Source organism: Streptosporangium sp. NPDC020145 (genome assembly GCF_040631275.1).
Lineage (GTDB): Bacteria > Actinomycetota > Actinomycetes > Streptosporangiales > Streptosporangiaceae > Streptosporangium.
This window is the reverse complement of record NZ_JBEXZT010000024.1, coordinates 56,937-114,607: the sequence shown is the minus strand read 5'-3', so window position 1 is coordinate 114,607 and position 57,671 is coordinate 56,937. Positions and strand designations below refer to the sequence as shown.

The 57,671-nt window shown below is 71.3% G+C and carries 48 protein-coding genes (1 of these 48 only partly in view); 28 read left to right on the top strand and 20 right to left on the bottom strand.

From position 1 onward, the window contains the following. A protein-coding gene (locus ABZ463_RS32330) for an alpha/beta fold hydrolase (protein WP_362781849.1) crosses the window boundary here: on the top strand, positions 1–580 show its 3' end. It extends 1,007 nt beyond the left edge of the window; 580 of the gene's 1,587 nt are visible here — the last part of the coding sequence; its start codon lies off the left edge, out of view; it ends in the stop codon at positions 578–580. A 134-nt stretch (positions 581–714) separates the two neighbouring features. Then, entirely contained in the window at positions 715–1,023 is a 309-nt protein-coding gene (locus ABZ463_RS32325) for a metalloregulator ArsR/SmtB family transcription factor (RefSeq protein WP_352016388.1), read from the top strand. Between the two features lie 40 nt (positions 1,024–1,063). Here ABZ463_RS32325 and ABZ463_RS32320 read toward each other — a convergent pair whose 3' ends face one another. Beyond that, positions 1,064–2,326, bottom strand: coding sequence for an amidohydrolase family protein (locus ABZ463_RS32320; RefSeq protein ID WP_362781845.1), 1,263 nt, complete (start codon positions 2,324–2,326; stop codon positions 1,064–1,066). 76 nt (positions 2,327–2,402) lie between these two features. Between ABZ463_RS32320 and ABZ463_RS32315 the strand changes: the two genes are divergently transcribed. Then, positions 2,403–2,936, top strand: a complete 534-nt coding sequence (locus ABZ463_RS32315) for a MarR family transcriptional regulator (protein ID WP_362781842.1) — start codon at positions 2,403–2,405, stop codon at positions 2,934–2,936. Here ABZ463_RS32315 and ABZ463_RS32310 read toward each other — a convergent pair. Further along, positions 2,922–3,587: a WYL domain-containing protein gene (locus ABZ463_RS32310; protein WP_362781839.1), complete on the bottom strand. Its 666-nt coding sequence runs from the start codon at positions 3,585–3,587 to the stop codon at positions 2,922–2,924. The genes ABZ463_RS32315 and ABZ463_RS32310 overlap by 15 nt on opposite strands. Positions 3,588–3,701: 114 nt before the next feature. Between ABZ463_RS32310 and ABZ463_RS32305 the strand changes: the two genes are divergently transcribed. From ABZ463_RS32305 to ABZ463_RS32265, 9 genes are all read left to right on the top strand, one after another. Then, positions 3,702–4,136: a hypothetical protein gene (locus ABZ463_RS32305; RefSeq protein WP_352016384.1), complete on the top strand. Its 435-nt coding sequence runs from the start codon at positions 3,702–3,704 to the stop codon at positions 4,134–4,136. A 9-nt stretch (positions 4,137–4,145) separates the two neighbouring features. Then, complete coding sequence (locus tag ABZ463_RS32300) at positions 4,146–5,306, top strand: glutathionylspermidine synthase family protein (RefSeq protein WP_362781835.1); 1,161 nt, start codon at positions 4,146–4,148, stop codon at positions 5,304–5,306. A 51-nt stretch (positions 5,307–5,357) separates the two neighbouring features. Continuing rightward, positions 5,358–5,834, top strand: coding sequence for a DUF350 domain-containing protein (locus tag ABZ463_RS32295; protein ID WP_352016382.1), 477 nt, complete (start codon positions 5,358–5,360; stop codon positions 5,832–5,834). Positions 5,835–6,023: 189 nt separating this feature from the next. Next, positions 6,024–7,133, top strand: a complete 1,110-nt coding sequence (locus tag ABZ463_RS32290; RefSeq protein ID WP_352016428.1) for a helix-turn-helix domain-containing protein — start codon at positions 6,024–6,026, stop codon at positions 7,131–7,133. 117 nt (positions 7,134–7,250) lie between these two features. After that, positions 7,251–8,147 (top strand): ACP S-malonyltransferase, encoded by an 897-nt coding sequence (locus ABZ463_RS32285; protein WP_362781831.1) that lies wholly within the window; start codon positions 7,251–7,253, stop codon positions 8,145–8,147. Beyond that, positions 8,144–9,100, top strand: a complete 957-nt coding sequence (locus ABZ463_RS32280) for a beta-ketoacyl-ACP synthase III (RefSeq protein ID WP_352016380.1) — start codon at positions 8,144–8,146, stop codon at positions 9,098–9,100. The genes ABZ463_RS32285 and ABZ463_RS32280 overlap by 4 nt, the downstream gene beginning before the upstream one ends. A 75-nt stretch (positions 9,101–9,175) precedes the next feature. Next, entirely contained in the window at positions 9,176–9,415 is a 240-nt protein-coding gene (locus ABZ463_RS32275) for an acyl carrier protein (protein WP_352016379.1), read from the top strand. Between the two features lie 57 nt (positions 9,416–9,472). After that, the gene (gene fabF, locus ABZ463_RS32270) at positions 9,473–10,705 is read left to right on the top strand and encodes a beta-ketoacyl-ACP synthase II (RefSeq protein ID WP_352016378.1); all 1,233 of its coding nucleotides are present in this window, start codon (positions 9,473–9,475) and stop codon (positions 10,703–10,705) included. Positions 10,706–10,717: 12 nt separating this feature from the next. After that, a complete protein-coding gene (locus tag ABZ463_RS32265) occupies positions 10,718–12,139 on the top strand; it encodes a carboxyl transferase domain-containing protein (protein WP_352016377.1) in 1,422 nt (473 codons plus the stop codon). 248 nt (positions 12,140–12,387) lie between these two features. On the opposite strand, the gene ABZ463_RS32260 is transcribed toward ABZ463_RS32265, so the two are convergent. Continuing rightward, positions 12,388–12,882 (bottom strand): DUF3145 domain-containing protein, encoded by a 495-nt coding sequence (locus ABZ463_RS32260; protein ID WP_352016376.1) that lies wholly within the window; start codon positions 12,880–12,882, stop codon positions 12,388–12,390. A gap of 201 nt (positions 12,883–13,083) precedes the next feature. Here ABZ463_RS32260 and ABZ463_RS32255 point away from each other — a divergent pair, with 201 nt between their 5' ends. The 4 genes from ABZ463_RS32255 (at position 13,084) to ABZ463_RS32240 (ending at position 17,673) form a co-directional block, all read left to right on the top strand. Then, complete coding sequence (locus ABZ463_RS32255) at positions 13,084–14,136, top strand: S8/S53 family peptidase (RefSeq protein WP_352016375.1); 1,053 nt, start codon at positions 13,084–13,086, stop codon at positions 14,134–14,136. 61 nt (positions 14,137–14,197) lie between these two features. Continuing rightward, entirely contained in the window at positions 14,198–14,779 is a 582-nt protein-coding gene (locus ABZ463_RS32250) for a sigma-70 family RNA polymerase sigma factor (protein WP_362781824.1), read from the top strand. Then, positions 14,776–15,243, top strand: coding sequence for a hypothetical protein (locus tag ABZ463_RS32245; protein ID WP_362781821.1), 468 nt, complete (start codon positions 14,776–14,778; stop codon positions 15,241–15,243). Before ABZ463_RS32250 ends, ABZ463_RS32245 begins: the two co-directional genes overlap by 4 nt. After that, complete coding sequence (locus ABZ463_RS32240; RefSeq protein WP_362781818.1) at positions 15,244–17,673, top strand: CHAT domain-containing protein; 2,430 nt, start codon at positions 15,244–15,246, stop codon at positions 17,671–17,673. It abuts the gene before it with no gap. Here ABZ463_RS32240 and ABZ463_RS32235 read toward each other — a convergent pair. The 4 genes from ABZ463_RS32235 to ABZ463_RS32220 form a co-directional block, all read right to left on the bottom strand. After that, positions 17,613–18,425 carry a sulfurtransferase gene (locus ABZ463_RS32235; protein ID WP_362781815.1) on the bottom strand — a complete coding sequence of 271 codons (813 nt, stop codon included), beginning with the start codon at positions 18,423–18,425 and terminating at the stop codon, positions 17,613–17,615. The two genes, ABZ463_RS32240 and ABZ463_RS32235, sit on opposite strands and share 61 nt — an antisense overlap. Then, positions 18,422–19,555, bottom strand: a complete 1,134-nt coding sequence (locus tag ABZ463_RS32230) for a nucleotide pyrophosphatase/phosphodiesterase family protein (protein ID WP_362781812.1) — start codon at positions 19,553–19,555, stop codon at positions 18,422–18,424. Before ABZ463_RS32230 ends, ABZ463_RS32235 begins: the two co-directional genes overlap by 4 nt. After that, positions 19,552–20,142: a DUF5998 family protein gene (locus ABZ463_RS32225; protein ID WP_352016369.1), complete on the bottom strand. Its 591-nt coding sequence runs from the start codon at positions 20,140–20,142 to the stop codon at positions 19,552–19,554. Before ABZ463_RS32225 ends, ABZ463_RS32230 begins: the two co-directional genes overlap by 4 nt. 166 nt (positions 20,143–20,308) lie before the next feature. Continuing rightward, on the bottom strand, positions 20,309–22,969 hold the full coding sequence (locus tag ABZ463_RS32220) for a bifunctional GNAT family N-acetyltransferase/acetate--CoA ligase family protein (RefSeq protein WP_352016368.1): 2,661 nt from the start codon (positions 22,967–22,969) through the stop codon (positions 20,309–20,311). A gap of 185 nt (positions 22,970–23,154) precedes the next feature. Between ABZ463_RS32220 and ABZ463_RS32215 the strand changes: the two genes are divergently transcribed. After that, positions 23,155–24,048: a sugar kinase gene (locus tag ABZ463_RS32215; protein ID WP_352016367.1), complete on the top strand. Its 894-nt coding sequence runs from the start codon at positions 23,155–23,157 to the stop codon at positions 24,046–24,048. A 48-nt stretch (positions 24,049–24,096) separates the two neighbouring features. Here ABZ463_RS32215 and ABZ463_RS32210 read toward each other — a convergent pair whose 3' ends face one another. Next, on the bottom strand, positions 24,097–26,187 hold the full coding sequence (locus ABZ463_RS32210; protein WP_362781888.1) for a RecQ family ATP-dependent DNA helicase: 2,091 nt from the start codon (positions 26,185–26,187) through the stop codon (positions 24,097–24,099). Positions 26,188–26,361: 174 nt separating this feature from the next. On the opposite strand from ABZ463_RS32210, the gene ABZ463_RS32205 reads away from it, so the two are divergent. Continuing rightward, the gene (locus ABZ463_RS32205) at positions 26,362–26,985 is read left to right on the top strand and encodes a GNAT family N-acetyltransferase (protein WP_362781807.1); all 624 of its coding nucleotides are present in this window, start codon (positions 26,362–26,364) and stop codon (positions 26,983–26,985) included. A gap of 292 nt (positions 26,986–27,277) precedes the next feature. Beyond that, on the top strand, positions 27,278–29,764 hold the full coding sequence (locus ABZ463_RS32200; protein ID WP_352015873.1) for a DNA topoisomerase IV subunit A: 2,487 nt from the start codon (positions 27,278–27,280) through the stop codon (positions 29,762–29,764). A 198-nt stretch (positions 29,765–29,962) separates the two neighbouring features. Here ABZ463_RS32200 and ABZ463_RS32195 read toward each other — a convergent pair whose 3' ends face one another. After that, positions 29,963–30,328: a VOC family protein gene (locus ABZ463_RS32195; RefSeq protein WP_362781804.1), complete on the bottom strand. Its 366-nt coding sequence runs from the start codon at positions 30,326–30,328 to the stop codon at positions 29,963–29,965. A gap of 189 nt (positions 30,329–30,517) precedes the next feature. Further along, positions 30,518–30,835 carry a hypothetical protein gene (locus tag ABZ463_RS32190; protein ID WP_352015875.1) on the bottom strand — a complete coding sequence of 106 codons (318 nt, stop codon included), beginning with the start codon at positions 30,833–30,835 and terminating at the stop codon, positions 30,518–30,520. Positions 30,836–31,000: 165 nt separating this feature from the next. On the opposite strand from ABZ463_RS32190, the gene ABZ463_RS32185 reads away from it, so the two are divergent. Further along, positions 31,001–31,495 carry a carbonic anhydrase gene (locus ABZ463_RS32185; protein ID WP_352015876.1) on the top strand — a complete coding sequence of 165 codons (495 nt, stop codon included), beginning with the start codon at positions 31,001–31,003 and terminating at the stop codon, positions 31,493–31,495. Between the two features lie 75 nt (positions 31,496–31,570). Here the strand turns inward: ABZ463_RS32185 and ABZ463_RS32180 are convergent, their stop codons facing one another. Then, positions 31,571–33,643, bottom strand: a complete 2,073-nt coding sequence (locus tag ABZ463_RS32180; protein ID WP_352015877.1) for a DNA topoisomerase IV subunit B — start codon at positions 33,641–33,643, stop codon at positions 31,571–31,573. A 240-nt stretch (positions 33,644–33,883) separates the two neighbouring features. Here ABZ463_RS32180 and ABZ463_RS32175 point away from each other — a divergent pair, with 240 nt between their 5' ends. Both ABZ463_RS32175 and ABZ463_RS32170 read left to right on the top strand, forming a co-directional pair. Further along, a complete protein-coding gene (locus ABZ463_RS32175; protein WP_352015878.1) occupies positions 33,884–34,114 on the top strand; it encodes a hypothetical protein in 231 nt (76 codons plus the stop codon). A 218-nt stretch (positions 34,115–34,332) separates the two neighbouring features. After that, entirely contained in the window at positions 34,333–35,073 is a 741-nt protein-coding gene (locus ABZ463_RS32170) for a peroxide stress protein YaaA (protein WP_362781798.1), read from the top strand. 61 nt (positions 35,074–35,134) lie between these two features. Here ABZ463_RS32170 and ABZ463_RS32165 read toward each other — a convergent pair whose 3' ends face one another. Together ABZ463_RS32165 and ABZ463_RS32160 are read right to left on the bottom strand one after the other, a co-directional pair. Beyond that, positions 35,135–36,766 carry an RNA polymerase sigma factor gene (locus tag ABZ463_RS32165; RefSeq protein ID WP_352015880.1) on the bottom strand — a complete coding sequence of 544 codons (1,632 nt, stop codon included), beginning with the start codon at positions 36,764–36,766 and terminating at the stop codon, positions 35,135–35,137. 241 nt (positions 36,767–37,007) lie between these two features. Next, positions 37,008–39,101: a SpoIIE family protein phosphatase gene (locus ABZ463_RS32160; RefSeq protein WP_352015881.1), complete on the bottom strand. Its 2,094-nt coding sequence runs from the start codon at positions 39,099–39,101 to the stop codon at positions 37,008–37,010. A gap of 631 nt (positions 39,102–39,732) precedes the next feature. Between ABZ463_RS32160 and ABZ463_RS32155 the strand changes: the two genes are divergently transcribed. The 5 genes from ABZ463_RS32155 (at position 39,733) to ABZ463_RS32135 (ending at position 43,966) form a co-directional block, all read left to right on the top strand. Then, a complete protein-coding gene (locus ABZ463_RS32155) occupies positions 39,733–39,972 on the top strand; it encodes a hypothetical protein (RefSeq protein ID WP_352015882.1) in 240 nt (79 codons plus the stop codon). A 194-nt stretch (positions 39,973–40,166) separates the two neighbouring features. Further along, a complete protein-coding gene (locus tag ABZ463_RS32150) occupies positions 40,167–41,678 on the top strand; it encodes a hypothetical protein (protein WP_352015940.1) in 1,512 nt (503 codons plus the stop codon). Between the two features lie 7 nt (positions 41,679–41,685). Further along, positions 41,686–42,441 (top strand): 5-oxoprolinase subunit PxpA, encoded by a 756-nt coding sequence (locus ABZ463_RS32145; RefSeq protein WP_362781793.1) that lies wholly within the window; start codon positions 41,686–41,688, stop codon positions 42,439–42,441. Then, a complete protein-coding gene (locus ABZ463_RS32140) occupies positions 42,438–43,082 on the top strand; it encodes an allophanate hydrolase subunit 1 (protein WP_352015884.1) in 645 nt (214 codons plus the stop codon). The genes ABZ463_RS32145 and ABZ463_RS32140 overlap by 4 nt, the downstream gene beginning before the upstream one ends. Then, positions 43,079–43,966: a biotin-dependent carboxyltransferase family protein gene (locus ABZ463_RS32135; protein WP_352015885.1), complete on the top strand. Its 888-nt coding sequence runs from the start codon at positions 43,079–43,081 to the stop codon at positions 43,964–43,966. The genes ABZ463_RS32140 and ABZ463_RS32135 overlap by 4 nt, the downstream gene beginning before the upstream one ends. Positions 43,967–43,970: 4 nt before the next feature. Here ABZ463_RS32135 and ABZ463_RS32130 read toward each other — a convergent pair whose 3' ends face one another. From ABZ463_RS32130 to ABZ463_RS32100, 7 genes are all read right to left on the bottom strand, one after another. Further along, complete coding sequence (locus ABZ463_RS32130) at positions 43,971–45,059, bottom strand: winged helix DNA-binding domain-containing protein (protein ID WP_362781789.1); 1,089 nt, start codon at positions 45,057–45,059, stop codon at positions 43,971–43,973. Positions 45,060–45,106: 47 nt separating this feature from the next. Beyond that, positions 45,107–46,831 carry an ABC transporter family substrate-binding protein gene (locus tag ABZ463_RS32125; RefSeq protein WP_352015887.1) on the bottom strand — a complete coding sequence of 575 codons (1,725 nt, stop codon included), beginning with the start codon at positions 46,829–46,831 and terminating at the stop codon, positions 45,107–45,109. A gap of 13 nt (positions 46,832–46,844) precedes the next feature. Next, complete coding sequence (locus ABZ463_RS32120; RefSeq protein ID WP_352015941.1) at positions 46,845–48,974, bottom strand: ABC transporter ATP-binding protein; 2,130 nt, start codon at positions 48,972–48,974, stop codon at positions 46,845–46,847. 71 nt (positions 48,975–49,045) lie between these two features. Continuing rightward, the gene (locus ABZ463_RS32115) at positions 49,046–49,972 is read right to left on the bottom strand and encodes an ABC transporter permease (RefSeq protein WP_362781785.1); all 927 of its coding nucleotides are present in this window, start codon (positions 49,970–49,972) and stop codon (positions 49,046–49,048) included. Positions 49,973–49,981: 9 nt separating this feature from the next. Continuing rightward, positions 49,982–50,965 (bottom strand): ABC transporter permease, encoded by a 984-nt coding sequence (locus tag ABZ463_RS32110; protein ID WP_352015889.1) that lies wholly within the window; start codon positions 50,963–50,965, stop codon positions 49,982–49,984. A 214-nt stretch (positions 50,966–51,179) separates the two neighbouring features. Then, on the bottom strand, positions 51,180–53,519 hold the full coding sequence (locus tag ABZ463_RS32105; RefSeq protein ID WP_362781780.1) for an AAA family ATPase: 2,340 nt from the start codon (positions 53,517–53,519) through the stop codon (positions 51,180–51,182). Positions 53,520–53,757: 238 nt separating this feature from the next. Next, on the bottom strand, positions 53,758–55,650 hold the full coding sequence (locus ABZ463_RS32100) for a hypothetical protein (protein ID WP_362781777.1): 1,893 nt from the start codon (positions 55,648–55,650) through the stop codon (positions 53,758–53,760). A gap of 228 nt (positions 55,651–55,878) precedes the next feature. Between ABZ463_RS32100 and ABZ463_RS32095 the strand changes: the two genes are divergently transcribed. Then, the gene (locus ABZ463_RS32095; RefSeq protein ID WP_362781774.1) at positions 55,879–57,417 is read left to right on the top strand and encodes an MFS transporter; all 1,539 of its coding nucleotides are present in this window, start codon (positions 55,879–55,881) and stop codon (positions 57,415–57,417) included. Positions 57,418–57,671 lie beyond the last annotated feature (254 nt).

The following is a 57,671-nucleotide window of genomic DNA, read 5'->3' as shown; positions in this document are numbered from 1 at the left end:
GCTCACCCAGGGCCTGGCCGTGACCGGCATCGCCGCGGCGCTGTACTCCGACCTGACCTGGCCGCTGCTCGAACAGGGATTCGGCCGTGGCTTCAAGGGCGACGGCCGGATCCTGCTGTATCTGGCGGACGCCTACAACGCCCGCATGCCCGACGGCTCCTACTCGACGATCATGAGCAGCTTCCCCGCCATCACCTGCGTGGACACCTCCGAGCGGCCGACCCGGGAGCAGCTCGACAGGACCGAGAAGGCCTCCCTGGAGATCTCCCCGCTGTTCGGCGGCTCGGGAATGGGCGCCCTGTGCGCGGCGTGGCCCGTGCCCGGCAGCGACGAGGCCAGGCGGGTGGACGCCACGGGCTCGGCCCCGATCGTGGTCGTCGGCGGCACCGGGGACCCCGCGACGCCGTACGAGTGGGCACCGAAGCTGGTCTCCCAGCTCAAGACCGGTGTGCTGGTCACCTACAAGGGCGAGGGGCACGGCGCCTACCTGTCCGGCGACTCGTGCGTCAAGCGGGTCACCGACGGCTACCTGCTCGACGGGAAGGTCCCCGAGAACGGCACCACCTGCCCCTCTTCGTGATCCCAGAAGGGACATCGACCGGGAAAACCCCTACGGAGTTACCGGAAGGATTCTGTAGGTGACAAATGGTTTGACATTCCCTCAACTGTGCTATCTCGGCACTAGGATGGATCCGTGAAGGTGCGGGTGAACTGATGCGCGAGCCATGGCATCCCGCTGCGGATGACATCAAGCTGGCCGAGGTCATGCACGCGCTGGCCGATCCGGTGCGGCTTGAGATCCTGGCGAGACTCGCCAGGAGCGAGGGTGAGAACTGCGGGGAGATCGGCAGTGGCATCGACGTGCACAAGTCCACGATGTCCCACCACTATCGGGTCCTGCGGGAGGCCGGGGTCACCCTGACCACCATGGACGGCCGCTCACGCCTGGTCAGGTTGCGGCGTGACGACCTGAACACGCGCTTCCCCGGCCTGCTCGACTCGGTGCTGAACGCGCTGCGCTGAGCGGTCGGCCGGGCGCCCGGGGTCCCAGGCCGGAAGCGTTTCAGGCCGGGGTCGGGGTGCCCGCGGCCCGCGCGATCCGCGCCGCCGAGCGGGACACCGCGTCGAGCGCCCCGCGCGTGCCGGCGCGCAGCAGCCGCCCGTCCCGCTTCATGACGCGGCCCGCCACGATCACGGTGTCCACGTTGGCCGGCCCCGCGGCGGTCACCACGGCGCCGACCGGGTCGTGGACCGGCGCGAGGCCGAGGTCCCCGGCGCGGAGCATGACGACGTCGGCCTGCCTCCCCGGCCGCAGCGAGCCGATCAGGCCGTCCATGCCGAGTACGGCGGCCCCCTCGACGGTGGCCATCCGCAGCACCTCGGCGGCGGTGAGCGATCCTCCCCTGGCCCGCTCGGCGGCGAACGCGGCGCGCATCACGGCGAACATGTCGCCCGGCGTTGCGGTGACCGTGTCGACGCCCAGCCCGGTCGTGACGCCGAAGCCGCGGAACCTGCCTGTCTCCGGCAGGCCGTGCCCCATCTGGGACTCGACGGCCGGGGCGACGGAGGCGACGCCGCCGCTGTCCGCGATGAGCCCCATCGCCTCGTCGGTGAAGCCGTTGCCGTGCACGAACATCACGTCGGGCCCGAGGAGCCCCTCGCGGTGCAGCCACTCGACGGTCCCGGTCCCGGTGGCGTGCACACTGATCTGGAGGCCGAGTTCGCGGGCCAGCAGCCAGTCGGCCCTGGCCGCCTCCGCGGGGCCGTAGACGGGCCCGAGCGCCGCCAGGGCCGGGGTCACCAGGGCGGGCAGGCTCAGCCCGGCGATCCGCCGCACCTCCGCCCGCCGGCGCGGGTCGCTCCCGGCTCCGGGAGGGGCGTAGCCGAAGACGCAGCGGATTCCCGACCCGGCCAGGGCGTCGAGCGCGGCGTCGGTGTGACCGGGGGTGATCTGGATGTGCGACCAGTCGTAGACGGTGGTGGTCCCGGAGTCGAGCGCCTCAAGCGCGCCCCACAGGTTGGCCGCGTGGACGTCCTCGGCCAGGAACACGGGGCCGAGCCTGCCCAGCACGAGGTCGAGGTAGTCCCCCAGCGTGGTGTCGGCCGCGATCGAACGCAGGACGCTCTGCCACATGTGCCGGTGCGTGTCGACGAGGCCGGGCAGCACGATCATGCCCGTCGCGTCGAGGACCTGGGCGTCCTCCGCTGCCAGGTTCGCCCCGACGGCGGCTATCACCCCGTCCTCGATGAGGACGTCCGCGTCGGGCAGGACGCGCACCTCGGGGTCGGTGTCGACGACGGTTCCGCCGGCGATGAGCATGCGCATGGAACATCTCCCTACCAAGAAAGCAATCAGAAAAGCTTTCTCAAAAGCTATCAGGGGAGAGAGCTATCCTCAATCCATGGCACCGGGAGACAGCGCCGGACGGGACCACGTCGACGAGATGATGGAGGGGTGGCGAGCGGAGCTGCCCGAGGCCGCGACCGTCCAACTGGAGATCATCAAGCGTGTCGGGCGGCTGAAGTCCATGGTCGAGGAGGTCACCCAGACCGTGCTCGGCGAGTACGGCCTGACCTACGCCGAGTTCGACGTGCTGGCGACGTTGCGCCGGGCGGGCGCCCCCCATCGCCTCAAGCCCAGCATGCTCGCCTCCCGTTCCTCGCTGACCACCGGCGGGACGAGCAACATTCTGCAGCGGCTGACCGCCGCCGGGCTCGTCGAGCGCGAGCCGGACCCGGCGGACGGCCGCAGCTCCTGGGTGTGCCTGACGCCGCTGGGCGTCCGGCGGGCCGAGGAGCTCGCCCTGGCCACGACCGAGGCGCACGACAACCTCCTGGCGGGCGTCTCCGAGGAGAGCGCGCGGACCCTGGCCGACCTGCTGCGCGAGGTGCTTCTCACGCTCGGCGACCGGGCGGGCGCCTCACGCCGGGGCTGACCCCCATCCCAGACCCTCGGCCCAGTCGGCCGGGTGCCCGGGCGCCGCCTCACCGGTCTCCTCGGCCCTGCCGACCCGGTCGAGCCTGAAGGCGCGGACGTCCTGCCTGAGCCTGCACACACCCACGAGATACCAGTGCCCGCCACGCCCGCCGACCAGGACCGTCGGTTCGACCTCGCGGACGCTCACCCGTCCACGCCGGTCCTCGTACTCGATCCTGAGCACCCGCCCGTGCAGCAGCGCCCGCTCGACCACCGCCGAAACCCGGGGATACGGCTCCGCCTCGGCGGCCGTGCCCGGCCGTACGGCCGGCTCCCGCGCCCCCTGCGCGGGCAGCGCGGCCTCCAGCTTGCGCAGGGCGTCCCGGGCCGGCCCCTCCTCCTCCCGGGAGAGCGCGGCCACGACCGCCGCCGCCTCCTCCCGGGTCAGGCCGAGCGGACCCAGGGTCATGCCCTCACCGAGAAGGTAGCCACCGTCCCCGTCCGTCCGCGCGCGCACCGGCACACCGGATCTTCGCAGGTCGGAGACGTCACGTTCGACCGTACGGGCGCTCACCCCGAGCCTGACGGCGAGCTCGCCCACCGGCAGGGCCTCGGGCGAGGCGGCGCGGAGTTCCCCGAGCAGAGCGTGCAGCCGGTCGGTACGGTTCACACTTGTCACGTTACGCGTCGATACCGACACTCCCCACTTTTCCCGCCCCAGTTGGGCAGTTGAACACACAAAACAGCACCGATACCCTGTGTCGACGTATCTCATTGGAGCCCGATGGCCGCAAGTCCGAAACACCCCCTGGCCGCCGGCCGGAACTCCGGCGGAAAGCACGACGTCACCCCCTCGGGGTCCAAGGCGACGAAGGTCATCACCCTCACCGGGATCGGTGTCGTCTCGCTGCTCCTGATCGGCTACTGCTCGGCGCAGGACGACTACGAGGAGGTCGGGGCCGAGTGCGTCGACCTCAACAGCTACCAGCCGGACGGCTCGTACACGGTCGTCGACGAGGACTACTGCGACGATGACGACGAGAGCAGCTACCACGGCTCCCACGGCGCCTACCGGTGGTACTACGGCGGCGTGAGGACGGGGACCCGGATCGGCCACGGCACCACGGTGCGTCCCTCCGACGTGCGGATCACGACCCGCAAGGGAACGGTCATCCAGCGAGGCGGCTTCGGGAGCCGCTGGGGCAGCGGCGGAAGCTGACCCGGGCGGATGAGACGCGAGACCTCGCCTCCCCGCGACGGCTGGGAGGCCATCATCGAGAGCCAGGGGCTGGCCTATCACCGCACGGCCCATCCCGGCGGCCTGGATCGCCCCTACTGGGACGAGGGCGCGCACTACGTCTTCTCCATGGACGAGGTGCTCAGCCTTGAGGCCCAGGTGGAGGAACTGCACCGGATGTGCCTGCACGCCGTCGAGCACGTCGTCGAGCGGGGCCGCTACGCCGACTTCGCCGTGCCGGAGTGGGCGGGGCAGGAGATCGCCGACTCCTGGCGGCGCGGCGACCCCCACCTGTTCGGCCGCTTCGACCTGCGTTACGACGGAACCGGCCCGGCCAAGCTGCTCGAGTACAACGCCGACACCCCGACCAGCCTGCTGGAGAGCTCGGTCGTGCAGTGGTTCTGGCTGCGTGACCGCCATCCGGGCGACGACCAGTGGAACTCCATCCACGAACGGCTCATCGACCGGTGGCGGCAGATAGCCGAGGGGCTGCCGACCGGGCCCTCACACTTCGCCTGGACCAGGATGGACGAGACCGGTGAGGAGGCGATGACGATCGCCTACCTCCAGGAGACCGCCGAGCAGGCGGGGCTGAGCACGATCGCCGTGGCCATGGAGGACATCGGCTGGGACGGCCTCAACCTGCGCTTCGTCGACATGGAACGCCGGGTGATCCGCTCCCTGTGCAAGCTGTACCCCTGGGAGTGGGCCGTCGCCGACCCCTTCGGCGCCAGGGCGGTGCGCCAGCAGGTCTCCTCGACCTGGATCGAGCCGCTGTGGAAGATGCTGCTGTCGAACAAGGCGCTGCTCGCGGTGCTCTGGGAGCTGTACCCCGGCCATCCCAACCTGCTGCCCGCCTACCTCGACGGCCCCCGCGACCTGACCTCCTACATCGTCAAGCCACTGCTCGGCAGGGAGGGCGCGGGCATGCGGATCGTCACCCCCGGCACGAGCGTCGAGACCCCGGGCGACTACGGCGCCGAGGGGCACGTCCACCAGGAGTTCCAGGCGCTGCCGCTCTTCGACGGCTGGCGTCCGGTGCTCGGCGCCTGGGTCGTCCACGACGAGGCGGCCGGGGTCGGCATCCGCGAGACATCCGGGCTCGTCACCGACGACACCTCATCCTTCGTCCCGCACCGCATCGAACTCTGAGGCCCCCTCGGCTCCGCCTGAAAGCCCAGAAGAGCCCGAAAAGAGAGAACCATGATCCCCACCCCTCAGCCGCTCGCCATCGCGGGCACGGAGACCGTCTCGCTCGCCGAGACCCTCGGCCGCGGCGCCCTCGCCATCGCCTCCTACGCCGTGCTCGGCGTGATCCTGCTGATCATCGGCTTCTATGTGATCGACCTCGCCATCCCCGGCAAGCTCAGCAGGTTGATCAGGGTCGACCGCAATCCCAACGCCACGATGCTCACCGCCTCCGGCCTGACCGCCGTCGGACTGATCGTCGCGGCCTCCATCTGGTCCTCCGGCGGAGCCCTGCACGAGGGACTGCTGGCCACCCTGGTCTTCGGGCTGGCCGGCATCGCCGTGCAGACGGTGGCGATGCTCGCCTTCGACAGGGTGGTCGGGATCTCCGTCCGCGAACTCGTCACGGAGTCCGACCTGCAGCCGGGCACACGTCTTCTCGCGGTTACCCACGTGGTCATCGGGCTGATCACGGCCGTCGCCGTCATCTGACCGCCCCCGGGATCGGCGCTCGGGCCTCCGGCCGCGGCTGGCGCATCCCTCGCGACCTGGCACTCTTATCACGTGAGGGAGCGGAGCGAGAGAGCCAGCAGACACAGCGACGCCGTGGCAGGGGCCGGGCAGGGGGATCTCGCCTCGGACCGGATACGGCAGGACACCACCCGCAGGCTGGAGCGGGCCATGGGAACGCTGGGAACGGCCGCCATGTCGAGGATGGACGAGCGGCTGATGTGGTTCCGCGCCCTGTCCGCCGAGGACAGGTCGTGGGTCGGGCTGGTCGCCCAGGCGGGCATCGCCGCGTTCGTCGAGTGGTTCCAGCACGCCGGAGAGGGCCGCCTGACCCCCAGCATCGAGTTCTTCGGCACCGCGCCGAGAGAGCTGAAGCGCTCCATCTCGCTGCAGCAGACGGTCGACATCGTCCGCATGGTCGTCGAGGTCGTCGAGGCGCAGACCGGGGAGCTGGCCGCGCCGGGCGGGGAGGCGCAGCTCCAGCAGGCGATGCTCCGCTACACCCGTGACGTCGCCTTCGCCGCCGCGCAGGTCTACGCGCGCGAGGCGGAGGCGCGCGGCGCCTGGGACGCGCGCCTTGAGGCGTTGATCGTGGACGCCCTGGTCAGGGGCGAGGTCGACGACGGCCTGCACTCGTGGGCCGCGGCGCTCGGCTGGACCTCCTCCCCCGTCGTCGTGCTGGCCGGGCAGACGCCGGACGACGACCCGCAGGCGGTGATCGACGGGCTGCGCGACCGGGGCCGCAGATCCGGCCTCGACATGCTGGCCGGTGTCCAGGGCGGCCGCCTGATCGTGATCGTCGGCGGCGCGGACAGCGTCGGCGCGGCGGCCAGGCACGTGGTGCCGCGTTTCGGCCCCGGCCCCGTCGTGATCGGCCCCGAGGTGAACGACCTGCAGGCGGCCGCCAGTTCGGCCAGGGCCGCGATAGCCGGGCTGCGGGCGGCGGCCGGCTGGCCGGACGCCCCCCGGCCCGTCCACGCGGAGGACCTGCTGGCCGAGCGGGCCATCGACGGTGACGCCGACGCGAGGGGCCAGCTGATCGAGAACGTCTACGTCCCGCTCGCGGGCACGCCCCTCCTCGACACCCTGGCGACCTATCTGGAGCAGGGCACTTCCCTGGAAGCCACGGCCCGGTTACTGTTCGTGCACCCGAACACGGTTCGCTACCGCCTGCGGAAGATCACCGAGCTGACGGGCTACCAGCCGACCGAGGGCCGCTCTGCCTTCACGCTGCAGGTCGGGCTCATTCTCGGCCGCTTGTCCGAGACGGACGTCACATAGTGGTTTGCCGGTAATCTCCAAGAAACCTCCGTTGTAGGCTTCCTACAAGAGAGTGAACACAAAGTTCGTCAGAATCCCTATCCGTGTAGCGAAGTTCTACAGGGCACGCTGGGGTTCGTGCTCGTACTCGTCGCGCCGGGCCAAGGCGCCCAGACTCCAGGCTTCCTGACCCCGTGGCTTGAGCTACCGGGTCTGGCGGACCGCCTGTCCGCGTGGTCCGACCTGATCGGTCTCGACCTGATCTCCTACGGGACCACCGCGGGAGCGGACGAGATCCGTGACACCGCGGTGGCTCAGCCACTGCTCGTAGCCGCCGGGCTGGCCGTCGCCGAGGTCCTCGGGGCCTCCCCCGACGTCGTCGCCGGGCACAGCGTGGGCGAGCTGACCGCCGCCGCGCTGGCCGGGGTGCTGACCCCCGAGCAGTCCCTGACCCTCGTCCGCGAGCGCGGCCTGGCCATGGCCGAGGCCGCCGCGGTCACCGAGACCGGCATGATCGCCGTCCTCGGCGGCGAGGAGGAGGACGTGCTCGCCGCCATCGACAAGCACGGTCTCACCCCCGCCAACGTCAACGGTGCCGGGCAGATCGTCGCGGGCGGCACCCTGGCCCAGATCGAGGAGTTCAAGGCCGACCCGCCCGCCCGTGCCAGGCTGATCGCCCTGTCGGTCGCGGGCGCCTTCCACACCGAGCACATGGCCCCCGCCGTCGACCGTCTGCGTACGGCCGCCGCCGCCATCACCCCGAACGACCCCGCCGTCACGCTGCTGTCCAACGCCGACGGCGCCGCGGTCGCCGGCGGCGCCGAGTTCGTCGAGCGCCTGGTCAACCAGATCGCCAACCCGGTCCGCTGGAACGCCTGCATGACGACCATGGCCGACATGGGCGTCACCACGATGATCGAGCTGACCCCCGGCGGCACCCTGACCGGCCTGGCCAAGCGCGCCCTGCGCGGCGTGAAGGCCGTCCCCCTGAAGACCCCCGACGACCTGGACGCGGCACGAGAGGCCCTCAAGTGAAAGTACGGCAGGGCGCTCCGGGCGCGAAGATCCTGGCACTGGGCCACTACCAGCCGTCCAACGTGGTCACCAACGACGATCTCGCGGCGACCATGGAGACCAACGACGAGTGGATCCAGAGCCGGGTCGGCATCAAGGAGCGCCGGATCGCCCCCGCCTCCGAGTCCGAGATCGACCTCGCCGTGCAGGCGGGCGGCAAGGCCCTGGCCACCAGCGGGCTCTCGGCCTCCGACATCGACCTGGTGATCGTCGCCACCTGCACGCTCGAAGCCCAGATCCCCAACGCCGCCGCCAGGGTCGCCACCCGCCTCGGCATCGAGTCTCCGGGCGCGTTCGACGTGAACACCGCCTGCTCCGGCTTCTGCTACGCCCTGGCCGTCGCCGACGACGCCATCCGCTCGGGATCGGCGACCAACGTCCTGGTCATCGGCACCGAGAAGCTCTCCCAGTGGATCGACTGGACCGACAGGAGCACCGCGGTGATCTTCGCCGACGGTGCGGGAGCCGCGGTCGTCGGCCCTTCGCAGACCCCGGGCATCGGTCCCGTCGTGTGGGGCAGCGCGGGCGACAAGTCCGAGGCGATCATGATCAAGGACCGCGCCTCCCACCTGACCCAGGAGGGCCAGACGGTCTTCCGCTGGGCCACCACGGCCCTGCACCCGGTGGCCAAGCAGGTCTGCGAGGCCGCCGGAGTCGACCCCGCCGACCTCGCGGCCTTCGTGCCCCACCAGGCCAACCTGCGCATCATCGAAGCCATCGCCCGCAAGATCGGCGCGGAGAACGCCGTCATCGCCAGGGACATCGTCCTGGCGGGCAACACCTCCGCCGCCTCGGTCCCGCTGGCCCTGTCCCGGATGGTCGAGCGCGGCGAGGTCCAGTCGGGCGGACTCGCCCTGCTACTCGGTTTCGGCGCCGGCCTCACCTATGCCGGCCAGGTCGTCGAGATCCCCTAGAGCTTGTACGGCTCCGGCCGTGCAAAACCCAAGAAGACCCAACATCACCACCCAATCCCAAGGAGAACACTCGACATGGCCCTGACCGAGCAGGAGATCCTCGCTGGTATCGGCAAGATCATCAACGAGATCACCGGGATTCCGGCCTCCGAGGTCAGCCCGGAGAAGAGCTTCGTTGACGACCTCGACATCGACTCGCTGTCCATGGTCGAGATCGCCGTCGCCGCCCAGGACGAGTTCGGCGTCGAGATCCCCGACGAGCAGCTCAAGAACCTCAAGACCGTCAAGGACGTCATCGGTTTCATCCAGAACTGAGAAAGGTCTCTGGACACCTACCGGCTTCGGCCCGCGAATCACAAGGAGCGCAAGACAGTGAACACAGACCAGGTACGCGTCGTCGTCACCGGGCTCGGCGCGACCACGCCCCTCGGTGGGAACGTCGCCTCGTCCTGGTCGGCGCTTCTCGCCGGTCAGTCGGGGGTTCGCAACCTCACCGAGGACTGGGTCGACTCAGTCCCGGTGAAGTTCGCAGCCGCGGCCGCCGTGGACCCGACCGAGGTTCTGCCCCGGCCGGAGGCACGGCGGCTGGACCGCGCGGAGCAGTTCGCGCTGGTCGCGGCCCGTGAGGCCTGGGCGCACGCCGCGATCGACAAGGTCGACCCCGAGCGTCTCGGCGTGGTCGTCGGCAGCGGCATCGGCGGCATCACCACGGTCCTGGCCGCCTACGACACCTTCAAGGAGAGGGGCTGGCAGCGACTGTCGCCCTTCACCGTGCCGATGCTGATGCCCAACGGCGCCGCAGGCTGGATCGGCATCGAGATCGGCGCCCGCGCCGGCGTGCACGCGACCGTGAGCGCCTGCGCCACCGGTGCCGAGTCGATCGGATACGGCATCGAGATGATCCGCTCCGGACGTGCCGACGTGGTGGTCGCGGGCGGCACCGAGGCGGCCATCCACCCGCTGAACATCGGTTCCTTCGCCGCCATGCGCGCGATGTCCACCCGCAACGACGCGCCCCACCTCGCCTCGCGGCCCTGGGACAAGAGCCGTGACGGATTCGTGCTCGGTGAGGGCGCCGGCATCGTGGTACTGGAGTCCGAGGAGCACGCCCTCGCGCGTGGCGCCAAGATCTACGCGGTGGCGGCGGGCGTCGGTTACTCAGCCGACGCGCACCACATCGCCCAGCCCGAGCCCCTCGGCGCGGGCGTCATGCTGGCCATGCGCCGCGTCCTGGAGAACTCCGGCCTGACCGGTGCCGACATCAAGCACATCAACGCGCACGCGACCTCCACCCCCGCGGGTGACGTGGTCGAGACGGTTGCGATCAGCGAGGTCATCGGCAACCACCCGCTGGTCACCAGCACCAAGTCGATGACCGGGCACCTGCTCGGCGGCGCCGGTGGCATCGAGTCGGTCTTCACCATCCTGGCGCTGCACGAGCGGATCGCCCCCGCCACGATCAACATCGACGAGCTCGACGAGGGCGTCGAGGTGGACATCGTGCGTGACAAGCCGCGCGCGCTGCCCGACGGCCAGATCGCCGCGATCAACAACTCCTTCGGGTTCGGCGGACACGACGTCGCCGTGGCCTTCACCAGCATCTGACAGGAGCCCGTGATGACTGTGCTCGACAACAGGGTGGTGAACGACGCCTCTGACAAGGAGGCCGACGATCCCCGCGACCCCCAGGTGCGTCTGGCCGCCCTCCTCGACGAGGGATCGATCAGGCTGATCTCTCCTGTGGACCGCAGCGGGGCGCTGGCGGCGATGGGTCGCGTTGAGGGCGTCCCCGTCGTGGTCTTCGTCAGCGACGCCCGGATGCAGGGCGGCGCGATGGGCAGCCAGGGGTGCGAGCACATCGTGCACGCCTACGACGTCGCGGTCCGCGAGCGGGTCCCGATCATCGGCGTGTGGCACTCCGGCGGCGCTCGGCTCGCCGAGGGCGCCGAGTCGCTGCACGCGGTCGGCCGTGTCTTCGCCGCCATGACCCGGGCCTCCGGAGTCGTCCCGCAGCTCTCCGTGGTCGTCGGCCCCGCGGCGGGCGGCGCCGCCTACGGCCCCGCGCTGACCGACATCGTGATCCTGGCCGACGAGGGCCGCATCTTCGTCACCGGCCCCGACGTGGTGCGCAGCGTCACCGGCGAGCAGATCGACATGGCCGCCCTCGGCGGCCCAGAGCCGCACAGCAAGCGCAGCGGCGTGGTCCACATCGTCACCAAGACCGAGACCGACGCCTACCTGCAGGCCCGCCGCCTGGCGGTGCTGCTGGGCCACCAGGGCAGGGTCCGCACCGACCTCGACGAGGTCGACTTCTCCGACCTGCTGCCGGACAACCCCCGCCGCGCCTACGACATCAAGCCGCTGGTCAAGGGACTCCTGGACGAGCCCGGAGTCGAGTTGCACGCCAAGTGGGCGCCGAACGTCGTCACCACGCTCGGCCGTCTCGGCGGCCGGACCGTCGGCGTCGTCGCCAACAACCCGATGCGTCTCGGCGGCTGTCTCGACGCCACCTCGGCGGAGAAGGCCGCACGGTTCGTCCGTATGTGCGATGCCTTCGGGGTGCCGCTGGTCGTCCTGGTCGACGTCCCCGGTTACCTGCCCGGCGTCGGTCAGGAGCACGACGGTGTGGTCCGCCGCGGCGCCAAGCTCCTGCACGCCTTCGCCGAGGCCTCGGTCCCGCGCGTCACCCTGATAACCCGCAAGGCGTACGGCGGCGCCTACATCGCGATGAACTCCCGCTCCCTGGGCGCGACCAAGGTCTTCGGCTGGCCGACCGCCCAGATCGCGGTCATGGGTGCGGTCGCCGCGGTGCGCATCCTGAAGCGGCGCGAACTGGCCGCCGCCCCTGAGGACGAGCGCGCCGCGCTTGAGACCAGGCTCGCCGAGGAGCACGAACTCCTCGCGGGCGGGCTCCAGAGGGCCATCGAGATCGGCGTCATCGACGAGGTCATCAAGCCTGAGGAGACCCGGGGAGCCATCGCCAAGGTGCTCGCCCAGGCGACTCCGGCCCGGGGCGCCCACGGCAACATCCCGCTGTGACCTGATCCCGCCGTCACACCACGCTTCTGCGACGCCCCCGCGCGGCTCACGCCGCCGGGGGCGTCGTGCTTTCCCCGGTTCCGGGAAGGCCCGCGGCGGCCCCGGACGGTGCCGCGCCCGCGCAGGACCTCACCCCGGGAGGGAGCGCGGGCGGGTGCTCCACCGCCCGTTCGGGGAAGCGCTCTCCGGGGGGCGAAGCCGTAGGAGGGGGACGCCGGGGCGGTCACCGTCCGTGACGGGCCGCCGGGTCACACCGCGGCGTGCAGCCAGCGGACCGGGGCGCCCTCGCCCGCGTAGCGGAAGGACTCAAGCTCGGCGTCCCACTGTTTGCCGAGCATGCGATCCAGCTCCTCCTCAAGGACCACCCTGCCCTGGCGGGCCATCAGCATGGCCGAGCGCAGCCGGTCCTCGGGGATCAGGATGTCGCCCGCGGCCCCGATCACCGCCGTGAAGGCGCCGAGTGAGGGGGTGTAGGCATTGCGTGACCCGTCGGCGCCTGGTGTGGCGTCCTCCGTGATCTCGAATCGGATCCGTTGCCAGCCCATCAAGGACGAGGTGATGGCCGCCGCGGTTCCCGGCCGCCCCTCCCACTCGGCCTGGGCGCGCACGTGACCGGGCGCGGCGGGCTGTGGAGTCCAGGTCAGGTCTACGGGCACGCCAAGGACACCTGCGACCGCCCATTCGATATGAGGGCACAGCGCAGGCTGAGCTGAGTGGACGTAGAGCACGCCACGAGCAGACACCGGACCTCCCGTTTCGTACGAGGTGCGCCTTCCCCAACGGCCTCGCCAGGATGATCACAAGTGACTGAAGGAAGACTACCGTCGGTTGTGACGCCGCACCAGAGGGGGGTCATACCGAGATGTTGCGACGCGCAGACGCGTCTGCGGCATCCTCTGAAAGGAAAACACCCATCGACCTGGTGATCAACCCTGGAGTACCGGATGGACGCCGACATCACCCGTGTGGAGCCCGTCGCGGGAGTGATCTCCCTGATCAGGCCCGGCCAGTTGCTCACCGACGCCCTCGGCGCGGAGGCCGCCGAGCGGTGGACGATCGCGGTCGCCGAGACCGACGGAGTCTTCCGCGTACGGCTCTCGCCCGGCGTGGACGTCTGCGAACTGGTGGCCACGCTACGTGACCAAGGTCACAGTGCGTCACCCAACCATGTGCTGGTCGGCCAGCCCCTCTTCTTCGGCGGCCCCGCCTCACGGCCCTTCCCCGTCGACCCCGTCCCCGCGCCGGGAGGAAGCCCCGGAAGCGGGGTGACCGTCGCGGTCGCCGACACCGGCCTCGCCCCGCATCCCTGGTGGCGGGAACGGACCTGGTTCGGGGAGGGACGGCAGGAGACCGAGGTTCCCGACACCGACCGCGACGGCCTGCTGGACCCTCAGGCGGGGCACGGCACCTTCGTCACCGGTCTGGTGCTGCGCGCGGCCCCCGGGGCACGGATCCGCCCACTACGGGTGCTGGACGGCCGGGGCCTGGGAGACGAGGCGGCGCTGTTGCGCGTCCTGGGCAGGCTCGCGAACGATCCACCGCAGGTGCTCAACCTCTCCCTCGGCTGCCACACCTTCGACGACAGGCCCTCCCCGCTGGTCGAGACCGCGCTGGCCGGATTGTCCTCGACCGCCGTCGTCGCCTGCGCGGGCAACACGGCCTCGACCCGCCCGTTCTGGCCCGCCGCCCTGCCCGGAGTGGTCGCGGTGGGCGCGCTCGACGCGGCCGAGCAGGCCAGAGCCCCGTTCTCCGCGCACGGCCCGTGGGTGGACGCCTGGACACGCGGCGAGTGGCTGCGCAGCGCCTTCCTGCGCCATGGAGCGTTCCGCGGCTACGCCGGATGGAGCGGGACCTCCTTCGCCGCGGCCGTGGTCAGCGGAGCGATCGCCGCAGCGACCGGGGAGCGTACCCCGAAGGAGGCGGCGGCCCACGTTCTCGATCCCACCCGCAACCGGCGAATTCCGGATCTGGGGGTCGTCGTGCCCACGCCAAGGTAAAGTCTCACCCAAAGTCTTCACGCGAACACGAAATGTGTTCGCCGTGGTCTCGGAGGCGCCGGTGAGTGACCAGCAGACGATCGACGCCGCGCTGGCAGGCGACCAGGCCGCGTGGGACGCGCTGGTGACCCGCTTCTCCGGCAGGCTCTGGTCGGTGGCCCGCGCCCACGGCCTCAGCGCGGCGGACGCCGCGGACGTGGTGCAGGGCACGTGGCTGCGGCTGGTCGAGAGCCTGCACACCATACGCGACCCCGAGCGGATCGGTTCCTGGCTGCTCACCACGGCCAGACGTGAGGCCTCTCTCCTGAGCAGGCGCACCCGGGGCGAGCGGCTCGTCGCCGACCCCGCCGCCGCCGAGCGGGCCGAGGCCGAGCCCGGCCCCTCGCGGGCCGACCACGCCGTCCACCCCGATCCGGCGTTGACCGTGCTCTCCGCCGACGAGGGCCGCCGGCTGTGGCGCACCGTCGAGACGATGCACGAGCCCTGCCGTTCGCTGCTCCTGCTGATGGCCACCGCGCCGGACGCGGGGGTCCACCAGCTCGCCGTACGGCTGGGCATGCCCAGCGGCAGCTACGGCCCCACCAGAGGGCGCTGCCTGAACCGGCTACGCACCATGCTCACCGCCCAGGAGGCGCAACCGTGACCACCCGCCGTCCCCCCGCGATCGACGACGAGTCCCTGGTCGCGGCGCTCCGTCTGGCCGCGGGTAAGGACCCCGTCCCGGCACACGTCCTCTCGGCGTCCAGGGCGGCCTTCGGCCTTCGGGTGCCCGGCGCCTCGACCGCGATCCCGGTGTCCACGCCCGCCCCGGCCGGCGTGCGGTCCGCCGAGGGGGCACGGCTGCTGCGCTTCAGCGCCGCCGGTCTCGTCGTCGAGCTGGAGATCGTCCCCGTCGACGGCCTGGTCGACCTGGCGGGACAGGTCTCCCCCCTCCCCGAGGCCGGCACGACGGTCGAGGTGCGCACCCCTCACCTCACCGCGTCGCGTGAGCTGTCCGCGACGGGCCAGTTCGCCGTCACCGGGTTGCCGCCCGGCTGGTTCAGCGTGGTGTGCAGGCGTCCCGGCCACGGCCCGGTCGTCACCAGCTGGACCCGGATCCGTCCCTAGGTGGTGCCGGACGAGGCGGTCGCCGCCGCGGAGCTGGCGCTGGAGACGTCCGGCAGTGACCCCGCGCGAGCCGGAGAGCTGGCACGTGAGGTGCTGCGCTCGATGACGGTCCCCGACGAGGCCGCCACGATCGCCCATCGGGCTCTGGCGCTGGCCGCCAGGGAGCTGGGAGATCTCCCACTGGCCGAGAGCCATCTGAGCAGGGCCGTCGGCATCGCGCTGGCGGCGGGGTTGCGGCACAGGGCGGCCCAGGCCCGTCTCTCCCTGGTCCACGTCAACGCCGAGCTCGGCCGTCCCACACAGGCCCTCACCGTCGCCGCCGCGGCCGAGCCGTACCTCAGGCCGGTCGAGGTGGCCAAGCTCGGGGTCCATCGGGCGGTGGCCCTGGCCAGGCTCGGCCGCTACGCGGAGGCCGCCGACCAGTGTGACCGGGCCGTCGGCCTGCTGGAGGAGGACCCCAGGTTCCTCGCCGGGGCCCTGCTGAACCGGGGGCTGGCGCGGGTCTTCCTGGGAGAGTTCGAGGCGGCGGAGTCCGACCTGGCCCGCTGCGCCGAGCTGGCCGGCCGGGCCGGTCTCGACCATGTGGTCGCCCTCGCCGAGGGGAACCTGCCCTTCCTCGCCGCGCGGCGCGGCGATCTGCCCGCCGCCTTCGCCGCCTACCGGCGCGCCGAGGACAGCCTGTTCGGCTATCCGGAGCGGCTGGCCACGACGCGTTGCGACCTGGCCGAGGCACTGGTCGCCGCCCATCTGCCGGGCGAGGCGCGGGTGCTGCTCGACCTGGCGGTGCCCGAACTCATCGCGGCGGGCGCGCAGGGCGCCCTGGCCGAGGCCCTTCTGCTGCTGGCCAGGGCCGAGTTGCGCACGGGTGAGCCGCACCGCGCCCTGCAGACCGCCGAGCGCGCGGGCGCCGCCCTGACCGCGCAGGAACGCGCCGCCCTGGTGCCGCTCACGACGGAGATCGCCCTGAGGGCCCGGCTGGCTCTCGGCTCACCGACCCGGGAGTTGCTCACCGAGTTGCTCGCCTGTGCCGACGACCTCGACGAGGCCGGGCACGCGGAGGTCGCCGGGGAGCTGAGGCTCACCGCCGCAGAGGTCGCGCTGCTGGTCGGCGACCGCGCGGTCGCCGACGGCCAGCTCGACCGGCTCACCCGTGGTCCCGGAGTGGTCTCCCGGCACGCCTCGGCGCTGAAACGGGAGCTCGCCGGAGACAGGCGTGGGGCATTCGCCGAGGTCAGGGCTGGCCTGTCCGCGGTCGCCGCCCGTACGGCCACCGCGGAGGACCCTCGGGTCCGCGCCCACGCGGCCAAGGCCGGTGAACCGCTGGCCGAATTCGGGCTCACACTGGCCCTGCGCACCGGGCGGGGCCGTACGCTCCTGGCCTGGGCCGAGCGATGGCGGGCCGTCGCGGGTGGTTCTGAACGGTCACGGGTCCCCGGCGTCGCGGAGCTCCGGGCGGCGCTCGGCGACGCGGTCCTGGTCGAGTTCGCCAGGAACGGCGACGAACTGGTCGCCGTCGCGGTCTCGCCAGAACGGGTCTCGCTACGCCGTCTCGGCTCCTTCTCCGCCGTCGCGGAGGCCGTTGTGCGGCTCAGGTACGGCCTGCGCAGGGCGCATCTGCGCGATGGGCGGGCGGCAGACGTCGCCGGGGAGGCGGCCCTGCTCGAACGTCTGCTGCTCGATCCTCTGTCGGGAGTCCTGGGTGACAGGGCGCTGGTGGTCGTACCGACCGGGGCGCTGCACACCCTGCCGTGGCCGGTCCTGCCGTCGAACTCCGGGCGCCGGGTCTCGGTGGCCTCCTCGGCCGCTTCCTGGCTGGCCGGCGGGCGGGTGCGGGCCGCGGGGACGGGGGCGGGGAGGGTCGTGGTGGCCGCCGGACCGGGGCTGCTGCACGCCGAGGCGGAGGCGGAGATGGTCGCCGCCCGTCATCCCGGTGCCGAGCGGATCCCGGCGCTGCGTCCCGAGGTGGTCACGGCACTGCCCGGGACCGGGGTCGCGCACCTGGCCGCGCACGGCACGTTCTGCTCCCGCAGCCCGCTGTTGTCCGGCATCGATCTTGAGGATGGCAGACTGATGGCCTACGACCTGCTTCGGCTGCGCGTTCCGCCCAGGCTGGTCGTGCTTTCGGCGTGTGACGCCGGGATGGCCCATGCCCCCGCGGACGGAGCTCCGCTGGGGCTGGCGGGTGCCTTCCTGTCGCTGGGGACGCAGTGCGTGGTGGCCAGCCTGGTGCCGGTACGCGACGAGGAGACCCTCGACCTGATGACGGTCTTCCACGAACTGCTGGCCGCGGGCCACTGCCCCGCCCAGGCACTCGCCACGGCGAACGCGAAGACGGGGGTGGCCGGTTTCGTCTGCCTGGGGTACGGCGATCAGCCGGTGGCGACGGGCCGCGCGGGGTCGGCGACCCAGTTGGACCAGGAGCCGACGTAGAGGGCGGCCGGGATGCCTGCGACGTCGAGCGCCAGCACCTCGTGGGCGGCCGTCACGCCTGACCCGCAGTAGGCGCCGACCCGCACGCCGGGGACCGCGCCGAGCGTGTTGAACCGCTCGCGCAGGAAGTCGGGCAGGTGGAAACGCCCGGAGGGGTCGACGTTCTCTCCGGTGGGGGCGCTGACCGCGCCGGGAATGTGCCCCGCGACGGGATCGATCGGTTCGACCTCTCCCCGGTAGCGCTCCGCGGCGCGGGCGTCCAGCAGAACCCCGTCCTTGGCGAGTTCGGCGGCCTGGTCCGCGTCGAGCACGGGCATCCCGCCGGGGCGGGCGGTGAAGTCGCCCTGGGCCGTCTCCTGGTCGCCCTCGGCGAGAGGCAGCCCCTCGGCGGTCCACGCGCGCAGGCCGCCGTCCAGGACCCGGACGTCCGGATGGCCGAAGTGGCGCAGCGTCCACCAGGCCCGGGCGGCGGCGGTCGAGTCGGCCTCGTCGTAGACCACGACCGTACGGGAGCCGGAGACGCCCAGGCGGCGCATGGCCTCCTGGAAGTGCTCGGCGGAGGGCAGCGGGTGACGGCCCCCCTCCCCCGCGGGGGCGGCGAGGTCGGCGTTCAGGTCGCAGAAGACGGCGCCGGGGATGTGCCCCTCGCGGTAGGAGTCGACCCCCGGCGGGCCGCCCAGCTTCCAGCGGACGTCCAGGATCGTCGCCCCGGTCAGGGCGGACAGCTCGGACGGGGTGATCAGCGGGCTCATCGGGTGCTTACCTCCAGCAAGGGAACATGCTGCTCCGCGGTGGTCAGGGAGCCGTGGACGCCGACGAACGACGACTCGAACGGCTCCCTGACCGAGGCGGTGATCGCGCAGTCGGTGTACGGCACAGCCAGGACGTCGCCGATCCTGAGCAGCCAGTCCGGCCGCACCTGGGGCCCGAACCAGCCCGACTCGACGGCTTCCTGCCGGGAGACGACCCACGCCCTGCCCGCCAGGAGCTCACGCCAGGTGCCGAGCACGGCCTGTGTGGCGCCTGGGGCGGTGTAGATGTGCCTGACCCGGGTGTCGCCGCCGAGCAGGGCGACGCCCTCGCGCAGCGCGGCGCCGCGTTCCTCCGGGCCGTCCACGTCGATCAACTCGGTGACGTTGACCATGCCGTGGTCGGCGGTGACGTACATCGCGGCCCCCTGCGGGAGGGTGCCCGCGAGCCGTTCGGCGAGTTGGTCGACGACGGCGAGCCGGTCGAGCCACTGCGGGGAGCCCCAGCCGAACCGGTGGCCCGCGGCGTCGAGGTCGCCGTAGTAGACCGTCACGTGGGAGCGGGGGCGGGTCAGGGCCACGCGCGCGCCCTCGACCCGGTCGTCGAGTGCGTCGGCGCCGAAGAAGTCCGTGCCCCGGTAGACGGCCCGGTTGAACGCGGTCGGCCCGAACGCGGACGGGGCGACGTAGCTCACGGAGACGCCGGCCGCCGCGGCGCGTTCGAAGACGGTCGGGGTCGGCTGCCACTCGTCGGGCGGGACCGTCGGGCCCGCCGAGGTCCAGCGCAGGCAGTTGAGCAGATGGCCCGTGCCGGGCATGGCGAGCTGGTAGCCGAGCATGCCGTGCTCGCCCGGCGGCAGGCCGGTGCCCAGCGTGCCGAGGCTGGTCGCGGTGGTCGCGGGAAAGCCCGCGGTGAGCACCCTGGCCCGTCGCGCGGACAGGAACGGGGCCGCCTCCGGGTGGGCGTCGAGCAGTTCGGCGCCCAGGCCGTCGACGAGGAACACCAGAACGTGCCGGGCGGCTTCGAGCCCCAGCGGGTTGCCGTGGCCGTCCATCCCGAGCACGGCCAGCAGTGAGCGGGACAGGTCGGCCAGGGAGGCCGTGCCGTACGCGGGGAGCAGCGGGGCGGTCATGAGGCGGCGTGGGCGGTGGCCTCGGAGAGCGCCTTGGCGAAGGCCAGCACGTGTGAGACGGCCTCGGGGCCGTCGGCCGCCTCGCTCACCCTCAGGGACAGGTCGTCGGCCGTGATGGCGCCGGTGTATCCGTGGTCGGCCTCGCAGTTCTCGTCGCCGCAGGTCGCGGGCTCGAGGTCCACGTGGGAGATGGCCCCCCAGCCGATGGTGAGGGTGACCTCGTTCGGCGGCACACCCGGCACGTAGGAGGCCGGGTCGGGGACGACCCTGGTCACGGCGACCGACTGGATCCTGCTCAGGCGCACGGCCTCGGTGGTCGTCGAGGCGTGCGAGACCGAGACCCCCTCGACCGGCGAGTGCTCGTCGGTGTGGCAGACCAGCAGGCGGGTGGGGGTGAGCACCAGGACGGTGACGTGTCTGCGCACCTCCATGGCGGGGTCGAAGGTGGCCTCGTGGTGCACCACGTAGGCGCTCACCTGCTCCTTGCCCAGGGCGGAGTCGACCGCGTCGGCGACCAGGTCGGGATAATAGCCGCTGCGATCGATTGCCTCGCGCAGACCGGCGGCCGAGAGTCGGGTTTCCCTCATGGGTCCATCCTGCCCTGTCCCGGGCGGCGCTTTCACCTGGAGCCCGTGAGGTTCGGCCATCGGCGGAAAGACGCTCCCCGCGAAATGCGGTTTCCCTGAAGTAGCTAAGCGGTTAATTCGGTTTTTTGGCGTTAATTGCATTGGTAAGGCGGTGGCGGGGTTTTCATCACCACCCACGCCCCGCCCAGCCGAGACGGCGCGGCCCCGCGTCCACCCGCGGTCCGTGCTGACTGCTCAGTACGGCGCGCGCCCCGAGAACGATCACCTCCGACTCCCCGACCAGCACCGGATCGAGGTCGAGCCTCGACACCTCGGGAAGGTCGTCGGCCAGCCGCCCGACCCGGACCAGCAGCTCCTCAAGCGCCTCGACCGCGACCGGCGGGTAGCCGTACTCGCCGAACAGCAGCGGGGCCGCGTGTGGCGACCTGACCAGCGCCGCGGCGTCCTGCGAGGTCAGCGGCGCCAGACGGTAGGCCTCGTCGCGCAGCAGGCGCGCGGTGACCTCGCCGAGCCCGAAGGAGACGACGGCGCCGAAGGCGGAGTCCTCGATGACGCTGACCACGGTCGGCACCGCGGGCTGCGGGACCATCCGTTGCACCGCGAGCACCGCGCCCCGGCCGAGCTGCTCCTTCAGCCCCGCGAAGGCCTCGCGCACCCCGTCCGGACCGGTCAGGCCGAGCCGTACGGTCCCGGCGCGTTTGGCCGCCTCCGGGTCTGCCGCCTTCAGCACCACCGGCCAGCCGAGCCGTTCGGCCGCCTCGACGGCCTCCTCGGGGGAGTCGACCACCTCCGCGGGCCACACGGTCAGGCCGTAGCAGGCCAGCAGTTCGGAGGGGTCGATCTCGACGTCCTCCTCCGGCCCCTCGCCGTTCCCGGCCCGCTCCAGCCTGGACAGCACCAGCCGTCGCGCGGCGGCCGTGTCGACGCCCTCGATCTCCTCGGGCACGCCCGGGGACCGTTTGCGCCAGCGGGCGTGCCGTACGGCGTGGGCCAGGGCGCGGACCGCCTCCTCGGGAGCGGCGTAGGACGGGATCGAGCCCCGTTCGGGCACCGCGCCGGTCCGCAGCCCCGGCGGCACGCCGATCCTGCCCTCGAAGGTGGCCAGCACCGGCTTGCCGCAGTCGCGGGAGGCCCTGAGCAGTTCGGCCGCGACCTCGTCCGCCGGGCCGGGGATCGGCGGCATGTAGATGACGACGACCGCGTCCACGTCCTGGAGCACCGAGGTCAGCGCGGCGCCGAACTCGGCCGCCCCGGCCCTGGCCCCGAGGTTGACCGGCGGCGCCGGGTCGAGCCCGGCCTGTACGCAGGCGTCCGCGGCGAGCAGCGCGAGCGCGTCGGAGTTGCCGACCAGGCCGACCCTCGACCCCTTGGGCAGCGGCTGGTAGGCCAGCAGCTGCGCGACGTCGAACTGCTGGATCAGGTCGTCGACCCGGATCACCCCGGCCTGCTCGAACAGCGAGCTGAGCGCGGTGTCCGGCAGGCCGAGCACCGGCGCCGCGTGCCCTCTGGGCACGTTCTGGGTGGTGCCGCCGCTCTTGACGACCACGATCGGCTTGCGCCTGGAGATGCGCCGCGCCAGGCGGGCGAACTTGCGGGGGTTTCCCAGGGACTCCAGGTAGAGCAGGATCACATCGGTCCTGGGGTCCTCCTCCCAGTACTGCAGCAGGTCGTTGCCGGAGACGTCGGCCCGGTTTCCCGCCGAGACGAACGAGGAGATCCCCATGCCCCGCTGGGCGACCCGCTGCAGCAGCGCGGTGCCCAGGGCGCCGGACTGGCTGAAGAAGCCGACCCTGCCGTGGCCGGGGACGGTCGCGGCCAGCGTGGCGTTCAGCCTGATCGCGGGGTCGGTGTTGGCGATGCCCAGGCAGTTGGGGCCGACGACGCGCAGGCCGTACGCGCGGGCGATGCGGACCAGTTCGTCCTGCCGATCCCGCCCCTCCTGGCCGGTCTCGCCGAACCCCGAGGAGACCACGACCAGCCCGCGCACCCCCTTCTCCGCGCACTCCTTGACCACCTCGATCACCCCGTCCGCCGGTACGGCCAGCACCGCGAGGTCCACCTCCCCGTCGATGGCCGTCACGCTCGGGTAGGCGCGCACCCCGGCCACCGCCCGCGCCTGGCGGTGCACCGGGTAGACGGGGCCGGTGAAGTCGGCGGCCAGCAGGTTGCGCAGCACGGTCTGGCCGACGCCGCCCGGTTCCCTGCCCGCGCCGACGACCGCGATCGACCCCGGCGAGAGCAGTCGTTCGATGGAGCGGGACTCGGCCCGGTGCTCACGTGAGGCGGTCACCTCCTGGGAGGTCTCGGTCGGGGTCAGGTCGAGGATCATCCGTACGACGCCGTCGGCGAAACGGCTCTGCGCGGTGTATCCGGCCTGCTGGAGCACGGCGGTCATCTTGCGGTTGGCGGGCAGCACGTCGGCGACGAAGCGGGTGATGCCCCGTTCCCTGGCCGTCTCCGCCAGGTGTTCGAGCAGCACCGAGGCCACTCCGCGTCCCTGGTGCGCGTCCTCGACGAGGAAGGCGACCTCCGCCTCCCCGGGATCGATCCGGTCGTAGCGGATCACCGCCACCATGTCGGCGCCGATCGTCGCGATGAGCGCGACACGGTCGACGTAGTCGACGTTGGTGAACCGGGTGACCTCACGCTCGGAAAGACGGGGTCTGGGGCCGAAGAACCGGAAGTAGATCGACTCCTCGGAGAGCCGGGAGTAGAACGAGCGAAGCCGTTCCGCGTCGGCGGGCCTGATCGGTCGTACGTGGGCGGTGCCGCCGTCGGAAAGGACGACGTCCGCCTCCCAGTGAGCGGGATACTGAGCAGCCTCCACAGTCCTGAGAGTAAACGTCAGACGCGTATGCCAGATCAGCAGGGCGGTTCGCGTCCTGTTCACGCAACGCTTGTGCATCGACTATGGCGCGCTATCCGGTCCGGACCCCATACCCTGGCCGGAAGCTGTTAAGTTTTTCGCGGCTAGAGGCACGTCAGCATCGAAGGCAGCAAGGCGGTGACATCATGACGCGGGTGGTCGTGGTGGGCGATCTGATGACCGATGCGGTCGCACGAGCTCGCTACCCATTGGCACGAGCCAGCGACACACCGGCGATCGTCACCATGCACGGCGGCGGCTCCGGGGCCAACATAGCCTCCTGGCTCGCGGTCGAGGGCGCCGAGGTGGCCTTCATCGGGCGTAGGGGTGCCGACATCACCGGCCGTAACCGCGACATGGAGCTGATGGGCTACGGGGTCGACGCCCGCCTTGTCATGGACCCCGAACGGCCTACCGGCACCTGCGTCGTGCTCGTCACCCACAAGGGCGAGCGCACCATGCTGTCCGACCCGGGTGCCAACGCCGCCCTCTCGCCCGAGGACCTGCCCCGTGACCTGTTCACCCAGGGCGCTCATCTGCACCTGTCCGGTTACACCCTGATCAACGAGGGTTCCCGCGAGGCCGGTCTCGCCGCCCTGGAGATGGCCCGCCGCTCCGGGATGTCGGTCTCGGTCGACTGCTCCTCCTCCGCCCCGCTGGAGCGGACCGGCGCCGAGCCGTTCCTCGAATGGACGCAGAACGTCAAGCTGCTCTTCGCCAACGCCGACCAGGCCAAGGTCCTGACGGGCCGTGACGACCCCGCCGCCGCAGCCAAGGTGCTGACCGCCTGGTTCCCGCAGGTCGTCGTCAAGCTCAGCGACGAGGGCGCGCTGTGGTACACCAACGGCCGCGCGGAGCCTGTCCAGGTGCCCGCCGAGGCCGTCGAGCGCGTGGTCGACGGGACCGGTGCCGGTGACGCCTTCACCGCCGGGTTCCTGCCCGCCTGGCTGGAGAACAAGCCGCCCGCCGAGTCTCTCGCCGCCGGCTGCCGCCTGGCCGCCAAGGCCATCTCCCACCTGGGCGCCCGGCCCCGCCTCTGACGCCTTCTTCCCGGGGTACGGCCCGGCACGGGCCGTACCCCTGTTCGTCTACGCCGTGACCGCGAGGGTGAGCGGAAGCACCGCGGGGGCACCGGCGTGGCGGAGCATGGCCGCGGCGAGGGTCAGGGTCCAGCCGGTGTCGAGACGGTCGTCGACCAGCAGCACCGGCCCGCCCGTACGCGCGACGGCCTCGGTCAGCGCGGAGGGCATGGCCAGCGTGGCACGGACCGCCTGGACCCGCTGGGCGCTGTTGAACTGGCGGCCGGGGGTCCCCCGGCGGTATCCCAGCTCTCCCAGGTAGGGCAGGCGCCCCACCTGGGCCAGCCGCTCGGCCAGGCTCCCGACGAGCTGGGGGCGGCTCGCGGAGGGGATCGCGACGACCGCGGCCGGGCGGTGCCGCCACTCCCAGTGGGACAGCACCGTGACCACGGCGGCGAAGACGTCGTCGGGGATCGGGCCGTCGGGTGCGCCGTCGGCCAGCAGCCCGCGCAGCCTGTTGCCCCAGCCGATGTCGGTCAGCCTGCCCAGCGCCCTGCCCGGTTCGGCTCCCAGCTCGGGTTTGATGCGCCCCTTGAGGTCGCTCAGCCCGCTCGGCCACTGCTTGCGCGCCTCGATCTCGACTCCGGGGCGGTTCAGGCTCTCCGCCGCCCGCTCGACCGCCCGCGCGTCGACCTCGGGCGAACGGTGCGCGCCGGTGCAGTTGTCGCAGCGTCCGCACGGCGTGGCGGTCTCGTCGTCGAGCCGCCGCCTCAGGAACCACTCACGGCACTCGGTGGTCTCCAGATAGTCGAGCATGGCCCGCTGCTCGGCCTCGCGTTCGGCCGCCACGCGGGCGTAGCGGCCCGCGTCGTAGGCCCACTCCTCGCCGGTCGCCTCCCAGCCTCCCTTGACCCTGCGCACCGCGCCGTCCACGTCGAGGACCTTGAGCATCGTCTCCAGCCTGCTGCGGCTGAGATCGACCTGGTTCTCCAGGGCCGCGGTCGACAGCGTCCCGCCCTCCGAAAGGGCGTCGAGCACGGCTCGGACCACGGGCTCGGGAGGAAAGGCCAGCGAGGCGAAGTAGGCCCAGATCTCCCGGTCCTCGGCGCCGGGAAGCAGGATCACCTCGGCGCGCTCGACCCCGCGACCGGCCCTGCCGACCTGCTGGTAGTAGGCGACCGGGGACTGCGGCGCGCCGACGTGGACGACGAAGCCGAGGTCGGGCTTGTCGTAGCCCATGCCGAGGGCCGAGGTCGCGACCAGCGCCTTGACCTTGTTGTCGAGCAGGGCCTGCTCGGCGGCGAGCCGTTCCGCCTGCTCGGTCTGCCCCGAGTAGGACAGCACCTCGTGCCCCTGCTCGCGCAGGTAGGCCGCGACCTCCTGGGCGGCGGCGACGGTGAGGGTGTAGACGATGCCGGAGCCCGGCAGCTCGTGCAGCGTCTGGGCGAGCCAGGCCAGGCGCTGCTCCGGGCCGCGCAGCCGTACGACGCTCAGGTGGAGGCTCTCACGTTCGAGGGCGCCGCGCAGGACGAGGGTCTCGCCACCGGAGTGCGCGTCGTCGGCGCTGAGCTGCTCGGCGACGTCGTGGGTCACCCTGGCGTTGGCCGTCGCCGTCGTCGCCAGGACCGGCACGCCCTCCGGCAGCTCCTGGAACAGCGTGCGCAGCCTGCGGTAGTCGGGCCTGAAGTCGTGGCCCCAGTCGGAGATGCAGTGCGCCTCGTCCACGACGACCAGGCCCGCGCTCTCGGCCAGCTCGGGCAGGACCCGGTCACGGAACTCGGGGTTGTTGAGCCGTTCCGGACTGACCAGGAGCACGTCGACCAGGCCCTCGGCGACCTGCCCGTAGATCTGCTCCCACTCCTCGGGGTTGGCGGAGTTGACGGTGACCGCGTTGATCCCGGCCCGCTCCGCGGCGGCGATCTGGTTGCGCATCAGGGCCAGCAGGGGGGAGACGATGACCGTGGGGCCCTCGCCGAGCTCACGCAGGAGCGCGGTCGCGATGAAGTAGACCGCTGACTTGCCCCAGCCCGTCCGCTGCACCACGAGCACCCGGCGCCGGTCCACGACCAGCGCCTTGATGGCCTCCCACTGGTCCTCACGCAGCCGGGCGTGCTCACCGGCAAGGGCCCGCAGCCGCTCCTCTGCCTCTTCGCGCAGCATCTGCTCTTCGCTCACCGGCCTATTGGTACCAGGTCGGGGTGACCGTTTCACTCCGCCCGCCCTTACCGGCGAAGCGAGCATTGGGAGCGTCCTTCTCCTTTCCCCACGGAGTGGCCTCCGTCTCCGTTCAACGGGCCGACCCGGTTCCACGTCGTGGTTTGATGCATCTCAGCTATGGACGTCACAACGTGGTACCTCGAACAGACCTCGCGCTCGGACCTGCTCCCCGCCGGACGGCCCGCGATCGAGGCCGGCATCGTGCGCGCCGAGGTCGTCTCCCCTGAGTTCAGCAGGTTCCTCTACACGGCCGTCGGAGGCGACTGGCAGTGGACGGACAGGCTGCGCTGGACCTGGCGGGAGTGGGAGGACCTGCTCGGGGGCGGTGTGGAGACCTGGGTCGCCTACCACAGGGGCACACCCGCGGGCTACGTCGAACTCACGCCCGGCCGGGACGCGTCAGTCGAGATCACCTGTTTCGGCCTCATGTCCTGGGCGACGGGCAGGGGGCTGGGCGGTCGTCTTCTTGAGGTCGGCACGGCCCGCGCCTGGGACCTCGCCGACCGTCACGAGGACCGCGAGCCGACCCGGCGGGTGTGGCTGCACACCTGTTCCCTCGACGGCTGGCACGCCCTGGCCAACTACCGGGCACGGGGCTTCCGTGTCTACGACGTCATACACGGCGCTCCCGGGGACGAGGACGAGGGGGTCACCCCCGGCCCCTGGCCCGGAGCGGGTCCCCGCTCCCCCACGACCGAGGGCCCGCGAGACGGCGACCGCCGGGAGTGTCGGCCACGGTGAGTATGGTGGCGAGACTCCACACGATGTACGGTCACGTCGATCGGGACGAAGCCCCGATGCCCGCCGATGACCGGTCCCGCCACCACCGAGGAGGCGCCTTCATGATCTCGCCCCCCACGCGGGCGGCAGGGGCGTGTCACCGCACTCCGCAAGGTGCCGCCCGTCACGGGCGCGCAGGACGGCCCCGCCCCGGCACGCAGGCCTGAACCGGCCACCCGTCACACCACGAGGACTAAAAGGAGGATGCGCTCTCCCTCGGCAGAAAACCGAGGCGCCCGCGCAGGAAAAACAGATGGCCCGACGGACGACCACACCCCCGACCGACGGTGACTTCGAGGAGCGGATCGTCGACATCGACGTCTCCGCCGAGATGCGCACCAGCTTCCTTGAGTACGCCTACTCGGTCATCTACCAGCGTGCGCTGCCGGACGCCAGGGACGGCCTCAAGCCGGTCCAGCGCCGCATCCTCTACTCCATGAGCGAGATGGGCCTGCGCCCTGACCGAGGGCACGTGAAGTCGTCGCGGGTCGTCGGTGACGTGATGGGCAAGCTGCATCCACACGGCGACAGCGCCATCTACGACGCGCTGGTCCGCATGGCGCAGCCGTTCTCGATGCGGTTGCCCCTGGTCGACGGGCACGGCAACTTCGGCTCCCCCGACGACCTGCCCGCCGCGATGCGTTACACCGAGGCGAGACTGGCCGCCGCGGCCATGTCGATGGTGCAGTCGATCGACGAGGACACCGTCGACTTCAAGCCCAACTACGACGGGCAGGAGACCGAGCCGACGGTCATGCCCTCGGCGTTCCCGAACCTGCTGGTCAACGGCGCCACCGGCATCGCGGTCGGCATGGCGACCAACATGGCGCCGCACAACCTGGTCGAGGTCGTCGCCGCCGCCCGCCACCTGATCAAGAAGCCGGACGCGACGCTCGACGACCTGATGCGTTTCGTCCCCGGCCCCGACCTGCCGACCGGCGGCACGATCATCGGCCTGGACGGCATCCGCGACGCCTACGCCAAGGGCCGCGGCACCTTCAGGATGCGCGCCAAGTGCGCCGTCGAGCAGGTCAGCCCCAGGCGCAAGGGCATCGTCGTCACCGAGCTGCCCTTCAACGTCGGCCCCGAGCGGGTGGTCACCAAGATCAAGGAGCTGGTCACCGCCAAGAAGCTCCAGGGCATCTCCGATCTGAAGGACCTCAGCGACCGGCACAAGGGCCTGCGCCTGGTCATCGAGATCAAGAACGGCTTCATCCCCGAGGCCGTGCTTGAGGAGCTGTACCGGCTGACGCCGATGGAGGAGACCTTCGGCATCAACAACGTGGCGCTGGTCGACGGCGAGCCGCGCACGCTGGGCCTGCGCGAGCTGCTCCAGGTCTACGTCGACCACCGCATCGACGTCACCAGGCGCCGCTCCCTGTACCGCAGGCGCAAGCGGGAGGAGCGCCTGCACCTCGTCGAGGGCCTGATCATCGCCCTGCTCGACATCGACCGGGTCATCCAGGTCATCCGTTCCTCCGACGACTCCGGCCAGGCCCGCCAGCGGCTGATCGAGTCCTTCGCGCTGTCGGAGACCCAGGCCGTCTACATCCTGGACACCCCGCTGCGCCGCCTGACGCGCTTCGACAAGCTGGAGCTCGACCGGGAGAAGGCGACCCTGGAGGCGGAGATCGCCGAGCTGAGCGAGATCCTCGCCTCTGAGACCAAACTCCGCAAGGTCGTCTCCGACGAGTTGGCGCAGGTCGCCAAGACCTTCGGTACGCCGCGCCGTACAGTTCTGCTGGAGTCCTCCGGCGTTGCCAGGAACGTCTCGGTGCCGCTGGAGGTCGCCGACGACCCGTGCCTGGTGCTGTTCTCCTCCACCGGCCTGCTGGCCCGTACGGCCGACGCCTCCCCGCTGCCCGCCGACGGCGAACGCGCGGCGCACGACGTGCTGGTGTCCGTGGTGCGCAGCACGGTCAGGGGCGAGGTCGGCGTGGTCACCAACCAGGGCCGGATGATCCGGATCCAGGTGGTGGACCTGCCGACGCTGCCGCCGACGAACAGCCCGCCGTCGCTGTCCGGCGGCCATCCCGTGTCCGAGTACGTCACCCTTGAGCAGGGTGAGACCGTCGTCGGCATCGGTTCGCTCGACCCCGAAGGTCCCGGCCTGGCCCTGGGCACGGCTCAGGGCGTGGTCAAACGGGTCGTTCCCGACTATCCCGCCAACCGTGACGACTTCGAGGTCATCGGGCTGAAGGAGGGCGACACCGTGGTGGGAGCGGCCGAGCTGACCTCGGAGGACCACGACCTGGTCTTCATCACCTCCGACGCCCAGCTGCTGCGCTATCCCGCGACGAGCGTCCGCCCGCAGGGCCGTCCCGCGGGCGGTATGGCGGGCATCCGCCTCGACGGGGACGCCCGGGTGATCTGGTTCGGCGTGGTCGACCCCGCCCGTGAGTCCAGGGTCGTGACGATCGCGGGCTCCTCGACCGCGCTGCCGGGGACCCAGGTCGGTGGCGCGAAGATCTCCGACTACGCCGAGTATCCCCCCAAGGGAAGGGCGACCGGCGGCGTGCGGGCCCAGCGTTTCCTGAAGGGTGAGGACGTCCTGCTGCTCGCCTGGGCGGGCCCCGCCCCCGTGCGCGCCGTCTCGACCGTCGGCAAGCCCGTCCCGCTCCCCGAGGAACTGGGCCGCCGCGACGGATCGGGCCTGCGTCTCACACACACCGTGGCGGCCGTCGGCGGCTCTCTCGGCGCCTCGGACGACCCGTCCGAGGACGAAACCGCCGGGGACTGAGCCCCCGATCCCGGTCCACCGTTCCCGGAGGAGGGCCCCGCGCCCGTCCTCCGGGAACCCTCCCCCGCCCTCACGGCCCGCAGGGCGGGGGTTCTCCCAGAAGATGACCTTTCCCCCCGGTGAACGCCTCTGCGAGCCTGGAGGGCCCGTCAGGGCCGTTCTCACCCCTCGTTTTCCCGGCCCCGCCTGCGCGGGCCGTCACCCGGTGCGGGAGGGCTCTCCCACACAGAGGCAGAACGGATGCCCCACCGGGTCGAGGAAGACACGGAAACTGTCGTCCTCGCTCGGCTGGTGGGCGTGCTTGGTCGCACCCGCCGCGAGCACGGCGGCCTCCCCCTCGTCCATGTCGTCCACGGTGAAGTCGAGGTGGAACTGCTGAGGGATCTCCGCACCGGGCCAGCGGGGCGGCCGGTAGTCCTCCGCGAGCTGGAAGCACAGCCGGCTCCGCCCGTCGGTCAGAACCACCCAGTCGTCCTCGACCGAGGACACCTCCCAGCCCAGGACGGCGCCGTAGAAATCGGCCAGGATCTTCGGGTCCGGACAGTCGAGGACGACCGACCTCATGCGCGCGATTGCCATGATCCCTCTCAGGAGACACCAACGACGAAGTTACGCCAGTGTCCTTCCCCCGGGCTTCGGCGCCACACCGGCACCCGACGGACCACAGCCCGGCCGAAGCCGTACGGCCAGGCCCCCACCCGGTCGTACGGCGAAGCGCGCCCCCGCGCAGACGGAGTCGGCGGACTCCGGACCTCAGACGGACGAGGTGTGCAGGGCGAACCTGACCGCCATCAGCAGCTGCCAGGGCTCGCCCGACTCCCAGGAGCGGATGAGCCGCGCGACCTGCTCGCCGGGCTGAAATTCACCGAAGCCGTGGGGACCGAAACACCCCGCCGCCACGAGCACCTCGACCAGCGGGTCGTCGTCGCCGAGGGACTCTGTGTAGACCGCCGCATCGAGCAGAGCCAGCGCCGAACGCGCGTTACGGCCCTCGTCATGGGTCTCCACCCGGTCCAGCCTCCGCCTGGCCTGCGCACGCAGGTATTCGGCCATCGATGCGATCCTGCTCATGATCCCCCCAAAATCCCGAACTTTGCGTCACGACATCATCACCCATCGTGAGCGGAGATGGCGGAGTCTTCCCTGAGCGAACGAAGAAGACCGCCCCGGAAGGCATCAGGAAAGCCGCATGAGGGATTATCAATCCATAGTTTCCGCCGACCGAAAGGTTTTTGCGTGGGTGCCTTCGACGATCTTCTGGCCGCGAACGAGGAGTTCTCCGCCACGTTCACCGACTCCGAGCTCACCGGTACGGCAGCCCGCGGCCTGGCTGTCGTCACCTGCATGGACTCGCGAATCGACCCGCTCGGGCTGTTCGGCCTGAAAGCCGGAGACGCGAAAATCCTGCGTAACGCGGGCGCCCGGGTGACCGACGACGTGCTGCGAACGCTGGTGCTCGCGGTCTACCTGCTGGGCGTCAACCGGGTCCTCGTCATGCCGCACACCGACTGCGGCATGTCGAAGGCCACCGACGACGACGTGCACAAGCTCGCCGCGCAGCACGGCGTCGACACCCGCAGTCTGGAGTTCCACACCGTGCCCGACCAGAGCGCCGCTCTGCGGCACGACCTGACGCGTATCAGGACCAGCCCGTTCCTCCCCGAGGGACTGGCCATCGGTGGCGCCGTCTACGACGTGCACACCGGGAAGATCATGCCTGTCGAGGTGTGAGAAGAGGGCCGGCTCCGTCCGGAGCCGGCCCTCTCTCATCTCGGACGCCCATGCGTCCCGTGCGTCCCAGGCGCCTCAGGCGTCGATGTGGTCGCGGTCGACCTCGGCCGCGCTGCCCACGATGAACTCTCTGCGCGGGGCCACGTCGCTGCCCATCAGGAGGTCGAAGATGCGCTCGGCCTCCTGGACGTCCTCGATCCTGACCCTGCGCAACGTCCTGCGGCGGGGCTCCATGGTGGTCTCGGCCAGCTGGTCGGCGTCCATCTCACCCAGACCCTTGTAACGCTGGACCGGGTCCTTCCAGCGCTTGCCCCGGCGCTCCAGGTCACGCAGGACCCGGTGCAGTTCGGCGTCGGAGTAACAGTAGACGTACTTGTCCTGGCCGCGTCCCGGGTTCGTGACCTCGATGCGGTGCAGCGGCGGAACCGCGGCGAAGACCCGGCCCGCCTCGACCATCGGCCTCATGTAGCGGTGGAAGAGGGTCAGCAGCAGGCATCGGATGTGCGCGCCGTCGACGTCGGCGTCGGCCATCAGGATGATCTTGCCGTAGCGGGCCGCCTCGATGTCGAACGAGCGCCCCGACCCCGCGCCGACGACCTGGATGATCGCGGCGCACTCGGCGTTCTTGAGCATGTCGGCGACGGACGCCTTCTGCACGTTGAGGATCTTGCCGCGGATCGGCAGCAGCGCCTGGAACTCCGAGTCGCGGGCCGCGCGGGCGGTGCCGAGCGCCGAGTCACCCTCGACGATGAACAGCTCGCTGCGGTCGACGTCGTCGCTGCGGCAGTCGACCAGTTTGGCCGGGAGCGCGGAGTTCTCCAGGGCGGTCTTGCGCCGCTGGTTGTCACGGTGCTCACGGGCGGCGATCCTGGCCTTGGCCGCCGCGGCGATCTTCTCCAGTACCGCGCGCAGCTGCTGCTTGGCGCCGCGGGGCGGATTGGTGAAGATCTCCCTGAGGTCCCGGGAGACGACGTGGGCGACGATCCTGGAGGCGGCCGAGGTGCCGAGGACCTCCTTGGTCTGTCCCTCGAACTGGGGCTCGGGAACGCGCACCGTGACGACCCCGGTGAGGCCTTCGAGGATGTCCTCCCTGGTGACCGGGGCATCGCCGTTCTTCAGCAGCCGGGTCTCACGGAGCAACTCGTTCAGCGTGCGGACCAGCGCCCGCTCCAGGCCGGTGACGTGGGTGCCGCCCTTGGGGGTGGCGATCACGTTGACGAAGGACCTGACGGTGCTGTCATAGCCCTTGCCCCAGCGCAGCGCGACGTCCACGGTGAGCTCACGCTGCACCTGGGTCGGCGTCATGTGCCCGAGCTCGTCCAGGACGGGCACGGTCTCGTGGAAGTGACCGGAGCCCTGCAGGCGCAGCACCTCGCACACGGCCTCGTCGCGGGCGAGGAACTCGGTGAACTCCGAGATGCCGCCGTCGAAGCAGAACTCCTCCTCGGCGGACTCCTCGCCGCGGCTGTCGCGCACGGCCAGGGTCAGGCCGGGGACCAGGAAGGCCGTCTGACGCAGCCGGACGTGGATCTCGTCGAGGGAGACCTCCGCCTCGGGCAGGAAGATCTGGTGGTCGACCCAGAAGCGGACGCGGGTGCCGGTGACCTTGCGCGGGAGCGGGCCGCCGTCGCGCAGGCCGGACTTCTTCTTGAACCTGCCGCCGGGCCCGTCGCCGTCGAAGACGCCCGGCACTCCCCTGCGGAAGCTGATCTCGTGGACCCGGCCGTCACGGTCGACCGCGACGTCGAGGCGGGAGGACAGCGCGTTGACCACGGAGGCACCGACGCCGTGCAGGCCGCCGGAGGCACCGTAGGAGCCGCCGCCGAACTTCCCTCCGGCGTGCAGCTTGGTGTAGACCAGCTCGACTCCGGCCAGGCCGCTCTTGGGCTCGATGTCCACCGGAATGCCGCGGCCGTTGTCACGCACCTCGATCGAGCCGTCGGCGTGCAGCTCGACCTCGATGCGGGTGCAGTATCCGGCCAGGGCCTCGTCGACCCCGTTGTCCACGATCTCCCAGAGGCAGTGCATGAGACCACGGCTGTCGGTCGACCCGATGTACATGCCCGGGCGTTTGCGGACGGCTTCAAGACCTTCAAGCACCGACAGATGGCGCGCCGTATAGCCCTTCTCCGCGCTAACTGCGGTCACACCCACTCCCACTCTGCTCGAACACGTGTGCGCAGCTTACCGTTCTTCCCGCCGCGGCGGGTACAAGCTTCTCACGCGAGCACCATGGCGTTACACCGAGTGAAAAGTCCGTTACCTTCCGGCGCTTTCCGCTCTCGGCGTAGCCGGGGGCCGGTTGGGAAGCCTCGCATCCGGTTAGATGTTGTCTCAAGTGACTGACGCCAGATCCTCCACACAAGGGGATGACCTGAAAGGCGATACGTGACTGGAACACTCGCCCCCACCAAGCAGCTGACGGCCACGGACCGCTGTGACCGGTGCGGCGCCCAGGCTTACATCCGCGCGACCCTGCCCGCAGGTGGGGAGCTGCTGTTCTGCGCCCACCACGGGCGGCAGCACGTAGCCGTGCTCAGAGACAAGGGCGCCGACATCCAGGACGAGTCGGCACGCCTCAGCGACACCCCCTCGACCGCCGGCAACGACGAACGATAGAGACCGGCAGGCCCGGTGGCGACACCGGACCGACGCCGCGGGTGCGGCCGTTCCCGTGAACGACCCGTCCCGTGGCCCGGCTTGACCCATCTCAGATATCTCTGCCGTGTGCTCCGCTCCAGCGTCATCGGAGCGGAGCACACGGTCTTTCTCCACCGGTTCTCCAGCGAAGGCATCGGGCCTCGTCGGCGTGCCCCGCCGCGTTACGCTCGGCGACTGTGTTGATTCTGCTGCCGCCATCCGAGGGAAAGGCCGCGCTGGGCGACGGCCCCGCCCTCGATCTGTCCCTGCTGAGCTTTCCTTCCCTGACGCCCTCCAGGCGGAAGGTCCTGGGCACGCTCGTCACCCTGTCCGGAAAACGCCAGGCGCAGGACGTGCTCGGCCTGTCCCCGGGGCAGGTGGGTGAACTCGACAAGAACCGGCAGCTGAGGACCGCCGCCACACTGACGGCGGCGGAACTGTACACCGGCGTGCTCTACGACAATCTCGGCCTGGCCTCACTGTCTCCAGGCGCCGCCGAACGGGCCGCCGGAAGCGTGCTGATCTTCTCCGGCCTGTGGGGCCTGCTGCGGATCACCGACCGGGTGCCGCCCTACCGCCTGTCGATGAGCGTACGGCTACCGCCGCTCGGCGCCCTCGGACCCTACTGGCGCAAGACGATCACCCCGGTCCTCGACGCCGAACCCGGCCTGGTCGTCGACCTGCGTTCCAGCACCTACGCGGCGGCCTGGCAGCCGGGGCAACGGGCGGTCGGAGTGCGGGTCCTCAAGGACGGCAAGGTCGTCAGCCACATGGCCAAGGCGACCCGGGGCGTGATAGCCCGGGCGCTCCTGGAGAGTGGCGTCGATCCGCAGACACCGCAGGAACTGGCCAAGGTCCTGGACGAACTCGGCCACACCGTGACGCTCGGCCCCGTCCCGGGCGGCAGGAAGCCCTGGGCCCTCGACGTCACCACCTGACCTCGCGAGCCCGGGTACGGAAAAGGCCGCGCCATGCGGCGCGGCCTCTCACCGTGAGCGATCAGTCCAGGTAGTCGCGCAGGACCTGGGACCTGGACGGGTGACGCAGCTTGGACATGGTCTTGGACTCGATCTGGCGGATACGCTCCCGGGTGACCCCGTAGACCTTGCCGATCTCGTCCAGCGTCTTCGGCTGGCCGTCGGTCAGCCCGAACCGCATCGAGACCACGCCCGCCTCGCGTTCGGACAGCGTGTCCAGCACGGAGTGGAGCTGCTCCTGCAGAAGAGTGAAGCTGACGGCGTCCGCCGGAACGATGGCCTCGGAGTCCTCGATGAGGTCACCGAATTCGCTGTCGCCCTCCTCACCCAGCGGGGTGTGCAGGGAGATCGGCTCGCGGCCGTACTTCTGGACCTCGACGACCTTCTCCGGGGTCATGTCCAGCTCGCGGGCCAGCTCCTCGGGAGTGGGCTCGCGCCCCAGGTCCTGCAGCATCTGCCGCTGCACCCGGGCCAGCTTGTTGATCACCTCGACCATGTGGACCGGGATGCGGATCGTCCGCGCCTGGTCGGCCATCGCCCGGGTGATCGCCTGCCGAATCCACCACGTGGCGTAGGTGGAGAACTTGTAACCCTTGGTGTAGTCGAACTTCTCCACCGCGCGGATCAGGCCCAGGTTGCCCTCCTGGATCAGGTCCAGGAAGAGCATGCCCCGGCCGGTGTAGCGCTTGGCCAGCGAGACCACCAGACGCAGGTTGGCCTCAAGCAGGTGGTTCTTGGCGCGGCGGCCGTCTTCGGCGATCCACTCCAGCTCGGCGCGTACGTCGACCGGCAACCGGTCACCGTCGGTGCCGAGCTGCTCCTCGGCGAACAGGCCGGCCTCGATGCGCTTGGCCAGCTCGACCTCCTGCTCGGCGTTGAGCAGGGGAACCTTGCCGATCTGCTTGAGGTAGTCCTTGACCGGGTCGGCGGTGGCGCCCGCCGCCGCGACCTGCGGCACGGGGGCGTCATCGTCGTCGTCGGACAGGATGAGGACCTCGTCCTCGTTCTGCCTGACGGCCTCGACCTTGGGCTCCTCCTCCGTCTCGGCCTCGGTTTCGGCCTCGGCTTCGATCTCCACGTCGACCTCGACCTCGACATCGAGGTCGAAGTCCTCGATCTCGACGTCCTCAAGGTCGATGACCTCGTCGTCGTCACCGGAGACCTGCTTGGGCTTCGGCTCGGCCTTGGGCGCGGGGGCGGCCGCCTCGGGGGCAGGCTTCCTCGGCGGGGCGGGAACCGGCTTCTTCGCCGACGGCGCGATCTTCCTGGCCGGGGGCGCGGGCTTCTTTGCCGCCGGAGCGGGCTCGGAGCCGCTGACGACCGCCGTGACGGTCTCGGGCTGCTCCTTGGCCGCCGCGGCGGTCTTCGTCTTCTTGACCGGGGCGGGAGCGGCGGGGGTACGACGCTTGGTCGAAGTCCGGGACTTCTTGGGAGCCGCGGAGTCCTCAGCAGTCAGCCGTACGGTGATGCCCTCTTTGCTGAGGCTGCGCAGAATCCCTGCGACCTGCGCCATCGGAATGTCCGCTTCCTCGACGGCCTTGCGGACATCCTCGGACTCGAGGAACCCCTGCGAGCGCCCCCGCTCCATCAGCTGCTGAATGACGGGCTCGTTCAGCTCGGATGGCTTCGAGCGAGTCGAACTTGCAGGCGACACGAACACCTCTCGAAGGAAAGCGTGACGAGAATGGACCAAGGTGCCCACTAGGGGCGGAACCTCTAGTTGTTGATGAACGAGGCCGCGCGAACCGCGACGCACCTGTCCAGCATTGTGACACGACACCGTGATCCATACGGCCGCCTCCTGGCGGTTGCCCTCCACCCTAGGCCGACCAAGAGAGTAGTGCGTACGGAAGCGAGGCACCGATACCCGAAAGCAACCGTTATGACTGTTTCATTCAGTCACTCTTCGTGGCCAGGGGGACATGAATCGCGAGCACCGTGACGTCATCATCCTGTTCATACCCAGACAGCATCCGGTCAACAAGGAAATCAAGCAACATATGCGGACTTCCAACAACTTCCGGCGGCGCTTCGGTCACAACAGAGCAAAGATCGGCGAGCCCGGCGTCCAGACCTCGCTTACGATTCTCCACGAGACCGTCTGAATACAGGACCGCGGTGTGTCCCGGCGGCACGCAGAACCGGAACTGCCTACGGCTCGTCGGCCAGCCGAGAGGCGTTCCCGGCTCGCCCTCACACAGCAGGGGCACGCCCTGCGGGGAGACCAGCAGGGGCGGTGGATGCCCCGCCAGGGCCAGAGTGCCCTCACCGGTCCCGGGTTCCACGACCATGTAGGCCAGGGTGGTGACCTGCTCTTCCTCCTCGGTCGCCTCGAAGACCCTGTCCAGACCCGTGAGAACCGCCGCGGGCGGTGGGTTGGTCAGCGCCAGCGCCCGCATGGCGTTGCGGATGCGGCCCATGCCCGCGGCCGCCTTGACGCCCTTGCCCATGACGTCGCCGACCACCGCGGCGACCCTGCCGTCCTGTAGGACGAACGCGTCGTACCAGTCGCCGCCGACCTGCACGTGACGGCTTCCCGAGCGGAAGCGCTGGGCCAGCACCAGGCCCCGGACCACCGGCAGGCGGTCGGGCAGCAGGCTGCGCTGCAGCGTCTCGGCGGTACGGTGCTCACGCTCGAAGAGCGTCGCCCGCTCGACGGCCAGGGCACACTGCCCCGCGAGCGCCTCAAGGAAGACCCCGTCCTCCTGGGATATCTTCTGAGGCCTGGTGAACGAGAAACGCAGCGCGCCGAGGGCACGCCCCGCGGCCAGCAGCGGCAGGCCGACCCAGGCCCGCTCGTCACTGTGGGCCAGGAAGTCGCCGATGGCCTCCTCGTCGGCCCCGGCGTCGACGAGTTGGGCGCGCAGGCTCTCGGGCGACTCGGCGAAGACCGGGCGACGGCTGTTGACCGCCATGGTCATCACGCTGGAGTGCGCCAGCGGGATCTCCTCGCCCGGCGCGCCGGGGATGTCGGGGATGCCGCCGTTGTTGACCAGCTTCAGCGCGGCCCGCTCGACGTCGAGCAGCGCCACGGCCGAGCGATCGGCCGCCAGCGCCGTACGGCCCACGTCGATGATGACCTGGACGACCTGCTCGACGGTCAGCGCCTCGGCGAGTATGGCCGTGGCGCCCTGCAGCCTGGCCGTACGCAGCGCGGCGGCGCCGAGCTGGTCGGTGAGCCTGCCGCGCATCTCCTCGGCCTCGCGCTGCGGAGTGACGTCGGTGTTCGCGCCGACCCACTCGACCACCCGTCCGTGCCGGATGATCGGGACGGCGCGCACCTCGAAGTGACGGTAGCCGCTGGCCCTGGTGCGGGCCCGGTAGCTCCACTCGAACATGGTCCGGCCGCGGAGGGCCTCGTGCCACGCCTCCTCGGTGTACTGGCGGTCGTCGGGGTGGACGGCGTCGAGCCAGCCGTGGGCGAGGTACTCCTCAAGCCCCTGACCGGTGATGGCCCGCCACTGCGGGGCGTCCTCAAGCACGACCCCCGTCGGGGCGGTGATCCACACGAGCTGGGACTGCGCCTCGACGAGCGAGCGGTAGCGCTCCTCGCTGCGCCGCAGGTCCTCCTCGACCTGACGGCTCTCGGTGATGTTCACCCCGACCAGGCAGACCGCCCTGAGCGTCCCCTCGTCGTCATGGACGGGCGAGAACGTCAGAGACCAGTGGTGGGTCTCCCCGTCCGCCGTCCTGACCCGGATGCGCTGGTCCCCCTCGACCTCCGCGCCCTCCGCGATGGCCCGGACCGACCCCTCGATCAACGCGGTCAGGTCGGCGGAGAGCATCTCGCCGGGCGTCCGGCCGACCAGGCGCTCGGCGGGCAGGCCGACCACATCGGCGAAGACCTCGTCGACCCGGTGGAAACGCCCCTCGGGGTCAAAGAACGCGAAGGCGAACGGCGACTGCGACAGCAGGCCCTGCAGCAGGCCGGAGTCCGAGATGTCCACACCCGACTTCCGGGGACGGGGCACGGAGGTTTCGGCGCTCATGGTCGGCACCTCCGTCGCGTGCCAGGGTCTCCCACGAGGCACATCTCCAAACTTGCGAATTGGCGTAGCGCAGCTCCGGGGGACCGGATCCTGCAGTACATCATCGGCGATGGGCGGGGGCGGACGGAAGCCCCGCCCATGATGCGGTCGGCGCGTCCGGTGGGCCCTGCCCATGGACGGCCACGGACGAGACGGCCCGGGAGCGTTCCGCGCGCGGCGCGGTCACCCGCTCCGAAGGGCCGGCGTCGGCCGGGGCCCGATGTCGCTCCCACCGCCCTCCCGAAACACCGGGGCGGTCGCCTCCGGCGCGTTCAAACGTTTGCGGCCAGGACCCTAGCAGGATCAAGCCGGACCGTCCCGACAACTGCCCACCTCGTCTCCGCGAGCGTCCCAGGGAAGATCAGGCTACTGACTCATTCCCGATTTGGCTCCCCCTTCGGGGACAGTGGTTTACTCCCCAGTCGACAAATCCAGTCAAGGCACGCCTCACCTCGCACCTCTTCCTCGCAAACATCGGCCAACACGGTCTCAGGAGGGTTGACACCCAGGCGATACGTTGTGGAATGGGAACGCACGTCCCCGTCGTCCACCTGGGGATCACCTTCCGGAGAAGCCGGAGGAAGGCGACGCCATGCCCGCTCTCGCCACAGGCCTTGACGGCCCGCGCGCGTCCCGCGACCGGGTGAGCGCGGGTCTCGCCGCCGAGTTCCCCACCGTCCCGCCGGGCACCGTGGACCGCCGCGTGGCCGACGCCCGAGCCCGCGCCGAGCACCTCGGCATCGAGGCCACACCCGAGGTGGTCGAACGCGTCGCCCGCGAGCATCTGCTCGCCCTCGTCAACTCAGCGCCGCCACCGCGGAGTCCCCGGTAACATCGGGATCATCGGGCCGTCTTCCACGCGCCGTTCGGCCCGGGGACGCGAGAAGGTTGGGACGTGAGCGAGCAGGGCGAGCGAGCCGGTCGGCACTGCACCGGTCCCATGCCGCCGACGGAGGGGGCGGCTTGAACCGGCGGCACCGGCGGCACCCGAGAGAGAACCAGTCCCCGGACGAGGTGTTCGCCGAGATGCTGCTCGCCTCCAGGGAACTGCTGGCGGTGCGCAGTCCGCTGGACGCCGAGCTCATGGTCTCCGACATGGTCGGGGCCTGGTGGGGGCGTCGCCTGCGGGGCGGGGACGCCGAGCAGGTCCTCGGCGAAGGGCTGGTCGACTACGCCGCCAAGGCGGGCTCCCCCGCCGCGCTGACCCTGCTGATCGCTCTGGCCTACCTCGGCACCGCCCGTCAGGCCGCGAAGGCGGAGGGCGCCGCCCTGGCGCTCATCGAACGCGGCGTGGCCAAACCACGCTGGGCCGAGCGTCTCGGCGTCGTCAAACCGACCGGCTGCTACGTCTCCCGCGACGCCTACGGCGACCAGGACACGGTGGTGTGCACCTTCGGCTACCGGGGCGCGGACAACGACGAGGACCGCCACGCGCTGGTCATGGTCGTCGACTACAACATGCGGGGCATCGCCCGCGACGCCTGGGTCTCCTCCCACGTGGACAAACTGCTCGACCAGGCCAGGACCGAGGCCGGGGCCAACCCCATGCTGAGGTTCGAGGAGATCGAGCCGCAGCAGGCCAGGGCGCTGCTCGAATCGGCCATGAAGGCCACCGCCGAGTACGGCGACCGCAGGGCGAACCTCCCGGTCAGCGACAGCTACAGCGCCTACCACGCCTTCGCCCGCGCCCGGATCAAGGCACTGCCGCCGGGCCGTAAGCGGCCCGCCCCGCTGCACAGCGAGGCCCCCTACAGCCGCGACCGCAGGGCGATGCTGGCGGCGGAGTTCCTCTCCTCCGACGCCGCCGAGCACCTTTCCGACCCGTCGGCGGCCTCGCGATGCGCCGACCACATCATCGACTACGGCTGTGACCAGGACTTCGGCAGGCCGCTGCGGGTCAGTCCCACCAAGTGCCAGACGTTCCTGCTCGACTGGCTGCCGCGCAAGGTCCTGCTCACCCCGGCCGAGCAGGAGGCCGTGCCGTACGTGCTGGGGGCGTGGGCTCGGTTCGCGGCGCGGCGCAGCGGGCTGGCCGACCGGGGGCTGCGCGCCACGCTCGACGGCATCTGGGAGGCCACGGCCAGGTTCGCCGAGGCCTACCGTGACCCGACCACCTTCGGGCTCGACCGCGACCTGCTCGAACGGCTGCTGCCCGACGGCGACCTGTCCGCGCTGGCCCGCAGGGTCTTCGCCTTCCCGTTCCTGCAGGGCACGCACGGTGAGATCAAGCTCGACCTGCTCAACCCCTCCGACGAGGCGGACCGCAGGATCCTGCTGGGCATCGACCACGCGGGCGAACTCGACCGGCCCGACTACGACGAACACCTGGCCTGGCACGAGGAGATCGCAGGCAGGCTCTGGGAGGGCGATCCCCCGCAGCTGTGGGAGGCCGCCCAGCGGCTGCTCGACCTGGGTCACGACCGGCACGACGTGCTGCACGTGCTGATCGAGATCGCCGAGCGGATCGGCGACGACCCGGAGGAACTCTCCATCGCCCTCGACGACATCGCTGACATTCCCGACGAGCCTCCGGTGTAGGTGAGCCATGGTGATCGACCTCAACGCCGACCTCGGAGAGGGTTTCGGTGTCTGGCGGCTCGGTGACGACACGGCCCTGCTCGACGTGGTGACCAGCGCGAACATCGCCTGCGGGTTCCACGCGGGCGACCCGCTGACCATCCGCCGCACCTGTGCCGCCGCGGTGGACCGGGGGGTGCTCATCGGCGCCCAGGTCTCCTACCGTGACCTGGCCGGGTTCGGGCGCCGCGAGATGGACGTGGATCCCGAGGAGCTGTGCGCCGAGGTGCTCTACCAGCTTTCCGCGGTCGACGGCATCGCCAGGGCCATGGGCGGGCGGGTCTCCTACGTCAAGCCGCACGGCGCGCTCTACAACCGGATCTGCCGTGACCGCGAGCAGGCGGAGGCCGTCGTCGCGGCCGTCGCCGACCATGACGAACGACTGCCCCTGCTCAGCCTGCCCGGTTCCGTGGTCCACGAGATCGCCGCCCGGGAGGGGGTGGTCACGGTCACCGAGGCCTTCGCCGACCGCGCCTACACCCCTGAGGGAACCCTGGTTTCCCGGCGTGCCCCCGGCGCGGTGCTGCACGATCCCGGCGAGGTCGCGGCCAGGGCCGTGCGGATGGCCACCAGGGGGACGGTCACCGCCGTCGACGGTTCGGAGGTCGCGGTCGGCGCCAGGTCGATCTGCGTGCACGGCGACACCCCCGGCGCGGTGGCGCTGGCACGGGCCGTACGTGACGCCCTGGCCGCGGCGGGGGTCACCCTGCGGGCGTTCGGGTGAGCGGGCGGCCCGGGGTGATCCGCAGGGCCGGAGAGCACGCGCTGCTGGTCGAGACCGGGTCGCTTGAGGCCTCACACCGCCTCGACGCCCTGCTGCGGGCCCGGCGCCTGCCCGGCGTCGCCGAGATCGTTCCCGGCCCGGAGACCGTCCTGGTGAGCGCGCCCGGCGCCGATCCGTCCCGGCTGCTGCCCGAGCTGTCCCGCCTGCTCGGTACGGCCTCCGCCGGGCAGGCCGACAGGGACCTCCCGGACGCACGCGCCGTGACGGTCCCCGTGATCTACGACGGGGCCGATCTGGAGGAGGTCGCCGCCCTGGCCGGGCTCTCCCCCGCCGAGGTCGTCGAACGGCACACCGGGCGGGAGCTCGTCGTCGGCTGGCTGGGGTTCGCCCCCGGGTTCGCCTACCTCACCGGGCTCGACCCCGTGTTGCACGTGCCCAGGCTCACCACACCGCGGACCTCGGTGCCCGCCGGGTCCGTCGCGGTGGCGGGGCCGTACTCGGCGGTCTATCCCTCGGCCTCTCCGGGCGGCTGGCGGCTGCTCGGCCGTTCCGCCGTGGTGGTGTGGGACGTGAACGCCGACCCGCCCGCCCTGCTCACGCCGGGGACCCGGGTCAGGTTCGAGGCCGTCACCGCGTCATGATCGAGGTCATCGCGGCGGGGCCGTACGCCACCGTGCAGGATCTCGGCCGTCCGGGCCACGCTCATCTCGGTGTGCCGTGCTCAGGGGCGGCGGACGCGCCGAGCCTGCGTCTGGCCAACCGTCTGGTGGGCAATCCGGAGGGAGCGGCCGGGATCGAGCTGACCTTCGGCGGCGCCCGGCTCCGCTTCACCGCCGGGGCGTGGGTCTCGGTCGCCGGGGCCGACTGCCCGCTGGAGGTCGTCGTGGACGGCACGACGGTCAGGCCGGCGATGCTGGCGCCGTTCTGGGTTCCGCCGCTCGGTGAGCTGCGGGTGGCGTTTCCCCGGGCCGGGCTGCGGACCTACGTCGCGGTCCGGGGCGGGCTCGACACGCCCATGGTGCTGGGCAGCCGCTCGACGGACTCCCTGTCCGGTCTCGGCCCCGCCCCGCTCGGCGTCGGCGACAGGCTGCCGGTCGGGCCGGCCGGGCACCTGCCCGCCCTCACCGTGGACGCCGCACCTCCCGTCTCGTCCTCCGCCGCGTCCCGGGAGGTCCTGCGGGTCGTCGCCGGGCCCAGGGACGACTGGTTCGCCCCCGGCGCCCTGCGGGCGCTGTGCGCGCAGCCGTACGTGGTGAGCCAGGACAGCAACCGGGTCGGCGTACGGCTGGGCGGCGGCGCACCGCTGCCGCGGGCCCGCCCCGGGGAGCTGCCCAGTGAAGGGGTGGTCACCGGGGCCGTCCAGGTGCCGCCGGACGGCCTGCCGATCGTCTTCCTGGCCGACCACCCCCCGACCGGGGGGTATCCGGTGATCGCCGTGCTCACCTCGGCCTGTCTGCCCGTCGCGGCCCAGCTCCGCCCCGGAGACCGGGTGCGCTTCCTCCTGGAGCGCCTGCCTCCCCTGTGAGGAGTCATCTCAGCAGGGCGGCGACCCGCTCGATCTCCTGGGCCAGGGCGGCGGCGGGGGCCTCCTCGAACAGGTCGAGATCGATGACGCCGTCCTTGGCCTGCCAGACCCCGGTGACCCTGCCCTGGTGAACCACAACCGGGGAGATCCACCCGGCGGCCCGGCTGACCTTGGCCTTCGCCTCCGCCGGCAGAAGGGGTTCGAGATCGCGGGGAGCACCGAGGATGTACTGGTCGAAGCCCGGCAGCAGGTGGACGCCGGTCGCGGGCGCGGTCGCCATCAGGTCGTCGAGGTGCTCGGCGAGCACGACCATGGGGTGGCCGTCCACCTCGATCTCCGCCAGCTCCGGCGCGAGATCGCGGAACCAGCCCCGCAGCACGGTCTTCGGGGCGACGCCCCGGTAGAGCCAGACGTTGAAGGTTTCCGGGGTTCCCGGGCCGTGGGCGCCGAGGAAGGACCTGACCAGGCGGACGCCGCCCTCGTCGCGGGAGAGCGGCGCCGAAGGCCCGCCGGGCACCCAGTCGCGGGGGCTGACGAAGGTCACGCGGCCCTCGCGCGGCGGACCGTAGCACAGCTCGCCGAGGAAGCTCAGCGGTTTGAGCAGCGCCCCCCAGCCCGAGGTGAGGGCCTGTCTCAGGTGGGCGTCGCCGGTGACCTCGATGACGGCCTCGACCAGCTCGTCGCGGGTCAGCACATGTCCTTCGAGCGCCTTGGGGACCGCCTCCAGGATGGCCGTGACCTCATCGGCGGTGACCCCGTGACCGCGCTGCCACGACGCCTTCTCCCAGTTGCGGAAGGAGCCGAGGACCGCGGTGTAGGCGGGCAGTTCGTCGGAGGGGACCAGGTGCAGGGTGCCGCGCGCCGTCCAGGTCTTGACCAGCGTGCGGTCCAGCCACAGGGCCTCGCCGACCTCACCGGGACGCGGGTCCGCGCGCCGTACGGCGACGGCGAGCTCGGCGGAGGAGGCCACCTGGGCCTGCACCCCCGCCAGGCGGCGGACGACGGACACCGCGTCCGGCCCCGAGGCCGGGTCGACGAACTGCCGTCTCAGCCGCCATGCGAGCACCTGGGGCCAGGTCGTGGAGAGAACCATGGAAAGACTTCTATCGTCTCCCCCCGACAGAATCCCGCCCGGGCCCCCTATCTGACGAAACCGATGTCCTGGTACTTCAGATCGTAGAAGCCGCGAGCCCCGTAGTTGGCGATGTTCTTGTTGACCGCCACGTTCTGCGGGCGCTGGTAGAGCGTCACCACGTTGACCGCGTCCCAGATCAGTTTGTCCGCGGCGTTGGTGTCCGCGATGGCCTGGGCGTCCCCCAGGTCTCCGGTCGCCTTGTTCATCGCGGCGTCGATCTCCGCAGAGCCGATGCGGCCGAGGTTGGCGTTCCACTGGGGCTGGCCCTTCGCGTCGCGGACGGCGTTGACGTACTGGCCGTAGGCGCTGAAGACCGGGAACGGCGTGCCCATGTAGGCGAACGCGGTGATGTCGTAGTTGCCGGGGATGATGTACTTGGTGAAGTAGTCGTCGCTGGGCACCGCCTGAAGGGTGACCTTGACGCCGATCTGGGCCAGCATGCTCTGGGTGATCTCGGCCTCGGACTTGGTCACCTGCAGGCCGGAGGGCATGACGAAGCGCAGGTTCAGCTCGCGGCCGTCCTTCACGCGGGTCTGGCCGGACAGCCGCCAGCCCGCGGCGTCCAGCAGCCGCCTGGCCCGTTCGGGGTCGTAGACACCGACCTCGCCCGCGTTGTCGCGGTAGCCCTCCTGGGTGTTCATGAAGAAGTGGTTGTTCAGCAGCACGATGGGCCAGTCGAGCCCCTGCAGGTCGGACTGGGCGATGGCCTGGCGGTTGATGCCCATCGCCACGGCCCTGCGGACGTTGACGTCGGACAGCACCGCGCTCTCGCCGTTCAGCGTGAAGTGCCGGAAGTCGGGCCCCGCCGCCTGACGGACGATGGCTCCCTGGCTGCTCTTGGCCCGCGCGTAGTCGGGCGCGGACGGCCCCATGTCGAAGGTGTCCAGCTCACCGTTGCTGAAGGCGCCGATCAGGGCGTCGTTCTCCAGAGCCCGGTAGATGATCCTGTCGAGCTTGGCCCGCTGTCCCCACCAGCGCTCGTCCCTGGCGATCGTGATGGTCTTGGCCGTCTGGTCGAACGAGACGAACCTGAACGGCCCCGCGGTGACCGGGACGCGGTTCAGCCAGGCCGTGTTGAAGGTCTCCGCGGTCGCGTTCGTGCTCTTCGGGTAGAGCGGGCCGAACAGGGACTGCCAGTCACCGAACGGCTTGGCGAAGGTGACGACCACCTCGTGGTCGTTCCTGCCCTTGGCCACGTCCTCGACGTCGCGGTAGCCGGTGGTGCTCGAAACCCGGTAGTCGAGGTTCGAGCCGTTCATCGCCCGCCACTGGGCCCGGTAGTCCTCCCAGGTGATGGGGGTTCCGTCCGACCACCTGGCGCGCGGGTTGAGGGTCAGCGTGACGACCTGCCTCGGCTTGGTCTCGGTGACCTTCCCGGCCAGCAGGTAGTCGGTGTTCGCCGAGATCTCGCCCTTCTCGTTGGAGCGGAACGCCGAGGGCATGAGCGCGTCGACGACCTTCTTGACCATGGCCAGATTGCCGTCGACGTGGTTGAGGTTCCAGTTGGCCGGATACTCGTTGATGCCCACCCGGAGCAGGCCCCCGTCCCTGACCCTGTCGCGGGGAAGCGGGTTGATGTCGTAGGCCTTGATCGTGGTCCCGCGTTCGTCGCCGTCGCTGCTCGGACCGCCTCCCCTGGCTCCCCCCTGGCCCCCGCAGCCGGTGAGGGCCAGCGAGCCCGCCATGGTCAGCGCGGTGGCGCACACGCCCACACGCCGGATTGCTGTCACAGTTCCTCCAGGGTTATACGACTTCGACCTTCTCGGCGAAGTGACAGGAGACGCCGTGGTCCTCGCCGACCGGCCGGACCTGGGGCTCCTCGTTCACGCATCGGCTCTGGCCGGTCTCGTCGAGGGTCCTGAACAAGGGGCAGCGGGTACGGAAGCGGCACCCGGAGGGAGGTTCCGCCGGGCTCGGCAGGTCGCCCTCCAGCAGGACTCGCCTCCTGGAACGTTCCCTGCGCGGGTCGGGCAGCGGGACCGCCGAGAGCAGCGCCTGGGTGTAGGGGTGCATCGGGGCGTCGTAGACCGCGCCGACCCGGCCTATCTCGGCGATCCTGCCGAGATACATGACCGCGATCCGGTCGGCGATGTGCCGGACCACGGCCAGGTCGTGCGCGACGAACAGATAGGACAGCCCCAGGCGCCGCTTCAGGCTCTCCAGCAGGTTGACCACGCCCGCCTGGATGGAGACGTCGAGGGCGGAGACCGGCTCGTCCAACACCACCAGCCTGGGCTCCAGGGCGAGCGCCCTGGCGATGCCGATCCGCTGGCGCTGGCCGCCGGAGAAGTCCTGCGGGTAGCGCCCGGCGTGACCGGGGTCCAGCCCTACCAGGCCGAGGAGCTCCTGGATCCTCGGGCCGGGGTCTTTGACGCCGTGCGCCCGCAACGGCTCGGCGATGATGTCGTAGACGGTCATCCTGGGGTCGAGCGAGGCCAGCGGGTCCTGGAAGACGACCTGCATGTCGCGTCTGACGGCCATCCGCTCGCGGGCGCCGAGGGCCGAGGTGTCGTGTCCCAGCACCACGATCGCGCCGCGCTGCGGCCTGGCCAGCTCCAGGATCTCCATCAGGGTGGTCGTCTTGCCGCAACCCGACTCACCGACCAGGCCCAGCGTCTCGCCCTGCCTGATGTCGAAGCTGATGCCGTCGACGGCGTGCACCGTGCCGACCCTGCGCCGGAAGAGCGCCCCTCTCAGCAGGGGATAGTGCCTGGTCAGCCCGTCGACCGCCAGCACCACCTCGCGTTCGCCGCGGGGCCGTACCGCGACGGCCGTTTCCTCGGGCCGGGCCTTGGGCTCCGCGACCCGGTAGACCTCGGCGGGCGACCAGCCCTCGGCCTCGATCTCTCCCGCGCGGACGCAGGCCGCCAGGTGGTCCGGCGCGCCGGCCTCGCCGAGCGCGGGCTCCGCCTCGGCGCACACGGGCACCGCGATCGGGCAGCGTGGCTCGAACGGGCAGCCCGGCGGCAGCGCGGCGGGCGAGGGCGGACTGCCCGCGATGGGCACCAGGGGCTGGTCCCCGCCCTCGTCGAGCCGGGGAACCGACCCCAGCAGCCCCATGGTGTACGGCATGCGTGAGCTGTAGTAGACGTCGTCGACGGAGCCGACCTCGACGGGTCGCCCGGCGTACATGACCATGACCCTGTCGGCGAACCCGGCGACGACTCCGAGGTCGTGCGTGATCATGACGATCGCCGCCCCGGTCTCCCGCTGCGCCCGTTTGAGCACTTCGAGCACCTGGGCCTGGATGGTGACGTCGAGGGCGGTCGTCGGCTCGTCGCAGATGATCACGTCCGGGTCGTTCGCGATCGCCATCGCGATCACCGCGCGCTGGCGCATGCCCCCGGAGAACTCGTGCGGGAAGGCCCTGGCGCGCTGCGCGGCGTTGGGGATGCCGACCAGGTCGAGCAGTTCGACGGCCCGCCTGGCCGCCTGCTGCCTGGAGACCCGCTGGTGGATCCGTACGGCCTCGGCCACCTGGTCGCCCACACGGTAGACGGGCGTCAGGGCCGACAGCGGGTCCTGGAAGACCATGGAGATGGCCTTGCCGCGAAAGGCGGTGAGCGTCTTCTCCGTGGCGCCGAGTATCTCCCTGCCGAGCAGCCGTACCGAGCCGGTGACACGGGCCTGTGGCGGCAGCAGGCCCATCACGGCCAGCGAGGCGACAGACTTCCCCGACCCCGACTCGCCGACGATGCCGAGCACCTCCCCCGGGTTGACCGAGTAGCCGACCCCCCGTACGGCGTGCACCGCGCCCGCCCCCGTGCCGAAGGTGACGTCGAGGTCGGTCACCTCAAGAACCGGGCCGGTGGGCGCCGCGGGCACAGGAAGGGCGCGACGCCGGTGACGCCCCCCTCTCTCCTGCCTGGCCATGAGGCCGTGGAACTGCGAGAGGGGGAACCTTCCCACGGGGAAGACCCCCACCCGGCGCTCTTCGCGTTCGCTCACCGTGCTCCTTTTCCTGTCGCGGGTTTTCTGGTCGCGGGGTCGAAGGCGTCGCGCAGGGAGTCGCCGACCAGGTTCACCGCGAGCACGGTGACGATCAACAGCCCGGCGCAGAACCAGAACGTCCACGGGGCGTAGACGGCCGTCTGCGCGCCGTCGGCGATGAGGCCTCCCAGCGAGACGTCGGGGGGCTGGATGCCGAAGCCGAAGTAGGACAGGGAGGTCTCGGTGAGGATCGCGGTGCTGACGTTCAGCGTCGCGTCCACCACCAGCAGCGAGGACATGTTCGGGATGATGTGCCGGAAGATGATCCTCGCCGGCGGGACGCCCATGTACCTGGCGGCCTGGATGAACTCCCGCTCCTTGAGCGAGACGGTCATGCTCCGGACGATCTTCGAGGTGACCATCCAGAGGAACATCGCCAGCAGCAGCACGAACAGCGGCCACTGGCCTCCCGCGAACAACGGCGACATGATCGCCAGGATCAGGAAGGCCGGAAGCACGAGCAGCAGGTCGGTCAGCCAGGTCAGCGCACGGTCGGCCCAGCCGGGGAAGTATCCGGCGAAGGCGCCGACCACGGCGGCCAGGGTCGTGCCGACCACGGCGGCCAGCAGCCCGACGATGAGCGACTTCTGCATGCCGCGCAGCGTGACCGCGTACACGTCGGCGCCGGTCTGCAGCGTGCCCCACCAGTGCTCGCCCGAGGGCGGCTGCAGGAAGGCCATGAAGTCCTTGTCGGTGTAACCCCACCGGCCGGCGTACGGCCCGGCGAAGGCCAGCAGGAACAGCAGCGCCAGAAGGGCGAACCCGACACGGCCCTGGAAGGAGCCGAAGAAACGTCCCGCGACCACCCGCAGCCTGGAGGGCGCCGTGATGCCCGCGACGCTCGCCTCCTGCTCGGCGAACCGCTCGTCCGTGATGGCCATCGCTTCCCCTCACCCCACCCGCACGCGCGGGTCGAGAACCGCGTGCAGAACGTCGGACGCCAGGGAGGCCACCAGCACCGCGAAGGCCGCGAAACAGCTGATCGCCGCGACGGTGTTGACGTCGTTGGTCGAGATGGAGTCGACCAGCCACTCGCCCATGCCGTGCCAGCCGAAGATCTTCTCGGTGAAGGTCGTGCCGACCAGCAGCGCGCCGAAGGTGAAGGCGAAGTAGGTGACCGCCGGGATCAGCGCGGTGCGCAACGCGTGCCGCACCAGCGCGGTACGGCGCCGCAGCCCCTTGGCCATGGCGGTGCGGACGAAGTCGGCGCCGAGCACGTCGAGCATCATGTTGCGCTGGTAACGGCTGTAGACGGCGATCAGCCCCAGGGACAGGGAGAGCGTGGGCAGGATCAGGTGCCGCAGGCGGTCGGTGAGGTGGGTCAGGAGATCGCCCTCAAGGCCGGGCGTCGTCTCACCGCTGACCAGGAAGACCTGGGCGCCGGTCAGGTCGTTGAACGAGACCGCGCCGATGATCAGGATGTTGGCGAGCACGACCGTCGGAACGGCCAGGACGGCGAAGGAGGCCCCGGTCGCGAGGCGGTCGAACACGCCGTACTGCCTGACCGCCGCGTACGCGCCGACGAGCACACCCGTGAGGCTGCCGAGGACCACCCCCACGGTGATCAGGCGCAGTGTGACGCCGACGCGCCGCCCGAGGTCGTCGTTGACCGGCCCGCCGGTGACCGTCTTGCCGAAGTCGCCGTGCGCGAGGCCGCCGACCCAGGTCAGGTAGCGCTCGACCAGCGGCGTCTGGTCGTTGAGGTTCAGCTCGGTGAGCCGCGCGTCGATGACCGCCTCCGGGATCGGCGGGTTGCGGCCCTCGTAGTTGGAGCGGGGGTCGAGCGCGAAGGCTGCGAGCATGTAGGCCAGGCTCGTGGCGACGACGATGAGCACCAGATAGTTGAGCAGCCTGCGGAGAAGAAACCCCGCCATAGCGCCCCCCTTAAGCGTCGTCCCTGTTGTCGATGGCCATCCTGCTACATCTTGCGGCCACTCAACTACAGGGAGTGCTCAATCGGGGGTTCGATCTCGGTCAAGGGCGGTGTTTACCACGCCATCTCTCTGGTTGTCGAACCATCCCTCTGGTTGTGGAACCGAAAAGCACATGTCGGCCATCGCACGCCGTACGGGACCGAGTGGGGAGAGGTCAGCGTCCGGCGAGCTCGTCCACCGCGGCGCGCAGGTCGGCGCTGGTGATGGTGGTCAGGTCCGCCGCGCTGGCCGTGCCGCCCATCTGGGCCGCCAGGCGCACGTCCCTGCGCATCGCGGCGCGCTCGAACAGCGAGCGCGCGAACCTGCCGTTGCCGAGGCTGTCGATGAGGCCGTCCGCGCAGACCCAGGTGAAGACCTCGTCCAGGTCGCGTGCCGCGGCCTCGTCGAAACGGTCGCCCGCCTCGCGGGCGAGCAACGCGGCGATCTCGGCGAGTTCCCGGGGCGAGTAGGAGGGGAAGTGCACCCGCTGGCCGAACCTGCTGGCCAGGCCCGGGTTGGTCGCCAGGAAGGCGTCCATCTCCCGTTCGTATCCGGCCAGGATGATCACCAGCCGGTCGCGGTCGTCCTCGGCCCGTTTGAGCAGCGTCTGCACCGCCTCCGTGCCGAAGGCGTCACCCCCCGCGTAGCCGGGGTTGACCAGGCTGTAGGCCTCGTCGACGAACAGCACCCCGCCGAGCGCCCTGTCGACCAGCTCGTTGGTCTTGATCGCGGTCGCGCCGAGGTGCTGACCGACCAGGTCGGCCCGCTGTGCCTCGACCACGTCGGGCTGGGCGAGCAGGCCGAGGGCGGCGAAGATGCGGCCCAGGATGCGCGCCACGGTGGTCTTGCCGGTGCCCGGCGGCCCGGCGAAGACGAAGTGCCTGGTCTGCGGGGGTGTCGGCAGCCCCCGCTCCTGGCGCATCCTGGCCACCTTGAGCTGGGCGGTGATGGCGTGCACCTGCTGTTTGACCGGTTCGAGCCCGGCCATCCTGTCCAGGTCGGCCAGCGCCTCCTCCAGGGAGGGGATGGCCTGGTAACCCCGGTAGCGGGCGGTGAGCTCGTCGAAGGCCTTGGCGACGTCCCGCGCGGTCGTGGTCACCAGGTCCTGCGCCGTCGGTGAGCCGCCCGCGCCGACCACCCGCACGTCACGGGCCTGGGCCGCGGCCTCGACGAGGCTCCTGGCGAACCTGGCGTTCCCCAGCTCGTCGACGAGGGCGCGCCGGTGCACGTCCTCGAAGCGGTCGAGCAGCGCGGGCCCGGCGTCGTCGGCGAGCCGGTCGCCGCGCCGCCGCTGCAGCAGCTCGGTGATCTCCAGCAGTTCTCCCGGGGAGTAGCTGGGGAAGCGGACCCGGCTGGAGAAGCGGCTGGACAGGCCGGGGTTCGACGACAGGAAGGAGGCCATCTCCTTCTCGTATCCGGCCAGGATGATGATCAGCCGGTCGCGGTCGTCCTCGGCCCGTTTGAGCAGCGTCTGCACCGCCTCCGCGCCGAACCGGTCCGGCTGGCCGTCCCCCGAGTTGATCAGGCCGTAGGCCTCGTCGACGAACAGCACCCCGCCGAGCGCCCTGTCGATCACCTCGTTGGTCTTGATCGCGGTAGCACCGAGGAACTCCCCGACGAGGTCGGCGCGCTGGACCTCGACCACGTAGGGGGTTTCGAGCAGGCCGAAGGCGTAGAAGATCTTCGCGACGGTCCTGGCGACGCTGGTCTTGCCGGTACCGGGAGGACCGACGAAGACGAAGTGGCGCATCGGCGGCTCGGTGGAGTATCCCGCCTCCTTGCGCAGCCTGGCCGCCTCGATCGAGGCTGCGATGGAACGCACCTGCTCCTTCACCGGGGCCAGGCCGATCATGCCGTCCAGCTCGCCGAGCGCCTCCTCGACGGAGATCAGCGGCGGGGCCGCGGGTGTGCCCTGCGCGTGGGCGGGCTGCCCGCTCTCACGCGCCCTGATCCGCACCCGCTGGTCCCCGGCCCGCAGATCGGCCCTGGCCTGACGGGCCTGGACGAACCGGTAGACCAGCACGGCCGCGGCGACGCCGTAGGCGATCCACGGGGCGACGCCGGGGGCGAAGACGGAGATGGCGGCGGCCACGACGGCGGCGGGCACGAGCGCGGCGAGCGTGGTCAGCCACGGCGGCACCCAGCGGATGAGGTGGGCCGCTCCCGCGACGGGCAGCGCCAGGAGCGTCAACGGCATCGAGGCGGGCACCCCGACGCCGTACAGGCTCTGGAAGGGGGGCATGAGCAACACCCACCCGACCACCACGACCAGGGTCGCGGCGGCCCGGGGGAAGCGCAGGGTCAGTCCGGCGAAACCGAGCAGGACCAGGATCGCCAGGAAGGTGTCGCGCGACCACCCCATGCCCAGGGTCAGCCCGACGGCCAGGACCAGTGCGAGGAGGTAGATCAGCCGGCGTGTGCCGGGAGCGAGCTGGAAGTAGCGCAGCCGTACCCTTTCGAACGCATCCCGCACCGCCGCCCGCCCCGCGGGCCGGATCCTGTCGGGTTCCCGCATCACGCCTCCCCGGATTCGCCCCCGGTTATACCGCACCGGGCAGACGTTTGCGCGTGCGTGAGCGCCACGCCACGCCGCCACACTGACACGATCAGATAAACGGACGAGACCGGATGAACCCCACGATCCGGGTGCGGGGTTTCTGCCCCGCCTTCGGATGCCGAAACGATCCCTCCCGCCGCCTTCCCGCGTGCCCTCCCCGGGCCTTCCTGCGGGCGGTCCCCGGCACGGTTAACCCTCAGCGTGTCCGCGTGGTCCCGTGTCGCTCCCGGGCACGGCGGCGCCGGTGGCGGTCCCGGTGGCGGGCACCGCCGAGACCTGGGACTTCGGAGACGAGGACCCGCTTCGGGGTGATCCTGAGCGCGCCCGTCTCCACGTCGCCGACCGCGACGCCCCGCACCTCGGCCCAGAACCGGCTCTGCGCCGGGTCGGTGACGAACACCGTGACTCTCGGGTCCCGTCCGGCCGCCTCCCAGGCGTCGGCGGGGGCGGTCAGGAGCAGTTCGCCGTCCGCCTGGCCGGTGACCTCGGCGGCCAGGGTTCTGGGACCCTCCCGGTCCGTGAAGGCCAGGACGACTCCCCTGACCCGGGCCAGCGCCCGCCGCACGTCGCCACCGAGGAGGATCGGCGCCCGCGCGTCCGCCGGCGGGCGCACGTCATGCCCCTCCCGCATGGCCAGGCCCGAACGCCACGGTCCCGGCAGGTCGTGCCCGCGCGCCCGTGCCGCCCTGAGGGCCAGCGCCCCGGCGAGTACGGCCGGCGGCACACCGCAGGCCCACCAGATCCACCAGGTCCACCGCTCCAGGCCTGCCCCGGCCAGCAGGCCGGACGACGTCACGACCGCGACGCCCGTGAGCAGGACCGAGGTCAGGGTCAGCAGGTACCGGGTGGCCGTGAGCAGGCGGTCGGCGGCGAGCACCCGGTCGACGAGGTGCCCCGCCGTACCCCTCGGGCGGGCCAGGGCGAGCGCGACGGGGACGGCGGGGGCGGCCAGGGCCGGCCGGATCTCGCCGAGTGCCCCCGCGGCCAGCAGGAGCCCCATGAGCGCCGACCAGGCGCGGGCCGTGAGCATCCACAGCGTCGTCTCGGCGTTGCGCCGCGCCGTACGGTCTCCCGGGATGGCGGCGAACTCGGCCAGCGCCCTGACCGGGCGCCCGCGCCACGCCCGCACGGGCACCCGCAGGGCGGGCAGGGCGATGCCGTTGAACAGGACGAATCCCGCGAGCAGGGGCCACGTCACGCCCTGCGGGACGGGCGGGAGGGTGGCGACCGCCACCGTGTAGGCCACGACGGCGAGCACGGTGGCCGAGACCGAGACGCCGAGCCAGGGGTCGCGCGCGAGCAGACGCGGCACGTAGCGCCAGAGCCTGATCTCACGACCCCGCCTGAGGGTGATCGCCGCCCCCGCCAGCACGGTCACGCCACCGGCCACGGCCGCCGCGGCGGGCCCGGTCCGCAGGACGAGCAGGGCGGCCACGGCGAGCGCGACGGCCAGCAGTGCACGGATCTGCCGGGACCAGGCCTCCACGGCGTCCCTCGTGCGGGCGGTCTCCCGGGGGTCGACCGGCCAGGCGGGGTCGTGGTGGCCGTGCGGAGGCCGCCAGCGCAGCAGGGCGAGCCCGAGGTTGACCCGTGCGAGCGGGTGGTCGTCCGCCAGGCGCAGCGCGGCCCGGTAGGCGGCCTCGGCCCGGTGGTGTTCGCCGCGCAGCAGCGCGAGGTCGCCGGCGAGGACGTGGGGGTCCGGCTCCTCGGGGGCGTAGCGGACGGCCCTGTCCGCCTGGACGGCCGCCTCCCACCGGCGTCCCGGCACCCGGCGCAGGGCGGCGCCCAGTCGCAGCCGTGCCGTCCACGACCCTGGAGCGGTCCGTACGGCCTCCTCGGCGGCGGCCACGGCCTCGGCGTCTCGGCCGAGGCGTTCGAAGGAGAGACTCAGCAGCCGGTATGCCCAGTCCGCGACACCGGTGACCTGACCGTGCCCCATGGCGTCGAGCGCCTCCTGTGGCCGGTCGCGCTCCAGCAGGGCCGCGGCCGTGGCGCACCGTTCGCGGGGGTCACCGGTGTCACCGTCCGGTTCACCGTCCGGTTCACTGTCCGGTTCCGGCGGTTCCTGGACCTCGTGCTGGCTCCCCACGACCGTCATCGTGCGCGCGAGATCACTGTTTGCCTAGATAAGAGATATATCCCTGTATCTCTCTAGAGAGGCAGGATATATGGGGACAATATCCACAATTAGCGGTAAGCCAATCTCCGATTCCTGGCTTTCCCACTACCCGGCTTCGCCTAAGCTGCCTGGCATGTCCGTCGAGGCCGACGTTCCCTTCAGCGGCCCCTCCAGCGGCTCATGATCGCCATGGGGGTCGTGGACAGTGCGGTCCGCACCGGGATCGACCCGCGAAGGCGAGGGACCGGCCGTTGGTCGGTCCTGATCCTGCTGTGCTTCAGCCTGCTGCTCATCGCGGTGGACGCGACGGTCCTGCACATCGCCGTTCCCGCGCTGACCGCCGCCCTCGAACCCACCTCGGTCCAACTGCTGTGGATCATCGACGTCTACTCCCTGGTGGTCGCGCCGCTGCTGCTGACCTTCGGCACGCTCGGCGACCACTACGGCAGGAAACGCCTGGTGCTGATGGGGTACGTGGTGTTCGGCGTCGCCTCGGCCGCCGCCGCGTTCGCGCCGAGCGCCGCCGCGCTGATCGGCGCGCGGGCCCTGCTGGGCGTCGGCGGCGCGATGATCATGCCCGCCACGCTCTCCATCATCAGGCAGGTCTTCACCGACCGGCGTGAGCGCGCCGTCGCCCTGGGGGTGTGGAGCGGGGTCGCCGCCGCCGGGGCCGCGGTCGGCCCGCTCATCGGCGGGTTGCTCGTGGAGCACCTGTGGTGGGGCGCCGTCTTCCTGATCAACGTCCCGATCCTGCTGGTGCTGTTGCCCGCGGCCGTCAGGCTTCTGCCCGACTCCTGCGCGCGGGCGCTGCACCCGTGGGACGCCTTCAGCGCGCTGCTGTCGGTCGTGGGCATCCTCGCCCTGGCCTTCGGCCTCAAGGAGACGGGGACCGGCGGCACCGGTGGACCGGTGGTCTTCCTGGCCGGGATCGGACTGCTGGCCTGGTTCGTGCGCAGGCAGCGGCGCTCGCCCTCCCCGATGCTCGACCTCGGCCTGTTCCGGCAGCGGGCGTTCTCCATCGGGGTCGCCGCAGTGTTGCTCACGGTCTTCGCCCTGGTCGGTCTCGAACTGATGCTCGCCCAGTATCTCCAGCTCGTGCTCGGCGACAGCCCCTTCCAGGCGGCGGTCCGCCTGCTGCCGCTGATGGCCGCCGCGGTCGCCGGCGGCCTCGCCGGGGCGCGGCTGCTGCACCGCTTCGGGCTGCGCGCGACGATGGGCGGCGGCCTGGCGCTGACCGCGCTCAGCCTGCTGCCCACGCTGGCCTGGGGTACGGAGCCGCACTCCCTGACGCTCGCGCTCTGTTTCGTCGGCGTCGGTTTCGGCATCCAGGTCACCCTGCTCGCCGCCTCCGACACGATCATGTCCTCGGCGTCCGAGGCACGGGCCGGTGGTGCCGCCGCGATCGAGGAGACCGCCTACGAGCTGGGGGCCGGCCTGGGGGTCGCGGTCCTCGGCACGGTCACCACGGCCGTCTACGCGCCCTCGCTGGCACCGGTCGCCGGGGTTCCCTCCGGCCTGATGACCCTCGCGCGTCAGTCGCTCGCCGCCGCCGCGCACGCGGCGCAGGAGATCGGCGGCGAAACCGGGGCCGCGCTGCTGACCGCCGCCAGAGTCGCGTTCGTCGGCGGTCTGCACTCCACGATCGTGGTGAGCGCGCTGCTGCTGGGCGCGACCGCGGCGCTCGTCACCCTGCTGCTCCCCCGTGGCACCGTCCCCCCTGAGCACGGTCACCACTGACGGGTTCCAAGACCGCGGGCCGGTGATCACCCGTCCGTCCGGCGGACCGGTGACCGCCCCCCTTCCGGCCGGGCCCCTCCGGGAGGGGAACAGTCCGGCCTGACGGCCCGCGGTCTCGGCCGTCACCCGCGGCAGCACGGCCCGGGGCCGGCTACGGCGTCCGGCTACGACATCCGGTCCGAGGTGTGGCGGCGCTCACCCTCCAGATCGCACCGCCACACCCGGCATACGGGGTGTCGTGTGACGGCCTGACC

Bases quoted from the DNA above. Each gene is read 5' to 3' on its own strand.
- ABZ463_RS32225 (WP_352016369.1), bottom strand. From the start codon at position 20,142: ATGAGGGAAACCCGACTCTCGGCCGCCGGTCTGCGCGAGGCAATCGAT.
- ABZ463_RS32115 (WP_362781785.1), bottom strand. From the start codon at position 49,972: ATGGCCATCACGGACGAGCGGTTCGCCGAGCAGGAGGCGAGCGTCGCG.
- ABZ463_RS32195 (WP_362781804.1), bottom strand. From the start codon at position 30,328: ATGAGGTCGGTCGTCCTCGACTGTCCGGACCCGAAGATCCTGGCCGAT.
- ABZ463_RS32320 (WP_362781845.1), bottom strand. From the start codon at position 2,326: ATGCGCATGCTCATCGCCGGCGGAACCGTCGTCGACACCGACCCCGAG.
- ABZ463_RS32150 (WP_352015940.1), top strand. From the start codon at position 40,167: ATGCTGCTCGCCTCCAGGGAACTGCTGGCGGTGCGCAGTCCGCTGGAC.
- ABZ463_RS32155 (WP_352015882.1), top strand. From the start codon at position 39,733: ATGCCCGCTCTCGCCACAGGCCTTGACGGCCCGCGCGCGTCCCGCGAC.
- ABZ463_RS32120 (WP_352015941.1), bottom strand. From the start codon at position 48,974: ATGGCCAGGCAGGAGAGAGGGGGGCGTCACCGGCGTCGCGCCCTTCCT.
- ABZ463_RS32275 (WP_352016379.1), top strand. From the start codon at position 9,176: ATGGCCCTGACCGAGCAGGAGATCCTCGCTGGTATCGGCAAGATCATC.
- ABZ463_RS32295 (WP_352016382.1), top strand. From the start codon at position 5,358: ATGATCCCCACCCCTCAGCCGCTCGCCATCGCGGGCACGGAGACCGTC.
- ABZ463_RS32255 (WP_352016375.1), top strand. From the start codon at position 13,084: ATGGACGCCGACATCACCCGTGTGGAGCCCGTCGCGGGAGTGATCTCC.
- ABZ463_RS32160 (WP_352015881.1), bottom strand. From the start codon at position 39,101: ATGAGCGCCGAAACCTCCGTGCCCCGTCCCCGGAAGTCGGGTGTGGAC.
- ABZ463_RS32190 (WP_352015875.1), bottom strand. From the start codon at position 30,835: ATGAGCAGGATCGCATCGATGGCCGAATACCTGCGTGCGCAGGCCAGG.
- ABZ463_RS32130 (WP_362781789.1), bottom strand. From the start codon at position 45,059: ATGGTTCTCTCCACGACCTGGCCCCAGGTGCTCGCATGGCGGCTGAGA.
- ABZ463_RS32305 (WP_352016384.1), top strand. From the start codon at position 3,702: ATGGCCGCAAGTCCGAAACACCCCCTGGCCGCCGGCCGGAACTCCGGC.
- ABZ463_RS32300 (WP_362781835.1), top strand. From the start codon at position 4,146: ATGAGACGCGAGACCTCGCCTCCCCGCGACGGCTGGGAGGCCATCATC.
- ABZ463_RS32145 (WP_362781793.1), top strand. From the start codon at position 41,686: ATGGTGATCGACCTCAACGCCGACCTCGGAGAGGGTTTCGGTGTCTGG.
- ABZ463_RS32200 (WP_352015873.1), top strand. From the start codon at position 27,278: ATGGCCCGACGGACGACCACACCCCCGACCGACGGTGACTTCGAGGAG.
- ABZ463_RS32325 (WP_352016388.1), top strand. From the start codon at position 715: ATGCGCGAGCCATGGCATCCCGCTGCGGATGACATCAAGCTGGCCGAG.
- ABZ463_RS32235 (WP_362781815.1), bottom strand. From the start codon at position 18,425: ATGAGCCCGCTGATCACCCCGTCCGAGCTGTCCGCCCTGACCGGGGCG.
- ABZ463_RS32110 (WP_352015889.1), bottom strand. From the start codon at position 50,965: ATGGCGGGGTTTCTTCTCCGCAGGCTGCTCAACTATCTGGTGCTCATC.
- ABZ463_RS32205 (WP_362781807.1), top strand. From the start codon at position 26,362: ATGGACGTCACAACGTGGTACCTCGAACAGACCTCGCGCTCGGACCTG.
- ABZ463_RS32135 (WP_352015885.1), top strand. From the start codon at position 43,079: ATGATCGAGGTCATCGCGGCGGGGCCGTACGCCACCGTGCAGGATCTC.
- ABZ463_RS32105 (WP_362781780.1), bottom strand. From the start codon at position 53,519: ATGCGGGAACCCGACAGGATCCGGCCCGCGGGGCGGGCGGCGGTGCGG.
- ABZ463_RS32315 (WP_362781842.1), top strand. From the start codon at position 2,403: ATGGCACCGGGAGACAGCGCCGGACGGGACCACGTCGACGAGATGATG.
- ABZ463_RS32265 (WP_352016377.1), top strand. From the start codon at position 10,718: ATGACTGTGCTCGACAACAGGGTGGTGAACGACGCCTCTGACAAGGAG.
- ABZ463_RS32210 (WP_362781888.1), bottom strand. From the start codon at position 26,187: ATGCTGCGCGAAGAGGCAGAGGAGCGGCTGCGGGCCCTTGCCGGTGAG.
- ABZ463_RS32230 (WP_362781812.1), bottom strand. From the start codon at position 19,555: ATGACCGCCCCGCTGCTCCCCGCGTACGGCACGGCCTCCCTGGCCGAC.
- ABZ463_RS32215 (WP_352016367.1), top strand. From the start codon at position 23,155: ATGACGCGGGTGGTCGTGGTGGGCGATCTGATGACCGATGCGGTCGCA.
- ABZ463_RS32290 (WP_352016428.1), top strand. From the start codon at position 6,024: ATGGGAACGCTGGGAACGGCCGCCATGTCGAGGATGGACGAGCGGCTG.